General features: G+C 69.8%; 53 protein-coding genes and 1 pseudogene (1 of these 54 cut by a window edge). 17 read left to right on the forward strand and 37 right to left on the reverse strand.

Translation table 11 applies throughout. The features are described 5' to 3' along the window. Positions 1–250: 250 nt before the first annotated feature. The 6 genes from AC07VX_RS00005 (at position 251) to rpoH (ending at position 9,075) form a co-directional block, all read left to right on the forward strand. Complete coding sequence (locus tag AC07VX_RS00005; protein ID WP_493163820.1) at positions 251–655, forward strand: PA2779 family protein; 405 nt, start codon at positions 251–253, stop codon at positions 653–655. Then, positions 652–1,602: a PA2778 family cysteine peptidase gene (locus tag AC07VX_RS00010; protein ID WP_493163819.1), complete on the forward strand. Its 951-nt coding sequence runs from the start codon at positions 652–654 to the stop codon at positions 1,600–1,602. The genes AC07VX_RS00005 and AC07VX_RS00010 overlap by 4 nt, the downstream gene beginning before the upstream one ends. Positions 1,603–1,628: 26 nt before the next feature. Beyond that, positions 1,629–4,202 (forward strand): ABC transporter permease, encoded by a 2,574-nt coding sequence (locus tag AC07VX_RS00015; protein ID WP_493163817.1) that lies wholly within the window; start codon positions 1,629–1,631, stop codon positions 4,200–4,202. Positions 4,203–4,260: 58 nt separating this feature from the next. Beyond that, positions 4,261–7,455 (forward strand): CHASE domain-containing protein, encoded by a 3,195-nt coding sequence (locus tag AC07VX_RS00020; RefSeq protein ID WP_493163856.1) that lies wholly within the window; start codon positions 4,261–4,263, stop codon positions 7,453–7,455. Positions 7,456–7,486: 31 nt separating this feature from the next. Next, a complete protein-coding gene (locus AC07VX_RS00025; RefSeq protein ID WP_493163816.1) occupies positions 7,487–7,987 on the forward strand; it encodes a chemotaxis protein CheW in 501 nt (166 codons plus the stop codon). A 170-nt stretch (positions 7,988–8,157) separates the two neighbouring features. After that, positions 8,158–9,075: an RNA polymerase sigma factor RpoH gene (gene rpoH / locus AC07VX_RS00030; protein WP_493163815.1), complete on the forward strand. Its 918-nt coding sequence runs from the start codon at positions 8,158–8,160 to the stop codon at positions 9,073–9,075. A 45-nt stretch (positions 9,076–9,120) separates the two neighbouring features. Here rpoH and AC07VX_RS00035 read toward each other — a convergent pair whose 3' ends face one another. The 5 genes from AC07VX_RS00035 to AC07VX_RS00055 are packed head-to-tail and all read right to left on the reverse strand — an operon-like array spanning position 9,121 to position 13,092. Next, positions 9,121–9,726, reverse strand: coding sequence for an SCO family protein (locus AC07VX_RS00035; protein WP_493163814.1), 606 nt, complete (start codon positions 9,724–9,726; stop codon positions 9,121–9,123). Further along, positions 9,723–10,628: a heme o synthase gene (gene cyoE, locus AC07VX_RS00040; RefSeq protein ID WP_493163813.1), complete on the reverse strand. Its 906-nt coding sequence runs from the start codon at positions 10,626–10,628 to the stop codon at positions 9,723–9,725. The genes AC07VX_RS00035 and cyoE overlap by 4 nt, the downstream gene beginning before the upstream one ends. 2 nt (positions 10,629–10,630) lie before the next feature. Continuing rightward, entirely contained in the window at positions 10,631–11,728 is a 1,098-nt protein-coding gene (locus AC07VX_RS00045) for a COX15/CtaA family protein (RefSeq protein WP_493163812.1), read from the reverse strand. 7 nt (positions 11,729–11,735) lie between these two features. Further along, complete coding sequence (locus tag AC07VX_RS00050; protein ID WP_493163811.1) at positions 11,736–12,434, reverse strand: SCO family protein; 699 nt, start codon at positions 12,432–12,434, stop codon at positions 11,736–11,738. Beyond that, positions 12,385–13,092 (reverse strand): SURF1 family protein, encoded by a 708-nt coding sequence (locus tag AC07VX_RS00055; RefSeq protein WP_493163809.1) that lies wholly within the window; start codon positions 13,090–13,092, stop codon positions 12,385–12,387. Before AC07VX_RS00055 ends, AC07VX_RS00050 begins: the two co-directional genes overlap by 50 nt. Positions 13,093–13,122: 30 nt before the next feature. On the opposite strand from AC07VX_RS00055, the gene AC07VX_RS00060 reads away from it, so the two are divergent. Next, positions 13,123–13,350: a DUF2909 domain-containing protein gene (locus tag AC07VX_RS00060; protein WP_493163807.1), complete on the forward strand. Its 228-nt coding sequence runs from the start codon at positions 13,123–13,125 to the stop codon at positions 13,348–13,350. A 51-nt stretch (positions 13,351–13,401) separates the two neighbouring features. Here AC07VX_RS00060 and AC07VX_RS00065 read toward each other — a convergent pair whose 3' ends face one another. From AC07VX_RS00065 to AC07VX_RS00095, 7 genes are all read right to left on the reverse strand, one after another. Further along, positions 13,402–14,286, reverse strand: coding sequence for a cytochrome c oxidase subunit 3 (locus AC07VX_RS00065; RefSeq protein WP_493163805.1), 885 nt, complete (start codon positions 14,284–14,286; stop codon positions 13,402–13,404). 49 nt (positions 14,287–14,335) lie between these two features. Next, positions 14,336–14,578: a DUF2970 domain-containing protein gene (locus tag AC07VX_RS00070; RefSeq protein WP_493163803.1), complete on the reverse strand. Its 243-nt coding sequence runs from the start codon at positions 14,576–14,578 to the stop codon at positions 14,336–14,338. After that, on the reverse strand, positions 14,575–15,180 hold the full coding sequence (locus AC07VX_RS00075; RefSeq protein ID WP_493163801.1) for a cytochrome c oxidase assembly protein: 606 nt from the start codon (positions 15,178–15,180) through the stop codon (positions 14,575–14,577). Before AC07VX_RS00075 ends, AC07VX_RS00070 begins: the two co-directional genes overlap by 4 nt. 1 nt (position 15,181) lies before the next feature. After that, entirely contained in the window at positions 15,182–15,292 is a 111-nt protein-coding gene (locus tag AC07VX_RS00080) for a cytochrome oxidase small assembly protein (RefSeq protein ID WP_493163799.1), read from the reverse strand. A gap of 10 nt (positions 15,293–15,302) precedes the next feature. Further along, complete coding sequence (ctaD, locus tag AC07VX_RS00085; RefSeq protein WP_493163797.1) at positions 15,303–16,946, reverse strand: cytochrome c oxidase subunit I; 1,644 nt, start codon at positions 16,944–16,946, stop codon at positions 15,303–15,305. Positions 16,947–16,974: 28 nt separating this feature from the next. Beyond that, a complete protein-coding gene (coxB, locus tag AC07VX_RS00090; protein ID WP_493163795.1) occupies positions 16,975–18,159 on the reverse strand; it encodes a cytochrome c oxidase subunit II in 1,185 nt (394 codons plus the stop codon). 176 nt (positions 18,160–18,335) lie between these two features. Then, complete coding sequence (locus AC07VX_RS00095) at positions 18,336–19,259, reverse strand: class I SAM-dependent methyltransferase (RefSeq protein WP_493163793.1); 924 nt, start codon at positions 19,257–19,259, stop codon at positions 18,336–18,338. Positions 19,260–19,282: 23 nt separating this feature from the next. On the opposite strand from AC07VX_RS00095, the gene AC07VX_RS00100 reads away from it, so the two are divergent. Together AC07VX_RS00100 and AC07VX_RS00105 are read left to right on the forward strand one after the other, a co-directional pair. Next, entirely contained in the window at positions 19,283–20,038 is a 756-nt protein-coding gene (locus AC07VX_RS00100; protein WP_493163792.1) for a ComF family protein, read from the forward strand. A 175-nt stretch (positions 20,039–20,213) separates the two neighbouring features. Further along, positions 20,214–20,684: a tRNA (cytidine(34)-2'-O)-methyltransferase gene (locus AC07VX_RS00105; RefSeq protein ID WP_493163790.1), complete on the forward strand. Its 471-nt coding sequence runs from the start codon at positions 20,214–20,216 to the stop codon at positions 20,682–20,684. Here AC07VX_RS00105 and AC07VX_RS00110 read toward each other — a convergent pair whose 3' ends face one another. From AC07VX_RS00110 to AC07VX_RS00125, 4 genes are all read right to left on the reverse strand, one after another. Continuing rightward, on the reverse strand, positions 20,685–21,683 hold the full coding sequence (locus tag AC07VX_RS00110) for an NAD(P)H-dependent glycerol-3-phosphate dehydrogenase (protein ID WP_493163855.1): 999 nt from the start codon (positions 21,681–21,683) through the stop codon (positions 20,685–20,687). Positions 21,684–21,759: 76 nt separating this feature from the next. Beyond that, positions 21,760–22,233 carry a protein-export chaperone SecB gene (secB, locus tag AC07VX_RS00115; RefSeq protein WP_477902966.1) on the reverse strand — a complete coding sequence of 158 codons (474 nt, stop codon included), beginning with the start codon at positions 22,231–22,233 and terminating at the stop codon, positions 21,760–21,762. Between the two features lie 116 nt (positions 22,234–22,349). Continuing rightward, complete coding sequence (gene grxC / locus AC07VX_RS00120; protein WP_493163787.1) at positions 22,350–22,610, reverse strand: glutaredoxin 3; 261 nt, start codon at positions 22,608–22,610, stop codon at positions 22,350–22,352. An 18-nt stretch (positions 22,611–22,628) separates the two neighbouring features. Next, positions 22,629–23,039, reverse strand: coding sequence for a rhodanese-like domain-containing protein (locus AC07VX_RS00125; protein ID WP_493163786.1), 411 nt, complete (start codon positions 23,037–23,039; stop codon positions 22,629–22,631). 88 nt (positions 23,040–23,127) lie between these two features. Between AC07VX_RS00125 and gpmA the strand changes: the two genes are divergently transcribed. Further along, positions 23,128–23,871, forward strand: a complete 744-nt coding sequence (gene gpmA / locus AC07VX_RS00130; protein ID WP_493163785.1) for a 2,3-diphosphoglycerate-dependent phosphoglycerate mutase — start codon at positions 23,128–23,130, stop codon at positions 23,869–23,871. Here gpmA and AC07VX_RS00135 read toward each other — a convergent pair. Further along, a complete protein-coding gene (locus AC07VX_RS00135) occupies positions 23,856–24,809 on the reverse strand; it encodes a glycosyltransferase family 9 protein (RefSeq protein WP_493183847.1) in 954 nt (317 codons plus the stop codon). The two genes, gpmA and AC07VX_RS00135, sit on opposite strands and share 16 nt — an antisense overlap. 42 nt (positions 24,810–24,851) lie before the next feature. Here AC07VX_RS00135 and AC07VX_RS00140 point away from each other — a divergent pair, with 42 nt between their 5' ends. Continuing rightward, a complete protein-coding gene (locus AC07VX_RS00140; RefSeq protein ID WP_493163782.1) occupies positions 24,852–25,475 on the forward strand; it encodes a DUF4254 domain-containing protein in 624 nt (207 codons plus the stop codon). Then, complete coding sequence (locus tag AC07VX_RS00145; protein WP_493163781.1) at positions 25,472–26,230, forward strand: hydroxypyruvate isomerase family protein; 759 nt, start codon at positions 25,472–25,474, stop codon at positions 26,228–26,230. The genes AC07VX_RS00140 and AC07VX_RS00145 overlap by 4 nt, the downstream gene beginning before the upstream one ends. Here the strand turns inward: AC07VX_RS00145 and AC07VX_RS00150 are convergent. The 6 genes from AC07VX_RS00150 to AC07VX_RS00175 are packed head-to-tail and all read right to left on the reverse strand — an operon-like array spanning position 26,214 to position 30,660. Beyond that, positions 26,214–26,933: a lysophospholipid acyltransferase family protein gene (locus AC07VX_RS00150; protein ID WP_493163779.1), complete on the reverse strand. Its 720-nt coding sequence runs from the start codon at positions 26,931–26,933 to the stop codon at positions 26,214–26,216. The genes AC07VX_RS00145 and AC07VX_RS00150 overlap by 17 nt on opposite strands. Next, complete coding sequence (locus tag AC07VX_RS00155) at positions 26,930–28,234, reverse strand: dihydroorotase (protein WP_493163777.1); 1,305 nt, start codon at positions 28,232–28,234, stop codon at positions 26,930–26,932. Before AC07VX_RS00155 ends, AC07VX_RS00150 begins: the two co-directional genes overlap by 4 nt. Beyond that, entirely contained in the window at positions 28,231–29,193 is a 963-nt protein-coding gene (locus AC07VX_RS00160) for an aspartate carbamoyltransferase catalytic subunit (RefSeq protein WP_493163775.1), read from the reverse strand. The genes AC07VX_RS00155 and AC07VX_RS00160 overlap by 4 nt, the downstream gene beginning before the upstream one ends. Further along, positions 29,193–29,678, reverse strand: coding sequence for a bifunctional pyr operon transcriptional regulator/uracil phosphoribosyltransferase PyrR (pyrR, locus tag AC07VX_RS00165; RefSeq protein ID WP_493163773.1), 486 nt, complete (start codon positions 29,676–29,678; stop codon positions 29,193–29,195). Before pyrR ends, AC07VX_RS00160 begins: the two co-directional genes overlap by 1 nt. Then, positions 29,675–30,061, reverse strand: a complete 387-nt coding sequence (gene ruvX / locus AC07VX_RS00170) for a Holliday junction resolvase RuvX (protein WP_493163771.1) — start codon at positions 30,059–30,061, stop codon at positions 29,675–29,677. Before ruvX ends, pyrR begins: the two co-directional genes overlap by 4 nt. Before the next feature lie 11 nt (positions 30,062–30,072). Then, entirely contained in the window at positions 30,073–30,660 is a 588-nt protein-coding gene (locus AC07VX_RS00175; RefSeq protein ID WP_493163769.1) for a YqgE/AlgH family protein, read from the reverse strand. A gap of 15 nt (positions 30,661–30,675) precedes the next feature. Between AC07VX_RS00175 and AC07VX_RS00180 the strand changes: the two genes are divergently transcribed. After that, on the forward strand, positions 30,676–32,127 hold the full coding sequence (locus tag AC07VX_RS00180; protein ID WP_493163767.1) for a cryptochrome/photolyase family protein: 1,452 nt from the start codon (positions 30,676–30,678) through the stop codon (positions 32,125–32,127). Here the strand turns inward: AC07VX_RS00180 and AC07VX_RS00185 are convergent. The 12 genes and pseudogenes from AC07VX_RS00185 to AC07VX_RS00240 all read right to left on the reverse strand — a co-directional run bounded on the left by AC07VX_RS00185 (position 32,118) and on the right by AC07VX_RS00240 (position 47,284). Continuing rightward, positions 32,118–32,623: pseudogene (locus tag AC07VX_RS00185) on the reverse strand (Csu type fimbrial protein). The gene AC07VX_RS00180 and the pseudogene AC07VX_RS00185 sit on opposite strands and share 10 nt — an antisense overlap. 17 nt (positions 32,624–32,640) lie before the next feature. Next, on the reverse strand, positions 32,641–32,979 hold the full coding sequence (locus AC07VX_RS00190; RefSeq protein ID WP_493163765.1) for a FimD/PapC C-terminal domain-containing protein: 339 nt from the start codon (positions 32,977–32,979) through the stop codon (positions 32,641–32,643). 60 nt (positions 32,980–33,039) lie between these two features. Beyond that, entirely contained in the window at positions 33,040–33,879 is an 840-nt protein-coding gene (locus AC07VX_RS00195; RefSeq protein WP_493163764.1) for a response regulator, read from the reverse strand. A 114-nt stretch (positions 33,880–33,993) separates the two neighbouring features. Continuing rightward, a complete protein-coding gene (locus tag AC07VX_RS00200; RefSeq protein ID WP_493163762.1) occupies positions 33,994–34,629 on the reverse strand; it encodes a response regulator in 636 nt (211 codons plus the stop codon). Then, positions 34,626–35,993: a CHASE3 domain-containing protein gene (locus AC07VX_RS00205; protein ID WP_493163760.1), complete on the reverse strand. Its 1,368-nt coding sequence runs from the start codon at positions 35,991–35,993 to the stop codon at positions 34,626–34,628. Before AC07VX_RS00205 ends, AC07VX_RS00200 begins: the two co-directional genes overlap by 4 nt. A gap of 251 nt (positions 35,994–36,244) precedes the next feature. Next, complete coding sequence (locus AC07VX_RS00210) at positions 36,245–37,282, reverse strand: GGDEF domain-containing protein (RefSeq protein WP_493163758.1); 1,038 nt, start codon at positions 37,280–37,282, stop codon at positions 36,245–36,247. A gap of 7 nt (positions 37,283–37,289) precedes the next feature. Then, complete coding sequence (locus AC07VX_RS00215; RefSeq protein ID WP_493163756.1) at positions 37,290–43,277, reverse strand: Hpt domain-containing protein; 5,988 nt, start codon at positions 43,275–43,277, stop codon at positions 37,290–37,292. A 32-nt stretch (positions 43,278–43,309) separates the two neighbouring features. Beyond that, positions 43,310–45,679 carry a methyl-accepting chemotaxis protein gene (locus AC07VX_RS00220; protein WP_493163754.1) on the reverse strand — a complete coding sequence of 790 codons (2,370 nt, stop codon included), beginning with the start codon at positions 45,677–45,679 and terminating at the stop codon, positions 43,310–43,312. Positions 45,680–45,752: 73 nt separating this feature from the next. Next, positions 45,753–46,283, reverse strand: coding sequence for a chemotaxis protein CheW (locus AC07VX_RS00225; protein WP_493163752.1), 531 nt, complete (start codon positions 46,281–46,283; stop codon positions 45,753–45,755). Between the two features lie 6 nt (positions 46,284–46,289). Continuing rightward, entirely contained in the window at positions 46,290–46,655 is a 366-nt protein-coding gene (locus AC07VX_RS00230; RefSeq protein ID WP_493163750.1) for a response regulator, read from the reverse strand. Between the two features lie 25 nt (positions 46,656–46,680). Further along, positions 46,681–47,070, reverse strand: a complete 390-nt coding sequence (locus AC07VX_RS00235) for a response regulator (protein ID WP_293501545.1) — start codon at positions 47,068–47,070, stop codon at positions 46,681–46,683. A gap of 61 nt (positions 47,071–47,131) precedes the next feature. Then, positions 47,132–47,284: a rubredoxin gene (locus AC07VX_RS00240; protein WP_394382488.1), complete on the reverse strand. Its 153-nt coding sequence runs from the start codon at positions 47,282–47,284 to the stop codon at positions 47,132–47,134. 183 nt (positions 47,285–47,467) lie between these two features. Here AC07VX_RS00240 and thiD point away from each other — a divergent pair, with 183 nt between their 5' ends. From thiD to mpl, 3 genes are read left to right on the forward strand one after another with little or no spacing between them, the layout of a single operon-like run. Further along, entirely contained in the window at positions 47,468–48,415 is a 948-nt protein-coding gene (gene thiD / locus AC07VX_RS00245) for a bifunctional hydroxymethylpyrimidine kinase/phosphomethylpyrimidine kinase (RefSeq protein ID WP_493163748.1), read from the forward strand. Between the two features lie 17 nt (positions 48,416–48,432). Continuing rightward, a complete protein-coding gene (gene hemL, locus AC07VX_RS00250) occupies positions 48,433–49,719 on the forward strand; it encodes a glutamate-1-semialdehyde 2,1-aminomutase (RefSeq protein ID WP_493163746.1) in 1,287 nt (428 codons plus the stop codon). Positions 49,720–49,751: 32 nt separating this feature from the next. Continuing rightward, positions 49,752–51,122: a UDP-N-acetylmuramate:L-alanyl-gamma-D-glutamyl-meso-diaminopimelate ligase gene (gene mpl, locus AC07VX_RS00255; protein WP_493163745.1), complete on the forward strand. Its 1,371-nt coding sequence runs from the start codon at positions 49,752–49,754 to the stop codon at positions 51,120–51,122. A gap of 2 nt (positions 51,123–51,124) precedes the next feature. On the opposite strand, the gene AC07VX_RS00260 is transcribed toward mpl, so the two are convergent. Both AC07VX_RS00260 and AC07VX_RS00265 read right to left on the reverse strand, forming a co-directional pair. Then, the gene (locus AC07VX_RS00260; RefSeq protein ID WP_493163743.1) at positions 51,125–51,538 is read right to left on the reverse strand and encodes a PaaI family thioesterase; all 414 of its coding nucleotides are present in this window, start codon (positions 51,536–51,538) and stop codon (positions 51,125–51,127) included. Between the two features lie 85 nt (positions 51,539–51,623). Continuing rightward, positions 51,624–54,281, reverse strand: coding sequence for a zinc-dependent metalloprotease (locus AC07VX_RS00265; protein WP_493163741.1), 2,658 nt, complete (start codon positions 54,279–54,281; stop codon positions 51,624–51,626). 120 nt (positions 54,282–54,401) lie between these two features. Here AC07VX_RS00265 and AC07VX_RS00270 point away from each other — a divergent pair, with 120 nt between their 5' ends. Next, positions 54,402–54,709, forward strand: partial view of a YqiA/YcfP family alpha/beta fold hydrolase gene (locus tag AC07VX_RS00270; RefSeq protein WP_493163739.1) — the 5' portion only. The gene runs 283 nt beyond the window's last position; the window shows 308 of its 591 coding nt (coding positions 1–308); the start codon lies at positions 54,402–54,404; the stop codon falls past the right edge of the window.

A 54,709-nucleotide genomic window follows, 5' to 3' on the forward strand; every position in this document is an offset into this window, starting at 1 on the left:
GCATCTAGAGGGTCGACCGTCGCGGCCTCCGTGATGGACCGGGTCGCCGGGTGACCTGCATCAGCTTTTTGGGAAGCTAGCGTTCTACCATTGAACTACACCCGCATGCGGCGCAGAGTTTACGTGATCATGCGCAACGGGCCGACGTGTAGGACAAGGCCGCGACATGCCCGCGCCTGCGCTCGACAGGCCCCGGCCAGCCCTAGCATGCCGCCCCATCGCACAACCGCCTCGTCTCAGGAGACCACCAATGAAGACCGCCGCACGACGCACCCTCACCTCCATCCTCATCGCATCCCTCGTCTTCAGCGGCATGGCGCAGGCCGCGCCGACGGCGCTGATCAGCACCGAACAAGCCGCCGCCGCGATGCAGCCGGCGCCCCGCACCGAGGCCCACGCGCGCCTGAACGCCGCGCTGGACCGCGCCGACCTGGCCGCCATGCTGCAGGCCCGCGGCGTGTCGGCCGATGAACTGCGCGCCCGCGTGGATGCGCTGACCGATGCGGAGGCCCAGCAGCTCGTCCAGCAGATCGACCAGGCACCCGCCGGCGCGAGCGACGTCGTCGGCGTGCTGTTCACCATCTTCATCATCCTGCTCGTGACCGACATCCTCGGCCTGACCAAGGTCTTCCCCTTCACGCGCTCAGTGCGTTGATCGCGCGGCTCGCCGGGGCGGCCGCCGCCCTGCTGCTCGGCGGCTGTGCCAGCCTCTTCACGCCGCCGCAGACAGCCGCGCTGCTGGCCGGCCCGCCGCCGGATCTGCCTGCACGCGCCGAGCGTCAGGAGGTGCCCTTCTTCCCGCAGACGCGCGACCACTGCGGCCCGGCCGCGCTGGCCACGGTGCTGGCCGATGTCGGCCTGCCCGCCGACCCCGATCGCCTCGCCGACGCCGTATTCCTGCCCTCGCGCGCCGGCAGCCTGCAGCTGGAGATGATCGGCGGCGCGCGCCGCCAGGGCGCCGTCGCGACCCGGCTGCCACGCGAGCTGGCGGCCCTGCTGCGCGAAGTCGCGGCCGGCCACGCGGTCGTCGTGCTGCAGAACCTCGGCCTGGACTGGCTGCCGCGCTGGCATTACGCCGTCGTCGTCGGCTATGACCTGGGCTCCCGCGAGCTCATCCTGCGCAGCGGCACGACGCGGCGCGAGGCCCTGCCCCTGCGCACCTTCGAGTACACCTGGGCGCGCGCTGGCCGCTGGGCCATCGCCGTGCTGCCGCCGGATCGGCTGCCCGCCACCGCCGGCGAAGCCGAGGCGCTGGAAGCCGCGCTCGGCTTCGAGCGCGCCGCGCCACCGGCCCGCGTGGCGCTGGCCTGGCGCACGCTGCTGGCCCGCTGGCCCGACAACCCGCTGGCCGGCATCGGCCTCGGCAACGCGCTGAATGCGGCGGGCGATGCAACCGGGGCGAGCGCCGCCTTCGAGGCCGCGGCCGCCCGCCACGACAGCGCCGTGGCCTGGATCAACCTGGCCCGACTGCGCCTGGACGCGGGCGACCGCACTGCCGCCCGCGCCGCCGCCTCCAACGCCGTGCGGCGCGCCGAAGCGGCCGAGCCGGCCTGGCGCGATGCGGCCCGCGCCACACTGGCCGCGACGGACCCCGTTCGCTAGGGCCCCGCGGCTATAAAGTCGCGCGCATGACGTCCCCCGCCATCTCCCAGCGTCCGCCCTCCACCCTGGCCGTCGCCTGGCGGCAACTTCTGCGGGACTGGCGCGCCGGCGAGTTGCGCCTGCTGATGCTGGCCGTGGCTCTGGCCGTCGCGGCACTGTGCGCGGTGGCCTTCCTGTCGGACCGGCTCGACCAGGGCCTGCGCCGCGACGCCGCCAAGCTGCTCGGCGGCGACGCCGTCGTCGCCAGCGACCAGCCGACGCCGCAGGCGCTCGTGGACCTCGCCTCCGAACTGCGGCTCGCCACGGTGCGCAGCGCCACCTTCCCCAGCATGGCGCGCGCGACCGAGGCCCAGGGTGGCGAGAGCCGCCTCGTCGCCGTCAAGGCGGTCGGCGCCGGCTACCCGCTGCGCGGCGACATCGCGCTGCGCGAGGCCCTGCCCGGCCGCGCTGGCGCGCCCGCGGCCGGCGAGGTCTGGGTCGACCCGGCCGTGGCCGACGGCCTGGGCCTCAAGCTCGGCGACACGCTGCTGCTCGGCGACAGCCAGCTCCGGCTGGCCGCGCTGATCGGGACCGAGCCCGACCGCGGCGCCGGCTTCATGAATTTCGCGCCGCGCGTCATGCTGGCCGAAGGGGACCTCGCGGCCACCCGTCTCGTGCAGCCGGCCAGCCGCATCACCTACCGCCTGGCCCTGGTGCCCGGCGCGGGCGCGGCGCCGGACGCGGTGAAGCGCTTTGCCGCGGCGGCGGAGCAGCTCGTCGAGAAGAACAAGCTGCGCGGCGTGCGCCTGGAGTCGCTGGAGTCGGGCCGCCCGGAGATGCGCCAGACGCTGGACCGCGCGGCGCGCTTCCTGCGCCTCGTCGCGATGCTGTCGGCCCTGCTCGCAGCGGTGGCCGTGGCGCTGGCGGCGCGCGACTTCGCGGCCCGCCATCTGGACGCCTGCGCGATGCTGCGCGTGCTCGGGCAGCCGCAGCGGCGCATCGCCTGGGCCTACGGGCTGGAGTTCCTGCTGGCCGGCCTGGCCGCCAGCCTGGCCGGCGTGCTGATCGGGCTGGCGCTGCATCAGGTGTTCGTGTCGCTGCTGGCGGGCCTCATCGACGTGACGCTGCCGCCACCCAGCATCTGGCCGGCGCTGCTGGGCCTGGGCCTGGGCCTGTCGCTGCTGCTGGGCTTCGGCCTGCCGCCGGTGCTGCAGCTCGCAGCCGTGCCGCCGCTGCGCGTGATGCGCCGCGATCTCGGTGCGCCCAAGGCCGGCTCGCTGCTGGTGCTGGGCGCCGGCGTGGCGGGCCTCGCGGCCATCCTCGTCGTGCTGGCCGGCGACCTGATGCTGGGCAGCATCGCGGCGGCGGGCTTTGCCGGTGCCGTGCTGCTGTTCGCGGGGCTGGCCTGGGTGGCGGTGAAGCTGCTGCGCCGGGTTGTGCCGAGCAACGTCAGCGGCGCCGGCGTGCCGCGCTGGCTGCTGCTGGCCACGCGCCAGGTGGCGGCGCGGCCGGGCTTCGCCGTCATGCAGGTGTCTTCGCTGGCCGTGGGCCTGCTGGCCCTGGCCCTGCTGGTGCTGCTGCGCACCGACCTCATCGACAGCTGGCGCCGCGCCACCCCGGCCGCGGCGCCGGACCGCTTCGTCATCAACATCCAGCCCGACCAGGGCGAAGCCTTCCGCCACACGCTTGACACCACCGGCGTGAAGGGCTACGACTGGTACCCCATGATCCGTGGGCGGCTGACGGCGATCAACGGCGAGGCGGTGCAGGGCCGCAAGTTCAGCGAGGACCGCGCCCAGCGCCTGGCCGAGCGCGAGTTCAACCTGAGCCACACGGCTGGGCAGCCGGCCCACAACCAGATCGTGGCAGGGAGCTGGGGGGCGGCCAAGCCGGGCGAGCTGGGCATGAGCGTCGAGGAAGGCCTGGCGCAGACGCTGGGCCTGAAGCTCGGCGACGAACTGGCCTTCGACATCGCCGGCCAGCCGGTGCAGGGCCGCATCACCAGCCTGCGCAAGGTGGACTGGTCGTCGATGCGGGTCAATTTCTTCGTGCTGTTCGAGGCGGCCAGCCTGCCCGACCTGCCGGCCACGCAGATCGCCGCCTACCGCACGCCCGCCACGCCGGCCGGTGCGAAGCTGGACCGCGAGCTGGCGCGGCAGTTCCCCAACCTGACGGTCGTCGACGTGTCGGCCCAGCTCAACCAAGTGCAGGGCGTGCTGGACCAGGTCATCCAGGCCGTGCAGTTCCTGTTCGGCTTCACGCTGGCGACCGGCCTGGTCGTGCTGCTGGCCGCCGTGGGCAGCACGCGCGAGGCGCGCACGCGCGAGTTCGGCCTGATGCGCGCGCTGGGCGCGCCGTCCTCGCTGCTGGCCCAGGTGCAGCGCGCCGAGCTGCTGGGCGTGGGTGCGCTGGCCGGCCTGCTGGCCGGCGGCGTGGCCCTGCTGCTGGCGGCGCTGCTGGCGCGCTTCGTCTTCCAGTTCGCCTGGCAGCTCAAGCCCTGGGTGCCGCTGGCCAGCGCCGTGCTGGGCGCCCTGCTGGCCTGGAGCGCCGGCTGGTGGAGCCTGCGCGGCGTGCTGCAGCGCCCGGTGGTGCAGACTCTGCGCGAGGCCCAGGCCGAATGAGCGCCGCGCCGGGCCGCCCCAGGCAAGCTCGCTCCCGCTCGGCAGGAGTGAGCCCGTGATGCCGGCCCGCGCGCTGACGGTGCGCGGCGCGGGCCGCTATCTGGCGCTGTCGGCGGGCATCACCCTCGTCTACTACCTGCTCGGGCGCCTGGGCTTGCTGATGGTGCTGCCGCCCTACCAGGTGGCGCCCATCTACCCGGCGGCCGGCTGGGGGCTGGCGGTGCTGCTGGTGCTGGGCCTGCGCTATCTGCCGGCCGTGGCCCTGGGCTCCTTCGTCGTGCAGGCCACGATGATGGCCGACATGAGCGACAGCGTGCTGCTGCTGTCCGCAGGCATCGGCTGCGGCGCCGCGGCTCAGGCGGCGGTCGGCACGCTGCTGATGCGGCGCTGGTGCGGCCGGCCGCTGGTGCTGGCGTCGCCACGCGAGATCGCCGCATACCTGGCCGCCGTGGCCCTGGCCGGCCTCATCAGCCCGAGCTGCGCCACGCTGATGCTGAAGGCGGCCGACGTCATCGCCACGACGCAGATGGGCCTGGTCTGGACGGTCTGGGCCACCGGCGACCTGATGGGCGTGCTGATCGCCACGCCCATCACGCTTGCGCTGATCGGCCACCCCCGCTCGGCCTGGGCGACGCGGCGCCTCAGCGTCGGCCTGCCCATGCTGCTGACGACCCTGCTCGTCGGCCTGGGCGTGGCGGCCACGGTCGAATGGGACCGCCAGCGCAACCGCGCCGACTTCACGCGCGAGGCGACGAGCGCGGCCCAGACCTTCGCCGGCCGGCTGCGCGAGCCGCTGCTGGCGCTGGAGGGCGTGCACGGCATGGTGAAGATCAAGCCGCGGCCAACGCGGGCGGAGTTCGCCCGCGCCACTAGCGGCTTCCTGACCGAAGACAGCCCGCTGATCGCGCTGGGCCTGGCGCTGCGCGTCGCGCGCACCGATGTCGAACGCTTCAACGCGGCGGCGGCGGCCGACGCCTTCCCCGGCACCTACCAGGCCCGCGACCGGCTGCGCGCCGGAGACCTGCGTCCGCCAGCCGACGAGGACATGCTGGCCATCCGCCTTATCGAGCCGCTGTCGCGCAACGCCCCGGCCCTGGGCATCAACGTGCGCGCCGTCCCCGGCGCGCGCGCGGCCGTCGAAAGGGCTGCGAGCCTGGGGCGGCCGGTGGCCTCTGCAGGCCTGCAGCTGTCGCAGGACAGGGAGGCGGCGGTCGGCGTGGTCATCTACCAGCCGCTCTACCGCGAGCAGGCCCAGCCCGGCGAGGCAGCGCTGGACGGCGTCGTCTTTGCGACGCTGAGGCCCGACATGCTGCTGTCGAGGCTTGCCTCAGGCTGGCCCGACTACCTCGGCGCCTGCCTAGTCGACCTCGAGCCAGGCGCCGCCTATCCCCGCCTCGGCGGGCGGCTGGGCTGCGAGGCCGTGCAGCGCGGCGCCGACGCGAACCTGCCGCTGGTCAAGATGCCGCTGGAGTTCGGCGGCCGGCACTGGGAGGTGCGCATCTACGACCTGCCGGGCATGCTGCCGGCGCCGGGCCGCAGTTGGGCCTTCGCGCTGGTGGGCCTGCTGGCCACGGCCATGGTGGGAGCGTTGCTGCTGCTGATGTCGGGCCGCACCCAGCATGTCGAGGCGCTGGTGAAGGAGCGCACGGCGGCGCTAGAGCGTGAGATCGCCAACCGCGCCCAGGGCGAGCGGGCGCTGAGCCAGAGCGAACAGCGCTTTCGCAGCATCTTCGAGACGGCGCCCATCGGCATAGCCTTCACCGACCTGAACGGCGGCTTCCAGGAGGTCAACGCGCATTTCTGCAACCTGGTGGGCTATTCGGCCGAGGCCCTCGCGGGCAGGCGCTCCATCGACGTGACCCATGCCGATGACCGCCGCGAGGACATCCGCCTGGCGCGGCGGCTGATGCGGGGCGAGATCCCCTTCTACCGGCGCGTGAAGCGCTACGTGCGACCGGACGACAGCATCGTGCACGCCCGCGTGCTGGTCAGCCTGCTGCGGGGTGCCGACGGCCGGCCGCACCGGCTCGTGGGCGTCGTCGAGGACATCACCGACCAGCTGCGCATCGAGGAGCTGGGCCGCGCCCGCGAGGCCGCCGAGGCTGCCAACCAGGCCAAGAACGAGTTCCTGTCGCGCATGAGCCATGAGCTGCGCACGCCGATGAACGCCATCCTCGGCTTCACCCAGCTGATGCAGATGGACGCCGCCGAGCCCCTGCCACCCGGTCAGCGCACCCGCGCCCAGCAGATCGCCCAGGCGGGCTGGCATCTGCTGGAGATGATCAACGACACGCTAGACCTGTCGCGCATCGAGGCTGGCTCGCTGCGACTGGAGCTGTCGGCGCAGGAGCTGCCGCCGCTGCTGGCCCGCGCGCTGGCCCTGGTGCAGGGCCAGGCGACGGAGCGCGGCCTGGCGATCAGCCAGCGCATCGACCCGGGCGCCGCCCATCTCGTCGGCGACGCCACACGGGTCACGCAGATCCTGACCAACCTGCTCAGCAACGCGATCAAGTACAACCGCCCCGGCGGCAGCGTCAGCATCGAGGCCAGCCGCCCGGAACCGGGCTGGGTCGAGATCGCCGTGCGCGACACCGGCCTGGGCCTGACGGCCGAGCAGCACGCCGCTCTCTTTCAGCCCTTCAACCGCCTGGGCCGCGAGCGTAGCGGCCTGCCGGGCACCGGCATCGGCCTGGTCATCAGCCAGCGCCTGGCCGAGATGATGGGCGGCAGCCTGCGAGCCGAGCTCGTCGGGCCGGCGCAAGGCCCCGGTGCCTGCTTCGTGCTGAGGCTGGCCGCCGCCACCGCGACGGCCTCGCTGCCGCCGGAGGCGGGCCCCGACGAGCCCACCGGCCCGCAGGCCGGACCGCGGCGGCGCCTGCTCTACGTGGAGGACAACCCGCTGAATGCCGAGGTCATGCGCGGCATCCTGGAACAGCGCCCGGGGATAGAGCTGGACGTGGCGCCGACGGTAGAGGCGGGCCTGCGCGCGCTGCGCGCCCGCCCGCCGGCCCTGCTGCTGCTCGACTGGCAACTGCCCGACGGCGACGGCCTGGCAGTGCTGCGCCAGCTGCGCGACCTCGGCAACCCGCCTCCGGTCATCGTCGTGTCGGCCAACGCCCAGCCCGAGCAGATCGCCGCCGCCCGCGCGGCCGGCGCCCGGCACTACCTGACCAAGCCGCTGGACGTGCGCGAACTGCTGGCGCTCGTCGACGAATTGTTGGCGGCGGGCCCCGACGCGGAGCGGGCAGAATGAGCCCCAGCCTCTCAACAGACAGCAGCGCCCGATGAGTTCCACCGACCTCGTTCCCAGCACCGGTGCCCAGGCCGTGCAGACCCTGGCACGAAACGATGGCCGCCAGTTCCTGACCTTCCGCATCGGCGAGGAGGAATACGGCCTGGACATCCTGCGCGTGCAGGAGATCCGCTCCTACGAGGCGCCCACCCGGGTGGCCAACGCGCCGCACTTCGTCAAGGGCGTCGTCAACCTGCGTGGCGTCATCGTGCCCATCCTGGACCTGCGGCTGCGCCTGGGCCAGACCGGCGAGTACAACGCCTTCACCGTCGTCATCGTGCTGAACGTGGCCGGCCGGGTGGTCGGCATCGTCGTGGATTCGGTGTCCGACGTGCTGGAACTGGGCGTCGACGAGATCAAGCCCCGCCCGGAGGTGCCGGCCGCCCTGGACGCCCGCTTTATCACCGGCCTGGGCAAGCTCGGCGAACGCATGCTGATCCTGCTGGACATCGAGGCGATGATCAAGAGCCCCGATTTCGGGCTGGTCGACTGAGCCTGACCCGTCGCCGGACGGGGTGCAAGTTAGCGCCCGCCCACTGTTTCACGCTGGGAAACATTGCATTCCAGCCAGCGCACCATCGCCCTTAGCACTCACGGAGCCAGAGTGCTAATATTCTTCTTGCCGCGGCATCCCAAGCTGCGGTTTAGCAAGGATTCAAGACGATGTCCGCTTCTTCTGCCATTGCCGTCCGCGACCCCTGGGCCCTCGTGCCCTCGCTGGGCAATCTGGACGCCTACATCTCCGCCGTCAACCGCCTGCCGCTGCTGACGGCCGAGGAGGAGTCCTCCGCCGCCCGCACGCTGCGCGACAAGGGCGACCTCGAAGCCGCCGGCCGCCTGGTGCTGTCGCACCTGCGCTTGGTGGTGTCCATCTCGCGCCAGTACGTCGGCTACGGCTTGCCCCAGGGCGACCTGATCCAGGAAGGCAACGTCGGCCTGATGAAGGCCGTCAAGCGCTTCGACCCCGACCAGGGCGTGCGCCTGGTGAGCTACGCCATGCACTGGATCAAGGCCGAGATCCACGAGTACATTCTGAAGAACTGGCGCATGGTCAAGGTCGCCACGACCAAGGCCCAGCGCAAGCTGTTCTTCAACCTGCGCTCGATGAAGCACCAGCTGAAGGCCGACCAGGCCGACGGCCAGACGCACCGCAACACACTCAGCGAAGCCGAGGTGGCCCACGTCGCCAGCACGCTGAACGTGAAACGCGAGGAAGTGCTGGAGATGGAGACCCGCATGTCGGGCGGCGACGTGGCCCTGGAGCCGCAGACCGACGATGAGGGCGAGAGCTTCGCGCCCATCGCCTACCTGGCCGACGAGAGCCATGAGCCCACGCGTGTCATCGAAGCCCGCTCGCGTGACGCGTTGGCCGGCGACGGCATCCAGCGCGCGCTCGAAGTGCTGGACCCGCGCAGCCGCCGCATCGTCGAGGAGCGCTGGCTGAAGGTGAACGACGACGCCTCCGGCGGCATGACGCTGCACGAGCTGGCGGCCGAGTACGGCGTGTCGGCCGAGCGCATCCGCCAGATCGAGGTGGCGGCGATGAAGAAGATGAAGAAGGCGCTGACCGAAGCAGCCTGAGCGTCCTCATCGCGCCGAGCAAAAGGCCCCTCGCGGGGCCTTCTTTCATTTCTTGCCGGCTTCAGCCAGCAGCAGCTTGATGTCGTCCGCCAGCGGCTGCGCACCGGACCCGTAACGCGCGTAAACGCGCACGCGGCCCTCGGTGTCGAAGATGAAGCTGGCGGCGGTGTGGTCCATCGTGTAGGTCTCGGGCGTCTTGCCCGGCACCTTGGCGAAGAAGACCTTGAACTCCTTGGCCGCAGCCTGGGTCTGTTCGGCACTGCCACGCAGGGCCACGAAGCTGGGGTCGAAGCTGGCCATGTAGGCCTTGAGCAGCTGTCCGGTGTCGCGCTCGGGGTCGATGGTGACGAAGAGGCCCTGCACCTTGTCGCCATCGGCGCCCAGGCTGCGCTTGACCTCGGCCACCTCGGCCATGGTCGTCGGGCAGACGTCGGGGCACTGGGTGTAGCCGAAGAAGACCACCAGCACCTTGCCCTTGAAGTCGGCCAGCGAACGGGCGCGGCCGTCCTGGTCGGTGAGGTTGAGCTGGCGGGCGTACTCGGCGCCGGTCAGGTCGATGCCCTTGAAGGCGGGCTTGTCCGGGCTGGCCTTCTGGCAGCCGACAAGGGCGAGCGCGACCAGCGCGGCGAGGGCGAAGCGACGGTTGCTCATGCGATGTAGTGGTCGATCAGGAGGGCTGCGAAGAGCAGCGACAGATGCCAGATGGAGAACCAGAAGGTCCGCCGCGCCAGCATCTCCGAATAGCCGCGCCACAGCCGCAAGGCATAGCCGCAGAAGCCCAGGCCCAGCGCGACGGCGCTGACCAGGTAGAACCAGCCGCTCATGCCCGTCAGGAAGGGCAGCAGCGTGGCGGCCAGCAGCACCCAGGTGTAGAGCAGGATCTGCAGCCGCGTGTAGTCGTTGCCGTGGGTGACGGGCAGCATGGGCAGGCCGGCGCGGGCGTAGTCCTCGGCGCGGTACAGCGCCAGGGCCCAGAAGTGCGGCGGCGTCCACAGGAAGATGATGAGGCAGAGCAGCCAGGCTTCGAAGCCCAGTTCGCCCCGCATCGCGGCCCAGCCCAGCACCGGGGGCATGGCGCCCGAGGCACCGCCAATGACGATGTTCTGCGGCGTCATGGGCTTGAGGATGACCGTGTAGATGACGGCATAGCCGACAAAGGTGGCGAAGGTCAGCCACATCGTCAGCAGGTTGACGTAGACGCCCAGCAGCGCCATTCCGACGCCGCACAGCAGGGCCGAGAAGGCCAGCGTCTGCGGGCGGCTGAGCTCACCCTTCGCGGTGGCGCGCCAGGCGGTGCGCTTCATGCGGGCGTCGATACCGTCCTCGATGAGGCAGTTGAAGGCCGCGGCCGCGCCGGCCACCAGCCAGATGCCGGCAACGGCCGCGAGCATGGTCAGGGCCTGCTGCAGATCGGGCAGGCCGGGCACGGCCAGGGCCATGCCGATGGCGGCGCAGAAGACGATGAGCTGGACGACGCGCGGCTTGGTCAGCTGGTAGAACTGCTGCCAGCGCGGGCTGTGCACGAAGGCACTGGCGGTGGACGTGGAGGCCATGATCAGGAAGGGTTGCGCCGCAGGCGCGCAAGCAGGGTGGTGAGCAGGCCCAGCATCACGGCGGCACCCGCCGTGTGGGCCAGGGCGGCAACGATGGGCCAGTCGAGCACGACATTGGACAGGCCGGAGGCGAACTGCCAGCCCGCCACCGCCACCAGCGCGCGTGCGGCTTGGGGGGCGGGCCCGCGCAGGCGCCATGCCAGCGCGAGCAGGGCCGCGAAAACGACGGCCGCGCCGAGGCGGTGGGCCGTGTGGATGGCGGCCAGCGCCTCGAAGCCGAGGTAGCCGCCGCCGGCCCGCTGGCCGAGTTCGCGCCAGAGCTGGAAGCCCTGGGCGAAATCCAGGTGAGGCCACCACTGGCCGCCGTGGCAGGTGGGGAATTCGTCGCAGGCCAGCACGGCGTAATTGGTGCTGACCCAGCCGCCCAGCGCCACTTGCAGCAGGGCCAGCAGCAGCACGGCTGCCGCGGCCCACCGCAGCGACGACGGCGCCGGGATGGGCCGGGGCCGGTAGGCCTCGTGCTGCCAGGCCAGCAGCATCAGCAGGCCGATGCCGAACAGCAGGTGCAGCGTGACGATGGCGGGGAACAGCTTCATCGTCACCGTCAGCGCGCCGAAGGCGCCCTGCACGCAGACCCACGCGAGGGTGAGCGTCGGCAGCCAGGGCGATGGCGCGGCCTCGCCCTGTTCCCGGGCCAGGCGCCGCAACCGCCAGCTCAGCACGGCCATGACGAGGATGAGCAGTCCCACGCCGCTGGCGAGGTAGCGGTGGACCATCTCGATCCAGGCCTTGCCATGCGTGACCGGCCCGGTGGGCATCGCTGTCTGCGCGGCCTCGATTTGGGCCTGCGCGCCGACGGGGCTGGCCGCGCTGTAGCAGCCCGGCCAGTCGGGGCAGCCGAGGCCCGAATCGGTCAGTCGCGTGAAGGCGCCGAAGACAATGAGGTCGAAGGTCAGGAACAGCGTCAGCAGCGTCAGCGCACGCAACCGCCCGGCCGGGGTGCTGGCACGCGAGCGCTGGCGCCACCACAGCAGCGGGCCGAGGGCGACCGCGCCGCCGATGGCGGCGACCTGGCTGAGGGGGAGGAGCAACTCGTTCAAGTTCAACTCAGCGGCCTGGCTTGTCCCAGCCGGCGCTGGCCTTCAGCAGCTTGTCGAGGTCGGCCTTGAGCTTCTTGGGCTCGGGGTCGCCCGGCGCGCGCAGCATCCAGCGGCCCATCGGGTCGACGACGTAGAAATGGTCGCCCAGCGCCTTGCCCGGCGCCGGCTTGAGCCAGGCGAGCAACCGGTCCTGCGGCACCCGCAGCACGGTGGCCTCGACGCCCTTCTGCTGGACGGCCGCCAGCACGGCGTCGCCCGGTGTGCCGTCATCGGGAATGAGCCAGAGCTTGTCGACACGGCCGCGCTCCTTGCCCAGCATCTCGCGCAGCTGGCGCTGCACGTAGAGCTGGCGCTCGCAGGCCGGGCCGCAGGCGGACGGCTGGACGACAGCCAGCAGCCACTGGCCGCGCAGCGAGTCGGCCGGCACGGCGCGGCCCTGCAGATCGGTCAGCGGCAGATCGGCCGGCAGTTCGACGGTGGGCGCGATCAGCTCGCCGTAGGCCGAGCCTGCGGGCTTGACGACGTAGAAGGTGAAGTAGGACGCGACGACGGGCGCCGCGCACAGCGCCAGCACCAGCAGCATCTTCCAGCGACCGGCGCGCTGCTGCGCAGCCGCACGCGGATCGGGCAGGCTGTGCACCGCGAAGCTCAGCGGTTCAGGGCTGCTGGCGGCGGAGCCGGGGGCGGAGGAGTTGGAACCAGACATAGAGGCAGAGGATCAGCGCGCAGAGCGCGAACCATTGGAAGGCGTAGCCGTAGTGTTTGTGCAGGCCCAGATCCGGCGCGGGCCAGTGACGCAGCAGACCGTCAGCCTCGGCGCCGGCCGTCTGCACGACGGTCAGGGGCAGCAGTCGCAGCCCGGACTCGGCGGCCAGGACCGCGGGATCGAGATTTTGCCGGATCGGGCCGGCCTCCCCCTCGCCGAGCTCATAAGCCCGCGACGGCGAAGCGGCGAGGCGGCCGATGACCTCGACTTCGCCGGCCGGCGTGGCCACGGCCGGCAGCTGGCTGCGGTTGGCAGGATCGCGCGGCGCCCAGCCGCGTTGCACGAGGACGGCCTCGGCACGGCCCGCCAGCCGCAGCGGCGTGACCACGTAGAAGCCGGCACGGCCGTCCATGGGGCGGTTGTCCAGCCAGACGGTGCGGTCGGCCACCCAGTTGCCGCGCAGCGCGACGCGGCGGTGCAGTTGCCGCTCACTGCCCAGTTCGCCGCTGGCAAGTGGCGGCAGGGCGGCCTCGGCGTCGATGGCGGCCTGCAGATCGATCTTCTGCTGGGCACGGTCGAGCTGCCAGAGGCCCAGGCGCGCGGTCAGCATGGCGCCCAGCAGCACGGCGGCCAGCAGCAGCCAGCGCCGGGCCGTCATGCCCGCTCCCCCGGTCGATAATCCTTCGCCATGAAATTCGTGATCCTGATCGCCTTCATCGGCATCCTCGGCGCGCTGGCGGCAGCCGGGGTCTTCATGCTGCGCAAGGGCCGCGGCGACGCCAAGCGCAGCCCCAACATGGCCCGCGCGCTGGCGCTGCGCGTGGCCCTGTCGGTGGCGTTGTTCCTAGTCATCCTGCTGAGCTGGAAGATGGGCTGGATACAGCCGACGGGGCTGCCGCTGCGGTCCACGAACTGATCAAAAAAAAGCGCCGCGACTGCGGCGCTTGTGTCTTGCGGGGTTGCCCGCTTACAGCCAGTAGACGACGACGTACAGGCCCAGCCAGACGACGTCGACGAAGTGCCAGTACCAGGCCGCGCCTTCGAAGCCGAAGTGGCGGTCGGCCGTGAAGTGGCCCTTCATCAGGCGGATGGTGATGAACAGCAGCATCAACGCGCCCACGCAGACGTGGAAGCCGTGGAAGCCGGTCAGCATGAAGAAGGTGGAGCCGTAGATGCCGGAGTTGAGCTTGAGGTTCAGCTCGGCGTAGGCATGGTGGTACTCGTAGGCCTGGAAGCCCAGGAAGGTGGCACCCAGCAGCACGGTGATCCACATCCAGGCGATGGTCTTGGCGCGATTGCCGGCGATCAGCGCGTGGTGGGCGATGGTCAGCGTGACGCCCGAGGTCAGCAGCAGGGCCGTGTTGATCGTCGGGATGGGCCAGGGTCCCATCGTGCTGAAGGCCTCGACGGTGCCGCCCGGCGCGGCGGTGAAGCCAGGCGCGGTGCTGGGCCAGATGGCCTTGAAGTCGGGCCACAGCAGGCCGTTCTCCAGGCTGCCCAGCGAGGGCACCGAGAACACGCGGGCCCAGTACAGCGCGCCGAAGAAGGCGGCGAAGAACATCACCTCCGAGAAGATGAACCAGCCCATGCTCCAGCGGAAGGAGACGTCGATGCGGTCGCTGTAGAGGCCGCCCTCGCTCTCGCCGATGGCATCGCGGAACCACTGCTGCAGCACGAAGGCCCACAGGGCCAGGCCGCCGAACAGCGAGTACATGCCCCAGCCGTGGCCGTTGACCCATTGGCCGGCGCCCAGGATGACGAAGAACAGGCCGGTGGCGGCCATCACCGGATGCCGCGAGGGCGCGGGGACGAAGTAGTACGGGGTTTTGCCCGGGGTTGTCGCTGCCGACATGTCGTTCTCCTAGTTCTCGCTCGTTCTGAACTTTGTTGCGGCGGGGCCGTCAGGCCGCTGCCACACCGCTGCCGATGACCCAACGGACCAGCAGCACCAGCATCAATACAAACAGGGCGGCACCAAGCACGCCCGCAATCACCACATGCACCGGGTTGAGCTTGGCCATGTCGTTCTCATGGTCACGCCCCCGGCGCACGCCGAAAAAACTCCAGGCCACGGCCGAGATCGTCTGGACAAGGGAGGCCTTGCGTCCCACCGCTTCCTTCAGATCCTTGCCGGCCTCGCTCACAGCGCGGCTCCCGCACCCTTGGGTGCTTCGCCGAGCTTGACCCCGCCCTTGCCCGCCACCTCGAAGAAGGTGTAGGAGAGAGTGATGGTCTTCACGTCCTTGGGCAGCTTGGGGTCGATGACGAACACGACCGGCCACTGCTTGCTCTCGCCCGGCTTCAGCGTGTACTCGTTGAAGCAGAAGCATTCCAGCTTGTTGAAATGCGCGCTGGCCTGCATGGGCGCATAGCTCGGGATGGCCTGCGCGGCCATGGTGCGGTCCTGCTTGTTGCGGAACTCGTACATGACCTGGCTCAGCTCGCCCGGATGCACCGTCATGTGGCGCACCGCCGGTTTGAAATCCCAGGGGCCGCGCGCGTTGGTGTCGAACTCGACCGTGATCTCGCGGCTGTAATCGACCTGGCCGTTGCCGTTGGCGATGCCCTTGGTCGCCAGCAGCGTCTGCCGCTCCGACAGCGACAGCACGTTGATGCCCAGCGCCTCGCAGATCGCCTTGTAGAGCGGCACCAGCGCGTAGCCAAAACCGAACATCAGCGCGACGACCACCGCCAGCTTCACGAAGAGCTGGCGGTTGTCCCGATGAAGCGCGGCAAGCAGGCGCATCTCAGTGGGCGAACAGCGTCATCTTGGCGATGAAGCCGAAGCCGAAGGCCAGGGCAATCGACAGCAGGATCAGACCCAGCCGACGATTGGCCTTGCGCTGCTCGGGCGTCATGACCTGATCCTCAACCGACGATCTTGGTAGCCGAAGCATTCAGCTTGGGCGGCTCTTCGAAGGTGTGGAAGGGCGCCGGCGACGGCACTTCCCACTCCAGGCCTTCGGCGGCTTCCCAGGGCTTCTGCGAAGCCTTCTCACCCTTGCCGCGCATCATCGGGACGACGACGAACAGGAAGAAGTAGACCTGCATCAGGCCAAAGCCGAAGGCGCCCACCGAGGCGATCTGGTTGAAGTCGGTGAACTGCATGGGGTAGTCGGCGTAGCGACGGGGCATGCCGGCCAGACCCAGGAAGTGCATCGGGAAGAAGGTGACGTTGAAGAAGATCAGCGAACCCCAGAAGTGGATCTTGCCGCGGGTCTCGGAATACATCACGCCGGTCCACTTCGGGCCCCAGTAGTAGACGCCGGCGAACAGCGCGTACAGGGAGCCGGCCACCAGCACGTAGTGGAAGTGGGCCACGACGTAGTAGGTGTCCTGGATCTGGATGTCGATGGGGGCCATCGCGCAGATCAGGCCGGTGAAGCCGCCCATCGTGAACACGAAGATGAAGCCCACGGCCCACAGCATCGGGGTCTCGAAGGTCATCGAGCCGCGCCACATCGTCGCCAGCCAGTTGAAGATCTTCACGCCCGTGGGCACCGCGATCAGCATGGTCGCGTACATGAAGAACAGCTGGCCCGTCACCGGCATGCCGGTGGCGAACATGTGGTGTGCCCAAACGATGAAGGACAGGATGGCGATGGAGGCCGTCGCATACACCATGGAGGCGTAGCCGAACAGGCGCTTGCGGGCGAAGGCCGGCACGATCTGGCTGATGATGCCGAAGGCCGGCAAGATCATGATGTAGACCTCGGGGTGGCCGAAGAACCAGAAGATGTGCTGGTACATGACCGGGTCGCCGCCGCCCGCCGGGTTGAAGAAGGCGGTGCCGAAGTGGCGGTCGGTCAGCGTCATCGTGATGGCGCCGGCCAGCACGGGCATGACGGCGATCAGCAGATAGGCCGTGATCAGCCAGGTCCAGGCGAACATCGGCATCTTCATCAGCGTCATGCCGGGGGCGCGCATGTTGAGGATGGTCACGATGATGTTGATCGAACCCATGATGGACGAGGCGCCCAGGATGTGCATCGCGAAGATGCCGGCGTCCATGGACGGGCCCATCTGCAGCGTCAGCGGCGCGTAGAGCGTCCAGCCCGCAGCAGGCGCGCCGCCGGGCATGAAGAAGCTCGACACCAGCATGATGGCCGCAGGGATCATCAGCCAGAAGCTGAAGTTGTTCATGCGCGCGAAGGCCATGTCGCCCGCGCCGATCTGCAGCGGGATCATCCAGTTCGCGAAGCCGACGAAGGCCGGCATGATGGCGCCGAACACCATGATCAGACCGTGCATGGTCGTGAACTGGTTGAACAGCTCCGGGTTGAAGAACTGCAGGCCGGGCTTGAACAGTTCGGCGCGGATGCACAGCGCCAGGATGCCGCCGATCATCAGCATCGTGAACGCGAACAGCAGGTACAGCGTTCCGATGTCCTTGTGGTTGGTCGCGAAGACCCAGCGGCGCCAGCCGTGCGGGGCATGGTGGTCGTGATGGTCGTCGTGGGCGTGGCCGTCATGGCCGCCGTGAACGCCGTGGGGCGGGAGCACTGCACTCATGTGATTTCCTCTGATTCGGCGTTCGGACTTACTTGCGGGCGGCGACCACTTCGGCCGGCTGCACCGTCTGGCCCGTCTTGTTGGACCAGCTGTTCTTCGTGTACGTGATCACGGCGGCGATTTCGGTGTCGCTGAGCTGTTTCCAGGCCGGCATGCCCTTGTCCATGCGGCCGTTCAGCACGACCTGGACCTGCTGCAGCTTGTCCTCGGCCAGCACGACGGGCGACTTGTCCAGCGCCTTGATCGGGCCGGCGCCACTGCCGTCGGGCTTGTGGCAGACCGCACAGTTGGCGGCGTAGACCTTCTCGCCACGGGCGACCAGCGCCGCCTGCTCCCAGACCTTGCTCGGATCGTCGGCCTTGGCGGCCATTTCCTTCTTCTTGCCATCCACCCACTTGGTGTAGTCCTCGGCGGACACCACCTTCACGTGGATGGGCATGTAGGCGTGTTCCTTGCCACACAGCTCGGCGCACTGGCCGTAGTAGTCGCCGACCTTCTCGGCCTTGAACCAAGTGTCGCGCACGAAGCCGGGGATGGCGTCCTGCTTGACGCCGAAGGCCGGCACCATCCAGGCGTGGATGACGTCGTTGGCCGTCGTGATGATGCGGACCTTCTTGTCCACCGGCACCACCAGCGGGTTGTCCACCTTCAGCAGGTAGTTGTCGACCGGCTCGGGGTGGCCGCTGTTGGAGGCCTCACGCTGCTCGGTGTCGAGCGTGGCCAGGAAGCCGATGCCCTCGCCCTCGCCCTTCAGGTAGTCGTAGCCCCACTTCCACTGGTAGCCGGTGGCCTTGATGGTCACGTCGGCGTTGGTGGTGTCCTTCATCGCGACGACCACCTTGGTGGCCGGCAGCGCCATGCCGATGACGATCAGGAAGGGCACCACCGTCCAGGCGATCTCGACGGCCACGCTTTCATGGAAGTTGGCCGACACCGCGCCCTTGGACTTGCGGTGCTTGAAGATGGAATAGAACATCACGCCGAACACCGCCACGAAGATGACGAGGCAGACGATCAGCATGAAGTTGTGCAACCACATCTGGTCACGGGCGATGTTGGTCACCGGCTCGTGCAGATTGATCTGATTGACGCCCGGGCCGCCCTTGAGGTCGTTCACCGCCAGGGCCGGGCCCGCTGCCAGGGCCATCGCCGCCGCGGCCCAGCGGCCCCAAGCGCGTGAGGCGCTCTGCACTCGTGCGTTCATCATCGTCATGGTTGTCACTTCGTTCTTAGAGGTGCGGGGCTTGCAATCCGGCTCTATAGCCTGATTTGCGACGCAAGTTCCGTGAGGAGAACCGGATTTGTGGCCGGTCCTTGATGCGGCGCAAGAGTTTAGCCCAGGCGTATCGCGGCCCAGGGCCAGGCCAGCCCCGGGGAATCACCCACATTTCAGGTCGATTCGCGCCCCTTGCGCAGCGAAGCGCGCATGGCGTCGACCGAAACATGCGTCTCCGCTGCGACAGTCAGCCGCGGCGCGGCCTTGAAGGCGTGGCCAAACACCAGCTCCAGCGTCAGCGCCAGCCGGCCTTCGTGATCCCGCAAGGTTTCTAGTTCGGCCAGCAACCGCTGCCGCCATGAGCGCGCGCGCAGGCCGGCAAACCGCGTCGGCGCCAGATTGCCGCCCAGCGCGCGCAGGTCGGCCAACAGGCTCTCGGGGCTGGCCCAGGTCAGGCGCAGCCGCTCCTGGTCCATGACGGGGTCGGCAAAGCCGGCCTTCAGCAGCAGGTCGCCGATGTCGTGCATGTCCCACCAGTCCGGTGCCGGCCGGCCCCAGCCGTTGCGGGCGTAGAGCGGGCGTAGTTCGACGAAGCTGTCCGGCCCCAGGCAGGAGAACATGACGAAGCCGCCGACCGCGATGCTCGACTGCCAGCTGCCCAGCAGCGTGGGCAGATCGGCAGCGGCGTGCAGGGCCATGTTGGACCAGAGCAGGTCCACTTCGGGCCGGGCGGGCAGGGCCTCGACCTGGCCCGTGGACGCGCCGCGCAGCCTGCCCCACCAGTTCCGTGACCGCGCTCGGGCGGCACGCGCGGCCAGTTCGGCATCGGCTTCATGCCACAGCATCTCGGCATTGGGATAGGCCTGCCGAAGCAGCACGGCGCTCGCTCCCAGGGCGGGCGAGGCATCCAGCACGCGGGCCGGCTGCAGCTTGATGTAGCCCAGGCGCTCGGCCATGCGCCCCGCCACCTCGGCATGCAGCCAGGGCAGCTGTTCGGCCCGGGCCAGGCGCCGGGCTTGGTGGCGCAGCGCGGCCGCATCGATATCCTGGGGCCGCGGCCCCTTGTTTGAAGTAGGGGTCGAGACCGGCTCACTCATGGGCTGGTCAGTATATTGAGGCGATGCCCGAACGCTCCCTGTCGGCGACGAAGCCCGCATTGATCGAGAAGGTGCTGCTGCGCTGCGCCGGCCAGTGCGCCGTCTGCCGCGCCTGGAGCCACCAGTCCATCTGCCCCGACTGCCTGGCTCTCTACGCCCGCCCCCAGCCACGCTGCTGGACCTGCGCGGCGCGGTTGCCGCTGGAACTTGCCGGCAGACCCCGGCCGCAATGCGGACGCTGCCTGCGCGATCCGCCCCCGCTGGACCGCACCGTCGCCGCGCTGGACTACCGCTTCCCCTGGGACGGCCTGCTGCAGCACTTCAAGTACCACCAGGCCCTGGCGCTGCGCGAGTGCCTGCTGGAGCGGCTGAACACGGCGCTCAGCGCCGCCGAGATCGATGCACCGGACTGGCTGCTGCCGGTGCCCGTGTCGGCCGAGCGCCTGCGCGAGCGCGGCTACAACCAGTCGCACGAACTGGCCAAGGCCCTGGCCCGGCGGCGCGGCCTGCGCTGCGACCCCGACCTGCTGCTGCGCGTTCACCACAACTCCGCCCAAGCCGGGCTGAAGCTGGAGGAACGCGCCGCCAATGTGCGCGGCGTCTTCGCCGTCGAACCGCTGCGCGCGGCACGGCTGCGCGGCAAGTCCGTCGCCTTGCTGGACGACGTGATGACCAGCGGCGCCACGCTCTACGAGCTGGCCGGCGTGCTGCTGCAGGCCGGTGTCATGAGCGTGCAGGCCTGGGTCGTCGCGCGCACGCCCGAGCCCGGCGATGAATGAGCCCCTCGCCCAGGCTGCCCTGCTGAACGCGGGCAGTCCGATCGGTCCCCCAAGGGGACGGCGATGCTCGCTGCATTGAGCCGCGAGCACATCGCCAGCGCGGGCCGGCTCGAGGCGGCCCGGCGCTCGGCCCGAATGCGGCACCGCGTTCGCGGCCGGCGGGATACTTCCGCCCATGTTCCACATCGTCCTCGTCCAGCCGGAGATCCCGCCCAACACCGGCAACGTCATCCGGCTCGCCGCCAATACCGGCTGCAGCCTGCACCTGATCGAACCGCTGGGTTTCTCGATGGAGGACCGGCTGCTGCAGCGCGCCGGCCTGGACTATCACGAGTACGCCCGCGTGCAGCGCCATGCCGACTGGCCCGCCTTCCTCGCCGCCGAGGCGCCGGATCCGGCCCGCATGTTCGCCTTCACCACGCGGGGCAGCCGACCCTTTGGCGAGGTGTCCTGGCGACCGGGCGACTGCCTCGTCTTCGGCAGCGAGACGGCCGGCCTGGCGCCCGCGCTACGCGACAGCTTCCCTGGCGAACAGCGCGTGCGCCTGCCCATGCGCGAAGGCCAGCGCAGCCTCAACCTCAGCAACAGCGTCGCCGTGGCCGTGTTCGAGGCCTGGCGGCAGAACGGCTACACCGGGGGCGGCTGACTACTCGGCGCGCGCGTCGCGGCCCATCAGCCGCTCGACGGACTCATGCGCCCGCAGCCGGCCCTCCAGCAGGGCCACCATGGCCTCGGTGATGGGCATCTCGACGCCCACCTCGCGCGCACGCGCCAGCACCGTCGGCGCGCTGTAGACGCCCTCGGCCACATGGCCCAGCCGGGCCAGGATGTCCGGCAGCGCCAGCCCCTGCGCCAGCATCAGGCCGACGCGGCGGTTGCGCGACAGATCGCCGGTCGCCGTCAGCACCAGATCGCCCAGGCCCGACAGTCCCATGAAGGTCTCGGCCCTGGCGCCCAGCGCGAGGCCCAGGCGCAGCATCTCGGCCAGGCCGCGGGTGATCAGCGCGGCACGCGCGTTCAGGCCTGGCGCGTCGGGGGCGGAGCCTGAAAGCCCGTCGCAGACGCCCACCGCGATGGCCATCACGTTCTTGACCGCGCCACCCACCTCGACGCCGACCGGGTCGCTCGACGTGTAGACCCGCAGCCGCTCGCCATGGAAGGCATCGACCGCGGCCTGGGCCAGCCCGGCATCCTCGCTGGCCGCCACCAGAGCCGTGGGCCGGCCGGCGGCCACCTCCTGCGCGAAGCTGGGGCCGGACAGCACGCCGACGCGCATGGCCGGCTGCAGCTCGCGCGCGATCTCGTGGCCCAGCCGGCCGGTGCCCGCTTCGAAGCCCTTGCACAGCCACAGCACGCGCTGGCTCGACGGCAAGGCCGCCAGCGCCTGGCGCAGGCCCGACATGGGTGTGCCGATGATGGTCAGGCCGGCGGCGGCATGAGCCACCGCCTCGCCCAGGTCTGCGCCCAGGCCGAGCGCGGCTGGCAGTTCGCTGTCAGGTAGGTAGGCCGCATTGCGACGAGTCGCCCGCATCTGCCCGATGGCCACCGCGTCGCGCCCCCACAGGCGCACGTCATGGCCTGCCTGGGCTGCCTGGATGGCCAGGGCCGTGCCCCAGGCCCCGGCGCCGAGCACGCTGATCTTCATCGTCGTCATGCGCGGAAGTGTCCCCCAAGTAAAACGCCCCGCACGGGGCGGGGCGTCGTCGGCGAGGGCGCCGGAATCAGTTGACGGCCTGGCCGCCCTGAGCGGCGCGCTGAGCCTGCTGGGCCTCGAACATGGCCTGGAAGTTCACTTCGGTCAGCAGCACGGGCGGGAAACCGGCGCGGGTGCAGACGTCCGACACGATGGCGCGCAGATAGGGGTAGACCATCTGCGGGCAGACGATGCCCAGGATGCCTTCGACCTGGTCCTGCGGCACGTTGCGGATCTCGAAGATGCCGGCCTGCTTGGCCTCGACCAGGAACAGCGTCTTGTCGCCGACCTTGGTGTTGACGGTGGCCGTCACGCAGACCTCGAAGATGCCGTCGGTGACGTTCTCGGCCGACAGCGTCAGGTTGATGTCGACCTGGGGCTGCTGCTGCTCCAGCAGGATGTGCGGCGCGTTGGGCTGTTCCAGCGACAGATCCTTCAGGTACATGCGCTGGATCTGGAACACGGGGGTGCCTTCTGCGGCGGCTTGGATCTCGTCGGCCATGGGACTCTTTCTAGCGGAGCGTCAAACAAAAGCCCGCAGGCGGCGCGCTGCGGGCGGTAGACAGATTATGGGCGAGGGCCTGTGACAGGCCGCCCGGGGCTTGCCCGGGCTTGAAATCACGCCGTCTGGAGCAAGGGCAGCAGGCCGCCCTTCTGGTCGAGGGCGATGAGGTCGTCGCACCCCCCGACATGCGTGTCGCCGATGAAGATCTGCGGCACCGTGCGGCGACCGGTCTTTTCCATCATGGCCTGGCGCTCGGCCGGGTTCAGGTCGACGCGGATCTCGTCGATCTGCTCGACGCCGCGCTGCTTCAGCAGCATCTTGGCGCGTACGCAGAACGGGCAGACCAGGGTCGTGTACATCTTCACGGAAGCCATCACCAATCCTTCAAGGGGTCAGGCGCTCTTCTCGACCGGCAGGCTCGCGTCCCGCCAGGCCTTCAAGCCACCCGCCAGCACCTGGGCCTTCTCGTAGCCCAGCTTGCGCAGCATGCCCGCGGCCCGACCGGCGCGTGCGCCGGTCGGGCACACCAACACCAGCGGCAGGGCCTTGTTGCTGGGCAGTTGCTTGTGGCCCTCGATCTGGCCAAAGGGGATGTTGCGCGAGCCCACGGCATGGGCCTGGGCGAATTCCGCGGGCTCGCTGACGTCGATCAGCACGCCCTTCTCGCGGTTGACCAACTGCACCGCCTCGGCGGGGCTGACCGCGGCGCCTTGCGAGCCTGACACCAACAGGGGCCAAAGCAGCAAGCCGCCGGAGACCAGGGCGGCGACAACCAAATACCAGTTCTGGAGCAGGAAGTTCAAGCAAGCATCCCGTGTAATTCAACGAAGCCGGTGATTATCGCCGGGTCCGATAATCCGGCGCCTTCCACCACCTGTGCACTGCCTGCCCATGTACAAGCTCGTCCTCATCCGCCACGGCGAATCGACCTGGAACCTGGAAAACCGCTTCACCGGCTGGACCGACGTGGACCTGACGCCCACCGGCGTCGAGCAGGCCAAGACGGCCGGCCGGCTGCTGAAGGAAGCCGGCTACGACTTCGACATCGCCTACACCTCGGTGCTTAAGCGCGCCGTCTGGACACTGTGGCACTGCCTGGACCAGATGGACCGCACCTGGCTGCCGGTGCGCCACGCCTGGCGACTGAACGAGCGTCACTACGGCGCTCTGCAGGGCCTGAACAAGGCCGACATGGCCAAGCAGTACGGCGACGCGCAGGTGCTGATCTGGCGCCGCAGCTACGACACGCCGCCGCCGGCGCTGGAGCCGACCGACCCGCGCAGCGAGCGCAGCGACCGCCGCTACCGTGGCCTGGACGAGAGCGACGTGCCGCTGACCGAGTGCCTGAAGGACACCGTCGCCCGCGTGCTGCCCTTCTGGAACGAGACCGTGGCCCCGGCCATCAAGGGCGGCGAGCGCGTGCTGATCGCGGCCCATGGCAACAGCATCCGCGCGCTGGTCAAGTACCTGGACAACATCGCCGACGACGCCATCGTGGGCGTCAACATCCCCAACGGCATCCCGCTGGTCTACGAGCTGGACGCCGACCTCAAGCCCATCAAGAGCTACTACCTGGGCGATGCCGAAGCGGCCGCCAAGGCTGCGGCGGCCGTGGCCAATCAGGGCAAGGCCTGATCCACCGCTGACAGCACCTCGTCGACGCTGGACCACTCGCCCGGTCCGCGTCGCATGAGGGTCACCGTCGAGCCCCACGGCGCCCAACGCGCCGCGTCCACCGGCCCCCAGATGCTCAGCAGCCGCGCGCCCACGCCCGCGGCCATGTGGGCCGGGCCGGTGTCGTTGGCGACGACGACGCCGGCCAGCTGCAGCAGCGCGTTGTAGACGCCCAGCGCCACCCCATCGAGGCGGATCGCATCGGGGTAGAGATCCATCGCCCCATGCACCTCGGCCGGCCCCGGCACGATGACGACGGAACGCCCGGCCGCGTGCAGCCGCCGCACGAACTCCGGAAACGCCGGCCAGCTGCGGTCCAGGAACTCCACCCGCCCGTTCGCGAATGGACAGATCAGCACGCAGCGCTCCGGCCCGACGCCATGCGCTGCCAGCAGCGCCCGCGCCTGCTCGCGCTGCGCCTCGCTGACCCGCATGCCGATGTCTTTCGGCGGCTCGGCCTGCACGCCCAGGAAATCGCAGGCCAGCTCCCAGTACTCGACCAGCGTGTGCCGCCCCTCACGCCGCGGCAAGCCGCGCTTGAGCAGCCAGGTGCGCCCATCGCCCGCATGGCCTTCGGCCCTGAGCCCGGCCAGGCGCGCATCCAGCGCCGCCGAGAAGGCATAGGGAAAGAGCAAGGCATTCGAGCGCTTGTCGAAGCCTGGGTCTTCCGCCCGGAACTGCCGCCGTAGCTCGCGCAGTTGCGCGATGCGTGACCTCAGCTCGTTGGGCCGCACATGCACGCGCCAGCCCTCGGCCTCCAGCAGCCCGCGAGCCCAGCCCTTGCCCAACAGTTCCAGCCGGTAGCCGTGGCTTTCCAGCAATCGCAGTGCGGGAATGCTCAACACCGTGTCGCCCACGAAGTTGCGCAGGCGAACGATCAGCGGACGGGCTTCTATCATCAGCATTTCTTTACAAGTGGCGCGGGATTCTCCACTCCATCCATGACTTCACTGCCTTCTTCCGCCGATGTGATCGCTGCCCATGACGCGGCCCTCGCCACCTCGCCCACCGCGGTCCAGGCGGAGGACGTGCGCGGCTGGGTGGCCGTCAACCATTTCCACAACCGCAGCCTGTGGGCCCAGGAGGACCTGGCCCGCCGCACACAGGCGCCGGATGCCGAGATCGTCGCCAACAAGCGCGCCATCGACCGCCACAACCAGGCCCGCAACGACGCCATCGAGCGCATCGACGAATTCCTGCTGTCGGCCCTGGGCCTCGTGGACCCGGCCACCATCGCCACCGCCCTGCCCCGCTCGACCGTGCCCGCGGGCGCGCGGCTGAACAGCGAGACCGCCGGCTCCATGCTGGACCGCATCTCCATCCTGGGCCTGAAGATCGCGGCGATGCGCGAGCAGACGCTGCGCACCGACGTGGACGAGGCGCACCGCCGGTCTTGCACCGAGCGGCTGCAACGCCTCATCCAGCAGCGCGCCGACCTCGGCGCCTGCTACGACGATCTGCTGGCCGACGCCCGCGCGGGCCGGGCCTACTTCAAGGTCTACCGCCAGTTCAAGATGTACAACGACCCGCGGCTCAACCCGGCCCTGGTCGCCGAGTCCAAGTGATCGCGCCTCGCTTCGCGGCCAACCTGGACTGGCTCTACACCGAGCACGCCTACCTCGACCGCCCCGCGGCCGCGCGTGCCGACGGCTTCGGCGCCGTAGAGCTGCAGCAGCCGCACCTGCACGACGAAACCGCGCTGAAGGCCGCGCTGGCCGACCTGCGTGTCGTCCTCATCAACGCCCCGGCCGGCGACTGGGCGGCCGGCGAGCGCGGCTACGCCGCCCTGCCCGGCCGCGAGGCCGAGTTCCGCGGCACGACGCTGCGCGGGCTGGACCTCGCCACGCGACTGGGTGCTGCGCGGTTGCATGTGCTGTCGGGTCTGGCGGACGACACGCCCACCCACCGCGACACCTGGCTGACCAACCTCGCCTGGGCCGCGGCACAGTCGCCGCTGCCGCTCGTCGTGGAACCCATCAACCGGCGCGACATGCCCGGCTACTTCCTGCACCGCCAGGCCCAGGCGCTGACGCTGCTGGCTGCACTGAACTCGCCACGCGTGCAGCTGCAGCTCGACCTCTACCACTGCCGCGTCGCCGAGGGCGAGTCGCTGACGCACCTGACGCGGGCGCTGGAACTTGGCGTGCTGGGCCATGTGCAGTGCGCCGGCGTTGCCGGCCGGCATGAGCCGGAAGCCGGCGAATACGCCGCCGAGTTCGCGCTGCTGGACGAGCGCCGCTGGCCCGGCGCCATCGGCCTCGAATACCGCCCGCGCGGCGCGACCTCGGCCGGGCTGGGCTGGCTTACAACCGCGCGCTGATCACGCTGCGCAGCGCCTCGCCGAGCGCGCGGCGGTCCTGCCCCTCGACCATCACGCTCGGCAGGATCTGCACGTCGATGCCCAGCCCGCGTGCCGACGCGATGGCCCACAGGCTCTGCACCAGCGAGGTGTCGCCGATGAAGCGGGCCGCGGTGCTGAAGCGCTCGCCCGGTTCGTGCCAGCGCAGCACGACGGGCAGCACCGGCGCGCCGGTCGACACCGCCGCCTGCAGCAGATTGGCGTGGAAGGGCAGCAGTTCCGGGCCGGCGCCGGTCGTGCCCTCAGGGAACACGGCCACGCAATCCCCCGCCTGCAACGCAGCCGCCGTCTGGTGCACGACGCGCAACGCGTCGCGCTTGCTGCTGCGCTCGATGAAAAGCGTGCCGACGCCTTCGACGAGGGTGCCCACCAGCGGCCAGTGCTTCACGTCGGCCTTGGAGACGAAGCGCGCCTGCGGCAGCACGGCATGCACGGCGGCGATGTCCAGCCAGGAGACATGGTTGGCCACCAGCAGATGCCCGTCCGGCAAAGCCTGTCCCTCGGTCTTCAGCGCGATGCCGAGGATGCGCAGCGTCTTGACCGACCACCACTGGATCAGCTGATGCCGCTCGGCAGCGGTCAACAGCTCGAAGCGGCGCCTGACGATCCACAGCCCGTGCAGCACATGCGGCACGAGGCGCGCGAGGCGCCAGACGGCCCTCATTCGGCCTCGTAGGCGATGTGGCCGGCGACCAGCGTGCAGCGCACCCGCGCCGGCAGCTCGAAGCCGCTGCGCGAGAACTCGAAGGGCGTGTGCTTGCCCTGGCTGGCGAGCAGCTCGGGCGTGACGGCCCAGCTGGCACCAGCGTCGAACACGCAGACATCGGCCACACCGCCCTCCACCAGCCGGCCAGCGCTCGCGGCGAGCGAGCCCAAGGCCGTGCCCAGCACGCGCACCGGCTCGGCGGTCACGACGGCCAGCGCCCGCGCCACCGGCAGGCTTGAGTCCTGGGCCCAGCGCAGGGCCAGGCTCAGCAGCAGCTCCAGGCCCGTCGCGCCCGGCGTGGCCTCGGCGAAGGGCACGGCCTTCTCGTCGACGGTGACGGGCATGTGGTCGGACACCAGCGCATCCAGCGTGCCGTCGGCCAGGCCGGCGCGCAGCGCGTCGCGGTCGCGGCCCTGGCGCAGCGGCGGGGTCAGGCGCATGGCGGAGTCGAAGTAGCCGATGTCGACGTCGCTCAAGTGCAGCGAATTGATGGACACGTCGGCGGTGACGGGCAGCCCCTCGCGCTTGGCGGCGCGCAGAATCTCGACGCCTGCCGCGCTGGAGATGCGGCAGAAATGGACGCGGGCGCCAGTGGCGCGCACCAGCTCCAGGATGGTGTGCAGGGCCACCGTCTCGGCGCTGACCGGCACGCCGGACAGGCCCAGCCTTGTCGCCACCGAGCCGCTGGCGGCCACGCCGCCGCCCAGCCAGGCGTCCTGCGGGCGCAGCCACACGGTGTAGCCGTAGGTGGCCGCGTACTGCAGCGCGCGGTGCAGCACCAGCGTGTCGCGCACGGGCGCCTCGGCCTGGGCGAAGCCGATGCAGCCGGCCTCGGTCAGCTCGGCCATCTCGGTCAGGGCCTTGCCTTCCAGGTTGCGCGTCAGAGCGCCGAGCGGGAACAGCCGGCAGCGGCTGAGCTTGCGGGCGCGGAACTTCAGCATCTCGACGAGGCCGGGCTCGTCCAGCACCGGGTCGGTGTCGGGCGGGCAAACCAGGCTGGTCACGCCGCCGGCGGCGGCGGCGGCGAGTTCGCTTTCCAGCAGTCCCTCGTGCTCATGGCCGGGCTCGCGCAGTCGCGCGCAGAGGTCCACGAGGCCGGGGGCGACGACGAGGCCGGCGGCGTCCACCGTGCGGTCGGCAGCGAATTCGCCGACATCACCGAGCTTGACGATGCGGCCGTTGGCCACGGCCAGGTCGCCCACGCGATCCAGGCCCGAGGCGGGGTCGATGAGGCGACCGTTCTTGATGAGGATCTTCATGCTTCGTTCCCCGCGAGGATGGCCATGACAGCCATTCGGACAGCGATGCCGAATGTCACTTGAGGAAGGATGACGCTGCTCTTGCCGTCCGCCACCTCGGACGCGATTTCCACGCCGCGGTTGATGGGGCCGGGGTGCATGACGATGGCGTCGGGCTTGGCCAGGGCCAGCTTGTCCGGCGTCAGGCCGAAATGCTTGAAGAACTCGCCGCTGCTGGGCAGCATGCCGCCGTTCATGCGCTCGTTCTGCAGGCGCAGCATGATGACGACGTCGGCGTCCTTCACGCCCTCGGCCATGTCGTGGCAGACGCGCACGCCCATGTCGCGCAGGTCGCCGGGCACCAGGGTCTTGGGGCCGACGGCGCGGATCTCGGGCACGCCGAGGATGTTCAGCGCGTGGATGTCCGAGCGGGCGACACGCGAGTGCACGATGTCGCCGACGATGGCCACCGTCAGGTTGCGGAAGTCCTGCTTGAAGTGCCGGATCGTGTACATGTCCAGCAGGCCCTGCGTCGGGTGGGCATGGCGGCCGTCACCGGCGTTGACCACGTGCACATGAGGCGCGCAATGCTGGGCAATCAAGTGGGGCGCGCCGCTCTCGCTGTGGCGCACGACGAACATGTCCGCGTGCATGGCGCTCAAGTTGGCGACCGTGTCCAGCAGCGTCTCGCCCTTGGCGGTGGAGCTGCGCGCGATGTCGAGGTTGATGACGTCGGCCGACAGGCGCTTGGCGGCGATCTCGAAGGTGGTGCGGGTGCGGGTGCTGTTCTCGAAGAACAGGTTGAACACCGACTTGCCGCGCAGCAGCGGCACCTTCTTGACCTCGCGATCGTTCACCGAGAGGAAGCTGCCGGCGGTGTCCAGGATCTGCTCGATGACCGCGCGCGGCAGTCCCTCGACGGACAGCAGGTGGATCAGCTCGCCGTGCTTGTTCAGCTGGGGATTTCGCTTGCTCAACATCACTTCACCTCGAAGCTGAAGCTGCCGGACTCGGTGCGAGCCAGGCGCAATTTCTGCTCGGCGCCGAGGGTGACCCGCGCCGCCGAGAAGGCCGGCTCGATGGGCAGCTCGCGGCCGCCACGGTCCACCAGCACGGCCAGCTGCACGCGCGCCGGGCGGCCATAGTCGAACAGCTCATTGATGACGGCGCGCGTCGTGCGGCCGGTGTAGAGCACGTCGTCGATGAGCAGGATGTCGCGGCCGTTGACGTCGAAGGGCAGCTTGGTGTGGTCGGCCTTGGCAAGCCCGCGCGAGCCGAAGTCGTCGCGGTGCAGCGCGCTGGAGATGGTGCCGCAGGGCAGCCCCAGGTCGGCCGCCAGCCGCTCGGCCAGCCAGGCGCCCCCGCTCCAGATGCCCACCAAGGCGGTGTCGGGCGTCAGCAGCCGCTGCACGCCTTTCTTCAGTTCGAGGTAGAGGCCTTCAGCATCTAGCAGCAGTTCACTCATGGGTGTTCTCTGAAAAACTGTTCAAGGATCAGTGCGGCGGCAGCGGCGTCCACGTCGTGTGCGCCCTGGCCTTCAGCTTCGACGCTGGTGTAGCGCTCGTCCACCTCGAAGACCGGCAGGTGGTAGCGGCCGGAGAGACGGCGGCCAAAGTTCTGCGCCTTGGCCGTCATCTCGTGCGGCGCGCCATCGGGGTGGCGGGGCACGCCGATGACGAGAGCGTCGGGCTGCCAGGTCTTGATCAGGGCGGCGATGGCGTCGAAATCGCCCCCCTTGATCGTGCCGCGCGGCTCGGCCGAACCGAGCAGGCGCGTGCCGCTGGCCACGCCGATGCGGCGCAGGCCGAAATCAAAAGCGAGAAAGGATTGAAGCGAGGAAGGCGCCATCACGGCCGCCATCACGCGTGCCCCGCGTCCGAGCTGAGCATGCGCGGATCGATCCCCAGTAGGCCCAGCGCCTTTTCGTAGCGCTGCTCCACGGGCGTGTCGAAGATGATTTCCGGCGTCGCGTCCACCGTCAGCCAGCCGTTGCGGCCGATTTCCTCTTCGAGCTGACCCGCGGCCCAGCCGCTGTAGCCCAAGGTGACGAGGATCTTGCGCGGGCCGGCGCCGTTGGACAGGGCCTCCAGCACGTCGCGGCTGGTGGTCATCTCCAGGCCGCCGGGCACGGCCAGCGTGGCGTTGTAGTGGCCGCCCTCTTCGTCCAGCGGCTCATGCAGCACGAAGCCACGGTCGGTCTGCACCGGGCCACCGTAGAAGACGGGGCTGTCGGCCAGGGAATCCGCCGGCGGGCTGAGCTCGACCTTCTCGAACAGATTGCCCAGCGTCAGGGAGATGGGCTTGTTGATGACCAGGCCCAGGGCGCCGTTGTCGTTGTGCTCGCAGAGGTAGACCACCGTGCCCGCGAAAGCCTCGTCGGCCATGCCCGGCATGGCGATGAGGAACTGGTTGGTCAGGACGATCCGGTCGGCAGGCATGGAAGACATTTTATTCTGGCGGTCATGACCACCCGAATCGACCGTGCCCTCGTCTGGTTTCGCCGCGACCTGCGCGTGGATGACCAGGCTGCCCTGTATCACGCGCTGAAGGCCGCGAAGCAGGTGTTCTGCACCTTCATCCTGGACCGCGACATCCTCGACGCCCTGCCTCGCGCGGACCGACGCGTCGAGTTCATCCTCGGCGCGCTGCAGGTGCTGGACGAGGATTTGCGCCGGCTCGGCGGCGCCCTCATCGTGCGGCACGCCGCGGCGGCCGAAGAGATCCCGCGGCTGGCCGCCGAACTGGGCGTGCAGGCCGTCTTCACCAACCATGACGATGAGCCGCAGGCGCTGGCGCGCGACGCCCGGGTGGCGGACCGGCTGGCGAGCTTCGGCGCCGGGCTGCGCACGTTCAAGGACCACGTCGTCTTCGAGCGCCGCGAGGTGATGACGGCCACCGGCGGGCCGTATGGCGTGTTCACGCCCTACAAGAACGCCTGGCTGCGCAAGCTGGACGGCTTCTACCTGAGCAGCTACCCGGTCGAGCGCCACGCCCGCTCGCTCGCGCAGAGCCCGCTGGCCGAGGGCGTGCCCACGCTGGCGGACATCGGCTTCCAGCCTGCCGGGCTGACGCCCCACGTCGGCCAGGGCAGCCGCGGCGCGGAGGCCCTGCTGGACGACTTCCTGGACCGCATCGACGCCTACGACCGCCAGCGCGACTTCCCCGCCGTGAAGGGCCCCAGTTACCTCAGCGTGCACCTGCGCTTCGGCACCGTCTCCATCCGCCGGCTGGCACGGCTGGCCCACGAGCGCATGGTGGGCGGCGACCACGGCGCGGAGGTCTGGCTGTCGGAGCTGATCTGGCGCGACTTCTACCACCAGGTCATGCACCACCACCCGCACGCGATGACGGCCGCCTTCCGGCCCGAGTACGACGCCATTGCCTGGGAAACCGGCGCGCACGCCGACGCGCTGTTCGCCGCCTGGTGCGAAGGCCGCACGGGCTACCCGCTGGTGGACGCCGCCATGCGCCAGCTGAAGACAACCGGCTACATGCACAACCGCCTGCGCATGGTGACGGCCAGCTTCCTGACCAAGGACCTGGGGCTGGACTGGCGGCGCGGCGAGGCCTGGTTTGCGCAGCAGCTGCTGGACTTCGACCTCGCCGCCAACAACGGCGGCTGGCAATGGGCCAGCAGCAGCGGTTGCGACGCCCAGCCCTATTTCCGCATCTTCAACCCGACCAGCCAGAGCGAGAAGTTCGACGCCGAGGGCCGCTTCATCCGCCGCTACTGCCCGGAGCTCGCGGGCCTGGATGCCAAGGCCGTCCACGCGCCGTGGGAGCGGGCGCCGCTGGCCATGCAGGGCGTGGACTACCCGCGCCCCGTCGTTGACCACGCCGTCGCGCGCGAGCGCACGCTGGCGCGCTACGCGGTCGTCAAGACGCGCGCCCTGCCGGAGCCGGCTCAGAAGTAGGTCAGCGTGACGTTGATGGTGTCGCCGTAGACGCCGGGAACGACCGTGGTCTGCCGCCCGGGGATGCGGCCGTGGACGTAGAAGTTTTGCGTGGGCGCCTGGCCCAGCACGTCCAGCGTGACGCCGGCGCTGATGAGCTGGGTGGCGCTGCTGCCGTCGCCCCAGACGGTGCTGTAGGACGCATCGGTGTAGAGGTTGTAGCCAGCCCGTTGCCGCCGCTCTTCATGCGCCGGTTGGCATAACTGCCGCCGCTGCCCGTGCTGATGGCAATGTTGAACGGAATGAGCAGCCCGGCCACGCCGCCGCAATCCACCTTGATGCTGCCCGTCGTGTCGGTGTTGCCGTACAGCAGCGGGTTGTAGTTGCCGAAGAGGACGTTGGTGGTGGCCAGCGTGCAGGTGCACACGGCCGGCAGGCACAGCGCCGGCGCCGGGCCGCAGCAGGCGAAGAGCAGGCAGAGTAGCGCGAGCGAGCGTTGAACCAGGCGTCGATTCATTGCCCTCTCCCCGAAGTTCAGCGGCAGTTCAGCACGCCCAGTTCCGGCAACTCGTCGCCGCCACGGGCGCGCGGCAGGTCGAGCTCGATGCGGCAGTGCCCGTCAGGCCAGTTTGCCACCTCACGGTTGCGGCCTTCCACCAAACCGGCGAGGTAGGCCCGCCCGTCCAGGCCGACGGGGAAGCTGCGCGCCATGCCTTCGAGCTGCAGCTGCGTGCCGGGCGGCAGCAGCTGGCCGAGGGCATCCAGCACGCACAGCGTGGCCGAGCGGCCGCGCTGCACGGGGAAGGCGATGCGCGCCGCGCTGCGGGCCGCCGGCGTGAGCTGGATCTCCAGCGCCTGCAGCTCCACGTCCATCGGCAGGCCGGCCGCGTCGATGCCGACGCGGTTGGGCTGGTAGCAACTCCCTGGACGGATTCAAAGCGCGCCGAAGGCGGTAGCCTGTGCCAGCGTGAGCAGGCCGCGCGGCGAGACGGCGTCGGCGGGAAAGAGGGCCATGCCGATCTCGATGCCGAGCAGATAGTCGCGGCCTTCGACCTGGAAGGGCTCGGCCATCAGCGCCGCCAGGCGGCGGGCATGGGCCGCGGCCTGCTCGGCCTGGTCGAGCCGCGTCTGCACGACGGCGAACTGGTCGGCCGAGCTGCGCGCGACGATGTCGGCCTCGGCGCTGGCCTCCATCAGGCGCAGCGCCACCTGGCGGGCCAGCGCGTCGGCGACGGCGGCGGGCAGCTCGGCCAGCCCGACCAGGCGCAGCACGTAGACGGCCAGGTCGATGCCGTCGCGCATGGCGCAGCGCGAGACCTGATCCAGCCGCTCGTGCAGCGCGGCCTCGTTGAAGAGGCCCGTAAGGCCGTCGCGCAGCTGCACGGCGGGCTTGTCGTCCAGCGTGGCGGGGCGGGTGGCGGCGAGCCCGGCGAGGTCGTCGAACAGCGTCTCCAGGCCGCTGGCCTTGTCATAGAAGGCGTCGGCGCCGGCGGCCAGGCAGGCACGGCGGTAGGCGTCCACGTCCTGGGCCGTCAGCACGGCGATGCGGCCGGCAAAGCCCGCGCGACGCAGCTGGGCCACCAGGCCCAGGCCGGAGCCGCTGGCCAGCGAGAGGTCCAGCAGCACGACATCGGGCTGTGTCCACTGGATCAGGGCCAGGGCCTGGCGCTCGCCAGCGGCCTCACCGACGACGCGCATGCCGGGCATGGCATCCAGCCGGCGCACCAGAAGGCGGCGGATGGAGGCGGAGTCTTCGACGAGGAAAATATTCATGGACGCAATCCTCGGCTTGCGTCGGTTTTGGCGGCAGCGGGTGATGCCGGCAGTGCGCCGGCGGCAACTCCGCGACCTCGTGTAGGTGAATTGCCTACACGCGCCCATGAGCGTTCAGGCCTCGGTCAGCCCATGCAGCACGCAGTACTTGGTCAGCTCGGTGTTGTTGGCCCAGCCGGCCTTCTCCAGGATGCGGGCGCGGTAGCTGCCCACGGTCTTGACCGACAGGTGCATGGCCTCGGCGATCTGCGCCGGCGTCTGGCCGGCCGCGATCAGCAGCATCACGCGGTGCTCCTGCGTGGACAGCTGCTCGTGCGGCAGCGCATCCGGCGCCTTGCCGCTGAGCAGGCCCAGCAGATGGTCGGCCATCGAGGCCGTGACATAGCGCCCGCCCTCGGACAGCCGCCGCAGCGCAACCCGCAGCTCCTCGGGCGCACGGTCCTTGGGCAGATAACCAGAGGCGCCCATCTGCAGCAGCCGCGCCGCGTACGCCGCCTCGGCATTGAGGCTGAGCACCAGCAGCGGTACGCCGGACAGCACGCGCAGCAGCCGGCTCGCGCCCTCGGTGCCGCGGGCATCGGGCAGGGAGAGGTCCAGCGTGACGATGTCGGGCCGCGCGGCGGCGATGCAGGTCAGCGCCTCGGCGATGGTCGGCGCTTCGTCGATCCGGGCATCGGGCCACTCCTGCAGCACCAGCTGGCTGATGCCCATGCGCATCAGCGGGTGGTCGTCGACGATCAGCAGCCTCACAGCCAGGTCTCCTCTTCATTGCGCGCCGCGGCGGCCGGCACGGGCGAGCACAGCGGCAGCCACACGCGCACGCGGACACCCCGATCGGGGGCGGGGCCAAAGTCGAAATCGCCGCCGGCCAGTTCGGCCCGTTCGCGCATGTTGCGCAGACCCGAGGCATCGGCACGCACGGCGCCGGGGCCGCGGCCGTCGTCGAGCACCTCCAGCTCATACCCCTCCCCGGCGCCGGCGCTCAGCGGACGCCCCGCCACGTGCAGCGTCTTCGCCTGGGCGTGCCTGAGCACGTTGGTGCAGGCCTCCTGGATGATGCGGAACAGCGGGCTGGCCTGCTCCGGCGGCAGCAGGCCGGCTTCGATCAGGGTCAGCCGCGTCGTCAGACCGGACTGGCGCTGCAAGGTCTGCAGATAGTGTTCCAGGGCCGCCTGCAGGCCCAGTTCGTCGAGCAGCGGCGGGCGCAGCTCGGCCGAGATCTGGCGCGCCGCGCGGATGGCTTCCTCGGCCATGCCCTGCAGTTCGTCGACCAGCGGTTCGCTGCGCGGCGTGAGCCTGGCGCGCAGCGACAGCGTCAGCATCTTGATAGCGGTGCCCACCTGGCCGACCTGGTCGTGCACCTCGCGCGCGAGGCGGCGGCGTTCGGCCTCGATGCCACGGTCCATCTCGACCGCGAAGCTGCGGATGCGCGAGAGCGCGTGGCTCAGCGCCTCGGTGCGCTGGGCCACCTGCTGTTCCAGGCCGGCGTTGGCGTCGCGCAGCGCGGCCTCGGCGCGGTCGCGCAGGCGCCGCTCGCGCAGCATCAGCGCAACCGCCACCGCGAGCATGGCGAGCCCGATGCCGGGCAGCGGCCGGGTGAGCCGTGTCGTGCGCTGCTGCACGGCACGCGTGGCTTCGTCGGCGGCGGCCACCGAGCGCTGCTGTTCCTGACTGAGCTGCTCGATCTGGAAGCGCAATTCGTCCATGACACGCTTGCCGTCGACATAGAACCCCAGGTCGCGCGTGAAGGCTTCGCCAGAAACGAGCCGGCGCTCGATGGCCGCGCGCGTCTGGGCCAATCGCTCGTCGATGAGGGCGTCCAGCCGCGCCAGCATCATCGCGTTGCGGCCCTGGCGGGGAATGCGCTCGCGCAGGCGAGCGCGAACCTCGCCAAGCGCGCCCAGCGCTTCCTCGTAAGGGCGCAGAAACGGCTGCTGGCCGGTGATGATGAAGCCCCGCTGGCCGGTCTCGACGTCCACCAGAAGCGTCAGCAGGCGCTGCAGCTCCGTCTGCGTGCGCAGGGCCTGGCCGCGCTCGGTATCGCGCTCCAGCAGCTCAGCAAGGCTTTGCGATGCGCCCACGGCCGTGCCGATGAACGCCAGGAAGGCCGTCATCAGGAGGCTCAAGGGAAGCCAGGAATAACGCATTTCGTCCCGCAGCGAAGCCACGAACCGTGGGCTCGCCGCTGGCGCGCTCGACCGCACCCAGCGATGACGACGGAAAGCCCACACCACCCCATACTCGGGCCGCTCGCCGGCGTCTATGGCGCACCAGTCGGGCGATTGAGCGCTAGGCTATGAGTGGCGGCGCGGAAAAGTCAAGTCCGGTCTTGCCGCGTGCAACGAACGTGTTAGCCCCGCCGGTGTCAGAACAGCTCGACGTCGCTCAGCTGGGTCGATTCCTGGATCGCGCCGCTGGCGACCAGGGCCGCGTAGTTGTGGACCTGGTTGCGGCCATGCGCCTTGGCGTGATAGACGGCTTTGTCGGCGCGCTCGAAAGCCCCCGCCGGGGCGTCGCCGGCGCGCACTTCGGTGAAGCCGATGCTGACCGTGATGCGGCCCACCTGGGGGAAGGCGTAGCGCTCGGTGTTCAGGCGCAGCCGCTCGAAGGCCTCGCCGGCGTGGATTTCCTCGTCGCAGCGCATCAGCACGACAAACTCCTCGCCGCCGAAGCGGTAGAGCAGGTCGTGGAAGCGGAACGAGCCGCGCATCAGCCGCGACAGCAGCAGCAGCACCTCGTCGCCGATCAGGTGGCCGAAGCGGTCGTTGACGGACTTGAAATGGTCGATGTCGATGACGCCCAGCACATAGTGCGGCGTGGCCGTCTCGTGGCGGCGGTCCTCGGCCTCGTACTTGAGGTCGTGCCTGGCCGGGATGTCCGAGAGCACCTTCAGGAAGCTCTCGTCGAAGGTCTTGCGGTTGAGCAGGCCGGTCAGCGTGTCGCGCTCGGAGTAGTCGAGCAGCCCCTGGAAGTTGTGATAGATCCGCAGCACGCTGCTAACCATGCGCTGCGCCCCCGTACCCAGGCGGCGCGTGGACAGGATCTCGATGACGCCGACGACGTCGCGGTCCGTCGCGATCGGGAAGAGGTAGAGCCACTGCCCGCCCTGGGCCACCTGCGTGACGCTGCGGCTGCGCATCGCCTCCAGGCGCAGCGGGTGCGAAGTCACCAACGGCAGCGCCTCGGGCTTGGCCCACAGCGGATCGGCCGAGGCGACGGCGTCGCCGGCGCGCAGATGGGCACGGGTCAGCCAGCGCTCATAGCCGGGCTCGCCGACGCTGCGGTAGATCGCGACCGACTCCGGCTCCAGCAGGTCGCGCAGCGCCATGACCAGCGTGACGTCCATGACGTCACGGTCACGGAAGCCGGTCAGCTCGGCGAGATGGTCGACAACCTGGGACATGACGTGCTCAGGCGGCCACGGCCCGATGGGTGTACTGCCGGATCAGTCCGAGCAGGTATTCCTCATCGTAGGGCTTGCCGAGGTAGTGATCCACGCCGAGCTGGGCCGCGTAGTCACGGTGCTTCTGGGCGATGCGCGAGGTGATCATGATGACGGGCAGACCGGCCAGGCGCGAGTCGGCGCGCATGTTGCGCACCAGGTCGAAGCCGTCCATGCGCGGCATCTCGATGTCCGACAGCACGACGGACGGCAGTTCGTCGCCGGAGAGCTTCTCCATCGCATCCAGGCCGTCCTTGGCCAGCATGACGCGCAGGCCGACGCGCTCCAGGAAGCGCTGCGTCACGCGGCGCACCGTCAGCGAATCGTCGACCACCAGCACCAGCGGCGCCTGCGATACCGTCTCGACGACCGGCGCGGTCTGCGCCGGCATCTGCGTCGACGACTGCGCCTGGGCATGGGCCGCGGCCAGGCGTGCCTGGGCGTCCACGCCGTACCAGTCGGCCAGCGCGACGACGTTGTAGATCAGCGCCACGTCGCCCGAAGCCAGCAGGCTGATGCCAGCCAGGCCCGGCACGCGGTTGAGCTGGGCGCCGAGGTTCTTGACGACGACTTCCTGGTTGCCGATGACTTCGTCCACGTGCAGGGCCAGCGACGCCTGGGCGCTGCGCACCAGCACGACGTGGGCATGACGGCCATGCGTGTGGCCACGCCCCGCGTGGCCGAGCAGCCCGCCCAGCCAGTAGAACGGCATCTCGACACCGCCATGCTGCAGCTTGCCGGTGGCGTAGGCGGCCTCGACCGCCTCGACCGGTACGCGCTGCACCGACTGCATCAGTGCCGCCGGCACGGCGACGACCTGATCGGCGCTCTTGAGCAGCACGATCTGCGTCAGTGCGGTGGTCAGCGGCAGACGCAGCAGGAAGCTGGTGCCCTGGCCGGCCGTCGACGAAGTCTCGATGCTGCCGCCCAGCGTGCCGACCTCGGCGCGTACGACATCCATGCCGATGCCGCGGCCGCTGAGTTCGGTGATCTGGCTGGCCGTGGAGAAGCCCGGCGCGAAGATCAGGCGCTTGAGCTGGGCATCGTCCGGTTCGGCATCGGGCGAGATCAGTCCGAGCTGCAGGCCGCGCTCACGGATGCGGGTGAGGTTGAGGCCGGCACCGTTGTCGGAGAAGTTCAGCAGCACTTCGTTGCCATGCTGGCTGACCTCGATGCGCAGCGTGCCGACCGGGTCCTTGCCGGCCGCGGCACGCACCTCGGGCGTCTCGATGCCATGGGCGACGCTGTTGCGCAGCAGGTGCTCGAAGGCGCCCGCCGTGCGCTCCAGCACCGAGCGGTCCAGCTCGGTCTGGCCGCCGGTGATCTCCAGCTTGACCTGCTTGCCGCTGTCGCGCGCCGCCTGGCGAACGACGCGGTGCATGCGCTCGCCGATGCTGTCGAAATCGACCAGGCGTGTGCGCAGCAGATCGTCCTGCAGCTCGCGCGTCAGCCGCGACTGCGCGGCCAGCTCGTCTTCGCCGGTCTGGACGTTGCGGCCCAGCGTGCGCTGCAGCGTGGCCACGTCGCCGACCGACTCGGCCAGCATGCGGGTCAGCTCCTGGAAGCGGGTATAGCGGTCAAACTCCAGCGGGTCGAACTCGCGGCCGCCCTGCTGCGCCATCTCCTGCTGGATGTGCATCTGGGCTTCGGCCTGCAGTTCCAGCTCGCGCAGCTGGGCGCGCAGGCGCTCCAGGTTGTCGTCCAGATCGAGCAGGGCGCTCTTCATCTGGGCGAGCTCGGACTCCATGCGCGCGCGCCGGATGCTGACCTCGCCGGCCTGCGTGGCCATGCGCTCCAGCAGGCTGCCGCGCACGCGCACCAGCGCCTGGCCGATGGCCAGGTTGTCGCTGCCGGCGGCGATCTCGGCGGTATCGGTGAAACGGCTCCAGTCGATTTCGCGGACGGGTTCGGCAGGTCTGTCGATGGCCGCCGCCGTCGGCACGGGCTGTGCCGGTGCCTCCGCGGGCAGGGGCGCAGACGCCTCGGCGGGCAGGCTGGCGGCGGGAATCGCTTCCGGCACCGGCGGCGGCGGGGCCACGACGGCATGGGCTGCAGGCGCCGGCGCCATCAGGCTGCGGCCCAGCTCCTCGAAGGCGTGCTCGAGCGCGTCGCCCTCATGCTGCAGCGTCTGGACCTGGCCGAAGTCGGCGCTGCCGGCACGCAGCAGCGCCTCGATGGCGGACTCCAGGTTGTGGGCTTGCTCACCCAGGCTCATCGCGCCGGCAAGACGGGCGCCACCCTTGAAGGTGTGCAGGGCCCGCATGCAGGCGTCGGAACGGCCCAGCTCGGCCGGATGGACCAGCCAGTCGCGCAGCGCAGCATGCAGCTGCTGCAGCAGGTCGCGGCCTTCCTCTTCGAAGATCGGATAGAGGTCGGGCTCGATGTTGTCGGGCAGGCCGGGCTCGGGCTCCACCTCTGCGACGGCCGCGACAGGCTCGGGCGTCGGCTCGGCAGCGGCGGCGAGAACGGGTTCGGGCAACGGCTCGGGCTCGACGGCGGACACCGGCTCGGGCGCAGGCTCGACCACCTCGGTCACCGCGACATCGATGAGCGCCTCGGGCAGTTCGCCCGCGCCCGTGTCGTGCCGGACGGGCAACGGCAGCGCCTCATCCAGCCCGGCGGCTGCGGTGAAGGACTCCTCCTGCGGCTCGTAGGCATGCAGGCGCTCGATGACGTCGGCGTCGTTGGACTTCAGGAAGCCGGCGGCGAACTGGTGCAGCAGGCGACGGATGTCGTCGGCGGCGCGCACGAAGAGCTCGGCATCGGCCTCCTCGTAGCGCACGGCGCGTTGCGCGCGCTCCAGGGCGTGCTCCAGCGCACGGGCCAGCGCTGACAGGTCCTCGTAACCGACCGTCGCCGCGTTGCCGGCCAGGGCATGGGCCTGCACTTCGCAGCTCTGCGGCACGGGCTCGCTGAGTTCGGCCGCCCATTCGGCCAGGCCGATGGACAGCTTGCGCGACAGCTCGTCCGCCTCGTTCAGGAAAATGTTGAACAGCGCGATGCTGATGCGCAGCGGGCCGATGACCTTGAAGCCCTCGTCCGGATCCGCCATCTCGGGCTCCGGCTCCGCCGGTTCAGCCTCGTTGTCGACAACCAGCCTGGGCAGGGTCAGCGTGACCTCCTCGGGCTTGGCGGGCGGTTCGACTGCAGGCTCGACCGGCGCGGCGACCTCGATCAGCTCGGGCTCGTCCAGGTTCAGCACGACGCCGAAATTGGCCAGCGTCGGCTCCTCCTGCGGAGGCTCGGGCAGGGGCAGGGGCTCGGTCGGCGCGTGGGCGACTTCGAAGCCCGCGGGAACCTCGTCGGGCAACTCGATGGCTTCGAGATCCAGCGTCACTTCGGGCACCGGCAGCGCGGCCTCGACGGCCGGCTCGCCCAGGTCGAGCAGGAAGTCCGGCTCCAGCGGGGGCCGGTCCTCCATCTCGGCGGGCAGTGCGGCGATGATGACCTCGGGCGCCGGCTCCGCCATGACCTCGGGGCCGCGCTCGACGGCCTCGGGCAGGGCCGTGGCGTCCAGCACCAGGTCCATGTCTTCGGCGCCCTGCGCGGGCGCGTTCAGAGGCAGCCACTCACCCTGCAGGCGCAAGGCATCGGCACTGCGGCGCAACGGATCGGGCAGGCTGCTGCCCGGCTCGGCACCAGCGATCTGGTTGCGCCAGTGGGCGAAATAGTCCAGCGCCTCGGTCGTGAAGCCGAGCAGGGCCTTGTCGGCCTGCGGCGTGGCTTCGGCCAGGCGGGCGTTGTAGAGCTGCTCACAGGCCCAGGCGCCTTCGCCGAAGGCGTCCAGGCCGACCATGCGGGCACTGCCCTTGAGCGTGTGGAAGGCGCGGCGCACGACCGTCAGCTGTGCATGGTCGGCCGGCTGCTCGCGCAGCTCGGCGAGCGCCGCGCGGGCGTTGCCGATGACCTCGTCGGCTTCCTCCAGGAAGATCTCGCGCATCTCCGGGTCGTCGGCAACGCTGGGCGCAGGCACGGGCGCTGGTGGCGTTGGTGCGGCGACCGGGGCCGGTGCGGCCACGACGGGCTGCGACAGGTCGAGATCGGGCAGACTGAGGTCGGGCAGGTCCAGCGCACCGAGGTCGACGCGCAGCGGCTGGGTGGCATCGAAGGCCGGGGCCGGGGACGGGGCCCGAGCCTCGGGTTCGAGCTCGACATGAAAGCCGCTGGCCTCGAAGTCGGGCAGCTCTACGGCGCCTTCGCGGCGGCCCATGACGGCGTCCAGGCGGCCGGTCGTCTCGTCGAACTGGAACATGCGCTTGGCCAGCTGGGGCTGGACGCTGAGCATGTCGATGAGGAAACCTAGGGCGCCGAGGTTGTTGGCCAGGCGCTCGAAGACGTCACGCGCGCCGGGGCGGTTGAAGTCGATCTCGGTGTTGGCCAAGCCGTCGACCTCGTCGCGCATGCGCACCGTGGCGTGGGCGGCCTGATCCAGGCCCAGCACGCTGAGCACGCCGCGCATGGCCTGCAACTGGCCCGGCACGGGGATGAGCAGCTCGCGCTGGGCCGGGCTGCGGAAATACTCGTCGCACTGCTTCTCGACTTCCGACAGGCTGGCGCGCAGCTCATGGACGACGCTGCCCAGTGTCTGGCGATCGGAGACCCGGCGATACAGGTCCTCCATCCAGTCTTCCAGCGGCTCGGCCGCCTGGCCATGGGCCACGGCCTCGACACGGCGGGCGAGGCGGCGCACACGATCGGCCTGCTCGGGCTGATCGAAGGCGGCGTCTTCCAGCGCGGCCTCCACATAAAGCAGGCTGGTGGCGACTTCCATCGCCAGCGCGGGCGGCGGCGTGGTGCGCGAACGCAGCGTCGCGACGACGGCGCGCTGCAGCGTCTGCGCCAGCACCTCGCCGCTGGGGAAGAGGCGGGTCAGGGATTCGGCCAGGGCGGCGAACTGCTCGTCCAGGCCCGTCAGGCGATGCTGATCGCCCTCGGCCGCGCTGGACCAGCTCTCCTTGGCCGCGAGCACGCGGCGCTTGGCCTGGGCCACCCAGGCAGGGTCGATGCGGCCGAGGCTGGCATCCTCGTAGTCGCCGGCCTGCTCGTCACTCAGGCGGTAGGCCTCGTGCACGGCCGTCAGGCGCGGACCGGCGCCCTTGGTGACGCGGCACTGGGCGCAGAAGAACAACAGGTCCTGGGCGAGGCGTTCGCGCGCCGGATCGGCCTGGTCACCCTGGCCGACGAGGCGCAACTCGTGCAGCAGCTTGGAGCCCAGGCGCTTGGTGTAGGCATCGCTGCCGAGCAGCTTCAGGGCCTGGCCCTCGAAGACGGCGGCGGCGAGCTGCCACAGCGTGCGCGAGCTACCCGCAGGCAGCGTGGCCGCCAGGCCCGCGCACAGGCCGGACAGGTTGGCCGCGTGTGCGGAGCTGGGCTCGCGCATGTGACGCAGCAGCGCCGCCTCGAAGGGCGCACGCACGGCCTCGGGCGAGCGCGGCAGCACCCCCGCCTCGGGCGAGATGCTGCGCCACGACCAGTCGAACTGCCAGAGATCCGCGGGGTGGATGCGCTCGGCCCCATTGAGCTGCTGCAGGTCGCGATAGCTCGGGTAGAGCGACAGCGACGAGGTCTTGTTGCCGGCCAGCAGGCGGGCGACATAGGCCAGCAGCGCGAAGTCGGCACGCTCGATGGTGTCGACGGTGCTGGCCTCGACCTCCAGAGGGTGTCCGGCCAGGCGCGTCACGGCCGCCTCGGCGGCGCGCAGCACGCTGGCGCCGGCCGGCAGGCCGACGAGCGACAGCACGCCGCTGACCTGGTGCAGCTGCGCCGCCGCCTGCTGCAACGGCAGGCTCGGCTGCGCGTCACCGCCGAAGGCGCTGAGGCGGTTGTCGCTGCCCTCGCGCACGAGGCGGCGCAGGGTCTTGTGCACCGACTCCAGGGAGCGGCGCAATTCCTCCTGCACCCACGCCAGTGGGCTGAGGTCGGCCGGGAGTTCGGAGTCTCGCAGGGAGCTGTCCATGCCTGGGCTTTCTTGCTCGGTGCGGCTGGTGATCAAGCGACCTTGAATCGGGACACGGAGGTGCGCAGCGCCTCGGCGGAGCGCGACAGCTCATGCACCATCTGGGCAGTGGAGCGCGTGCCCTCCGAGGTCTGCTCGGTCACCGCGAAGATGTGCTGAATGTTGGAGGCCACGTCGTTGGCGTGCGCGGCTTCCTGCTGCGCCTGGTTCGAGATCTGTCCGATCAGGTTGTCCAGCTGGCGCGACACGCTGTCGATGTCTTCCAGCGCCTTGCCGGCCGCGTCGGACAGTTGCGTACCTTCCACCACGCCGCGCGTCGAGCGCTCCATGGCGGCCACGGCGTCGTGGGTGTCGGTCTGAATGGTCTTGACCAGCGCGGCGATTCGCCGCGTCGCGTCGCCGGAGCGTTCGGCCAGCCGCTGCACTTCTTCCGCCACCACCGAGAAGCCGCGACCGGCTTCGCCGGCGGACGCCGCCTGGATGGCGGCGTTCAGGGCCAGCACGTTCGTCTGTTCCGTAATGTCCGAGATCAGCTCCGTGATCTCGCCGATTTCCTGCGACGACTCGCCCAGTCGCTTGATGCGCTTGGAGGTCTCCTGGATGGAGTCGCGGATGGCGTTCATACCGGCGATGTTGTTCTGCATCGCGGAGAGACCCTGCTCGGCGGCCTGACGGCTCTGGCGCGCCACCTCGGCGGTCGTCTGCGCCTGCGCGGACACCTCGGTGATTCGGCCCGCCATGCCCAGCACGGCCTCGCCAGTGGCGCGGATCTCGTGCAGCTGTTCCTTGGACGCAGCCAGCAGGTCGGTGGAGGTCTGGTCCACCGCGCCGGTCGTGTCCGTCACGCGGGCTGCCGTGGCCTGCACCTGCCCGACCAGATTGCGCAGCTCCTCCACCGTGTAGTTCACCGAGTCGGCGATGGCGCCGGTGATGTCTTCCGTCACCGTCGCCTGCTGCGTCAGGTCGCCTTCAGCGACGCTGGCCAGTTCGTTCATCAGCCGCAGAATGGCGGCCTGGTTGGCGTCGTTGACGCGCTTGGCTTCCTGCTCCTGGGCTTCGGCTTCGCGCTTCTGGGCTTCGGCGAGTTCCGCGCGGCGGGCCTGGTCGGCCAGGTACAGGCGCAGGAAACCGAAGGCGCCACCCACCAGGGCGGCCAGCGACAGCACCATCAGCAGGATGAGGCCGAAACCGGCGCCACCGGACTTCTCCAGGTCGGCCGCGGTCTGCTCCAGGCCTTTGCGCAGCGGTTCCGAGTCGTTCAGGATGGCCGTCTGGGCTTCACGCGCCGACACCAGGCCTTGTAGGTTGCCCAGAATGGCAGAGGCCTGCGTGCGGGTCTGCTCGTACTGCTTGAGCAGGGTCTGCAGGCGTTCCTTCAGCTGCGGATCGCGCGCGGCGTTCAGGCGCAGCTCGGGGCTGCCGCTGATCAGGGCCTCGGTGATGAGCTTGAAGGAGTTCAAGTCCTTGCCCAGCAGGAACACGGCCTCAGGACTCACGCCTTCCTGCGTCAGGAATTCGTTGGCGCTCTTGCCGATACGCTGGGTCAGCATGACGAGCTGGCCGACCGCGGAGACTTCACCCGCCGAGGAGCCGATCTGCAGGGCTTGCGAGGACACAGCCTCGGCGCTTTCCAGCAGGTCGCTGGATTGGCGGTTGATGGCGCGCAGGGCCTGACCCACCTGGGTCAGGATCTTTTCCTGGGCCTGCACGACCTTGCCGTTCTTCTCGGCGCGTTCGACCAGCGGCTTGATGGCATCCAGCGATGGCTGCACAGCAGCCGGCGCGACGGCCAGCTCACCTTCGCCGGTGCGCAGGTTGTTGACGACGCCGCTCAACGTGCTGACCGACTCGCGCAGTTCGGCGAAGGCGGCCGGGTTGCCGACCAGAGCAGCGGACACGGATTTGGCCATGCGCTGCGAGTGCATCAGCGCCTGGCCGGCGGCGCGCACCTGGGCGGCGCTGCGGTTGGAACTGGCCAACACCAGGCTGACTGAGGCGAAGGTACCGACGAAGCCCAGCACGACCAAGCCGGTCAACACGCGCTGGCGGTGGCGGCCGAAGAGCTCGGTCAGCTTCTCCGCGCCGGTGGCGGCCGGCGGCGGCAGCTGGGTGGGGTCCGCGGCCTGCGTCGTCGGCGCAAAGCTCATCGTGCTGCTGGGCGGGAACTCGCTGTTAGGGCCCGGCTCGGTCGGCACGGCCGGCGAGATGATGGACGGAGCCTCCGTGCGGGGGTAGATCTCGGTGCGCGCAGGGATCTCGACACCGGCGAGGGTGGAGTCGGCGTTGCGGGTGGCGTCGAAAGCGGCACCGGTGCGCGAGTCGATGGTCGTGTCGACACCCTCCGGCGGCGGAGGCAGCTCATCGGCTTCGGACTTTCCCCTGATTTTGTCCAGCAGGCTCATCTCACCCTCGTCCTTCAGTGTTTGTGATGTCCGCACGCAGGCGCGGACCGGAGCTCGAAAACGGATGAATGCATCACGCGACGATGTGCAGGAAGTTCTCCTGCCGCGCCAATGCTTCGAGATTGATCTCTTGCCAGTTGCGGCCCGCCTCGTCGCGGCGCAGCGCTCCGGCAAAGCGCGGCAGCGGCCCGGCGGGCTGCTGCGGCGCGAGCGGAAGTTGCTCGTCGCTGCGCAGGCCGGCCAGCCGGTCCACGAGCAGCGCACAGTTCAGGTTCAGGTCGCTGCCCAGGGAGACCAGGCGGCTCTGGGCGCTCACGGCGCGGCCGGGGGCAGGATCCCGCAGGCCCAGGTACACGGCCAGGTCGACCACGGTGAACAGACCGCCCCGCAGGTTGGCCACGCCGGCCAGCCAGGGCTTGGCATAGGGCACGGGCTTGATCGGCACGGGCGCGAAGATCTCGCTGGCCTGCTTCAGCGAGAACAACAGGCCGACGCCGGCGCACTCCACGGCCAGCCAGTTCGCAACGAGCGTCTGCTCGCGCGCCGCCTGCATGCGCTCGGCAAGGCGCTGCTGGAGCTCACGGAGTGCCGTCTTGTTCGCCATGCCGGATCAGCCCAGGGCCTTGATCTTGGCCAGCAGCTCTTCGGCCTTGACAGGCTTGACGACGTAGTCGCTGGCGCCCTGGCGCATGCCCCAGACCTTGTCGGTCTCCTGACCCTTGCTCGTGCACATGATGATGGGCACGCCGGCATAGCGCTCATCGCGCGTGATGGCGCGGGTCAACTGGAAGCCGTTCTGGCCGGGCATCACGACGTCCATCAGGATCAGGTCGGGCTTGGCTTCGGCCAGGCGCTTCATGGCCTCCTCGGCGTTCTCCGCGGTGCGGACGTTGAAACCGCGCTTGCCCAGCATTTCCGACAACGCGTGCAGCTCGGTCTTGGAATCGTCAACCAGCAGGATGTTTTGAATGCTCATGGCTTTGTCTCTCGGTAGGTGCTCGTCACGGCCGGTGCTGCAGCACCGCCTGAAGCAGCTGATCCTTGGTGAAAGGCTTGGTCAGATAGTCCTGCGAGCCCACCATGCGCCCGCGGGCTTTGTCGAAGAGGCCGTCTTTCGACGACAGCATGATCACCGGCACTCCCGAGAACTGCGGGTTGCGCTTGATGATGGCGCAGGTCTGATAGCCGTCCAGCCTCGGCATCAGGATGTCGCAGAACACGAGATCGGGATGAAAGTCGCCCAGCTTGGCCAGCGCATCGAAGCCATCCTCGGCCAGGGCCACCTCATGGCCGCCCTGCTTCAGGAAGATCTCCGCGCTACGGCGGATGGTGTTGCTGTCGTCGATGACCAGGATGCGGGTGGGACCTGCACCGGAAACTTGCTCGTTCAAACGTCGTCTCCTCGGAACTTCAGCTCGGGGCCAGGCCCTGTCGGCAGTCGGTGAGGCCGAGTCAGATGCGCACCATCTCGAAATCCTCTTTGCGCGCGCCGCAGTCGGGGCAGGTCCAATTCATGTCGACATCGGCCCAGGCCGTGCCAGGCGCGATGCCGTGGTCGGGATCGCCTGTTGCTTCGTCGTAGATCCATCCACAGATCAGGCACATCCAGGTACTGGGTTCGCTCACGGTGCTCAGGGTTTGCTCACTACAATCAAATCATTCTAGCCAGGGCCCGGGAGCGCAATGCTGAGGGCAAACGCCTGTGCCCAGGGCCTCGGAAGCGCCCATTTAGCGGCAGACTCCACGCTTTGCGGCAGCTCTTTGACCGCGCTCTGCCATGACCTCCCCATGAGCCCAACACCCCCTCCCGCCGACCCCGAGGTCGATGCCCCCCAAGCCGAACAGGAAAGCCCGCCGCCCGCCTGCGTGCTGAGCTTCAACGCCAGCGACGCCTCCGGCGCAGGCGGCCTGGCGGGCGACATCGCCACCATCGCGGCCATGGGCGCGCATTGCCTGCCCGTCGTCACGGCCGTGGTGCTGCGCGACACGGCCGAGACCTTCGAGCACGAGAGTCTGGACGCCGACACCGTCGCCGAGCAGGCGCGCCACATCCTGGAAGACGTGCCCATCACGGCCTGGAAGGTCGGCTTCCTCGGCAACGCCGAGGCGGTCAGCGCCGTCGCCGAGGTGCTGAGCGACTACCCTGACGTACCTTTGGTTACCTATCTGCCCTCGGTCGCCTGGATCGACGAGGACGAACAGCAACAGTATCTGGACGCGCTGCGCGAGCTGGTGCTGCCGCAGACGGCGGTTCTGGTGGGCAACCACAAGACCATGACCGACTTCCTGCTGCCCGACTGGGACAACGAGCGCGCCCCCTCGGCCCGCGAGCTGGCCGTGGCGGCGGCCCAGGCGGGTGCCCAGCATGTGCTGGTGACGGGCATCCAGCTGCCCAACCAGTACGTGGACAACGTGCTGGCCAATTCCCAGGGCCCCATCACCGGCGAGAAGTTCGAGCGATTCGAGACCGCCTTCGTCGGCGCCGGCGACACGCTGTCCGCGGCTTTGGCTGCCCTGCTGTCGGTGGGCGCCGAGCTGCACTCGGCCGTCAGCGAGGCTCTGTCCTTCCTGGACCAGTCCCTCGACGCGGGCTTCCGCCCCGGCATGGGCAACGTCATCCCCGACCGCTTTTTCTGGGCCCTGCCCGCGGCGGACGAGGAAGGCGGCGAGCCGGCCGACTTCGAGCCCGAACCCGAACCCGAGCAGCCGCCCAAGACGCCGCGCCGGATGCACTAATTTCCTGATCTCGTTCCATGGCCAGCAATTCAGAGCTCTTCGAGCGTGCCTCGCGCGTCATTCCCGGTGGCGTGAACTCGCCCGTGCGTGCCTTCCGCGCCGTCGGCGGCACGCCGCGCTTCATTGCCCGCGGCGAAGGCGCCTACATCTATGACGCCGAAGGCAAGCGTTATGTGGACTACATCGGCTCCTGGGGTCCGATGATCCTGGGCCATGGCCACCCGGCCGTGCTGGAGGCCGTGCAGAAGGCCGCCATCGAAGGCTTCTCCTTCGGCGCGCCGACGGAGCGTGAGATCGAGCTGGCCGAGGAGATCCTCAAGCTCGTACCGAGCATGGACCAGGTGCGCCTGGTCAGCTCGGGCACCGAGGCCACGATGAGCGCCATCCGCCTGGCGCGCGGCGCCACCGGCCGGCCCAAGTTCATCAAGTTCGAGGGCTGCTACCACGGCCACACCGACGCCCTGCTTGTGAAGGCCGGCTCGGGCCTGGCCACCTTCGGCCACCCGACCAGCGCCGGCGTCACGCCCGGCGCGGCGGCCGACACGGTCGTCCTCGAATACAACAACGTCGAGCAGCTCGAAGCCGCCTTCGCGCAGCACGGCCACGAGCTGGCCTGCGTCATCGTCGAGCCCATCGCCGGCAACATGAACTTCGTGCGCTCGTCGATGGCCTTCATGAGCGCCATGCGCCGCCTGTGCACCCAGCACGGCGCCCTGCTGGTGCTGGACGAGGTGATGACGGGTTTCCGTGTCGGGCTCGGCTCGGCTCAGGCGCACTACGCCAAGCTCATCCCCGGCTTTGCCCCCGACATCTCCGTCTTCGGCAAAGTCATCGGCGGCGGCATGCCGCTGGCGGCCTTCGGCGCCAGGCGCGAGGTGATGCAGCATCTGGCGCCGCTGGGTGGCGTCTACCAGGCCGGCACACTGTCGGGCAACCCGGTGGCCACGGCCTGCGGCCTGGCGACGCTGCGCGAGATCCAGAAGCCCGGCTTCTTCGAGGCGCTGTCCGCCAGGACGCGCCAGCTCGTCGATGGGCTGAAGACCGTCGCCGCCGATAACGGCGTGCCCTTCAGCGCCGACTGCGAAGGCGGCATGTTCGGCTTCTTCCTGCTGCCCGAGCTGCCGCAGAACTACAGCACCGTCATGACGACGGACAAGGAGCGCTTCAACCGCTTCTTCCACGCGATGCTGGATGCCGGCATCTATCTTGCTCCGGCCTTGTACGAGGCGGGCTTCGTCTCGGCGGCGCACAGCCCCGCCGACCTCGACGCCACCCTCGCGGCCGCGCGCACCGCCTTGCGCTGATCTTCCGACGCCCCTGCGGGGGCGACCCCGCCATGCATCTCCACATCCTCGGCATCTGCGGCACCTTCATGGGCGGCCTCGCGGCGTTGGCGCGCGAGGCCGGCCACAAGGTCACCGGCTGCGACGCCAACGTCTACCCGCCGATGAGCACCCAGCTGGAAGCGCTGGGCATCGAGCTCATCACCGGCTTCGGCGCCGAGCAGCTGGAGCTCCATCCCGACGTCTTCGTCATCGGCAATGTCGTCACGCGCGGCGAGCGCTTCCCGCTGATGGAAGCCATCCTCGACGCCGGCTTGCCCTACACCTCTGGCCCGCAGTGGCTGGCCGAGCATGTGCTGCAAGGCCGCCATGTGCTGGCCGTGGCCGGCACGCATGGCAAGACGACGACGACATCGATGCTGGCCTGGATCCTGGAGCACGCGGGCCTCAAGCCCGGTTTCCTGGTGGGCGGCGTGCCGCAGAACTTCGGTGTATCGGCGCGCCTCGGCGAGGGCAAAGCCTTCGTGATTGAAGCCGACGAGTACGACACCGCCTTCTTCGACAAGCGCAGCAAGTTCGTCCACTACCGCCCGCGCACGGCCATCCTGAACAACCTCGAACACGACCACGCCGACATCTTCCCGGACCTGGCCACCATCGAGACCCAGTTCCATCACCTGGTGCGCACCGTGCCCGCCAGCGGCCGCCTCGTCGTCAATGCCCGCGAGGAAGCCCTGCAGCGCGTCATCGCGCGCGGCTGCTGGAGCGAGGTGCAGCGCTTCGGCGCCAAGAAGGAAGAAGCCGGCATGCTGCGCGCCCGCGGCGAACCCCAGGCCTTCGACGTGCTGCGCGGCAGCCTGAAGGTCGCTCGCGTCGAGTGGAACCTGATCGGCGAGCACAACCAGCTCAACGCGCTGGCTGCCATCGCCGCAGCCGAGCATGTGGGCGTGACGCCCGAGCAGTCAGCCGCGGCGCTCACCGAGTTCCAGAACGTGCGCCGCCGTATGGAGCTGCGCGGCGAGGCGCGCGGCATCAAGGTGTATGACGACTTCGCCCATCACCCGACGGCCATCCGCACCACCATCAACGGCCTGCGCCGCCGCATCGCGCCGGCCGAACGCATCCTCGCCATCTTCGAGCCGCGCTCCAACACGATGAAGCTGGGCACGATGAAGGCCCAGTTGCCCTGGGCGCTGGAGGAAGCGGACCTGGCCTTCTGCAACCAGCAGGGCCTGAGCTGGGATGCGAGGGATGCGCTGGCGCCGATGGGTGCCCAGGCCGTCGTCGGCGCCGACGTGGATGAACTGGTGAAGGCCGTCGTCAAGGCAGCCAAGCCCGGCGACCACCTGCTGTGCATGAGCAACGGCGGCTTTGGCGGCATTCACGAAAAGCTGTTGCAAAGCTTGGCCGCCCGGGCCGGCTGAGGTCAGCCCTTCCCGTACAGCACCATCTGCGTACACCTGAACAAGGCCATGGTCTTGCCGGTGTCCTTGTTGGTCACCACCGCATCCCACACCTGCGTCGTGCGGCCCAGATGCACCGCCTTGGCCACGCAAGCCACCGTACCCTCGCGCGCCGTGCCGAGGTGGTTGGACTTCAGCTCCACCGTCGTGAAGCCGACCGCGCCTTCGGGCAGGCTGTTCACGCAGCCATAGCCTGCGCAGGTGTCGGCCAGCGTGACGACACTGCCCGCATGCAGGAAGCCGTTGGGTGCCATCAGCTCGGGCCGCACCACCAGCTCGGCATGGATCTCGCCGGGCAGCACCTCGGTGATGACGATGCCCAGATAGCCCGGAAGGTTCCGGGCACCGAATTGATTGAGTTGGTCGGAGGTTGACATCGCGGATCTCTTGAAGCGGCGGCCATGCTAAGACAACAAAAAAGGCCGGCATGAAGCCGGCCCTTTGACGAAGCGCGAAGCCCGATCAGCTGCGCACCAGCGATGCCTTCAGCATCGAGTTCAGCAGGTCCAGCGTCTCCGCCAGATGCGCGCGCGTCTCGACCGTCAGGCCCGGCTTGCTTGATGCCGCGCGCAGGTCATTGGCGAGCTGTGTCGCGTGGAAGCGGGCCATGGCGAAGGCGTCGGCATAGACCGTCGCGCCGTTCGTCGAGCGGTTCAGCTGGCCCTGCAGGCGGCGCAGGTACTCGCGCTGCAGGCTGCGGCGCATGCGGTCGATCTCGGCCCCGGTCTTCAGCTCGCTGAAGACGGCGCCCTGCAGCGTGCCGTAGACCTCGCTGAGCGACACCGCGCCCTTGCGCTGGGCCTCGGGCAGATAGTTGCCCTGCTCGATGAGACGGCGCGCCGTGTTGGGTGACAGCAGGCGGTCCAGCACGCGGCCCTGCAGCGCGGCCACGGCGTCCGGGATGGACAGCGGCAGGCCACGGTCCCACTCGTTGTAGTCCACCGTCTGAGTGACGAGGAACTCGGGCTTGAACTTGAACGAGTCGCTGGACAGCAGGCCGGCGGCGATGAAGCGCAGAGCCTCGCGCTGCTGGGCGTTGTCCACCGGCTTGAAGGCTGGGCCCGTCGAGACGCCCGGCACCGTGCGCTCGGCATGCAGGCCGCCGACGTACTTGCTGACGTTGTTGGCCGTCATGCCCAGCTGGCGGAAGCTCTCGAAGATGGAGCGGCGGTTGCGCTGCGGGTCGTCGCCCACATTGGCCGGGCGGGCCTGCACGCGTTCCCACAGCTCCTGGCTGAGCTTGAGGCGCTTCTTGGCGTAGGCCAGCGGGTCGTCGCCCAGGTCGCGCTGGTTGGTGCGCGGGTCGAAGCCGTCGTAGGGGCCGCCGACACCCTGGTCGATGTCGTCACCATAGGCCAGCTGCGGCTCGGTGGAGCGCGCGGCGATCTTGGCGAGCTCGGCCGCTTCCTGGTCCGCCGCGATGGGCTTGTAGGCGTACTCGATGGCCCAGTAGTCGTAGGCGCCCAGCGTGGTGTTGGTCAGGCTTGCCTTGGGCTCGCCCTTGAGGGGCAGGTTGTAGGCGTTGTAGTCCATCACCGAGTTGGAGATGCCGTGCGCCTCGGTGTAGGCCTTGTCCTTGAGCTGGGCCTGCGTGACGGTCGTGGACGAGCGGAAGTTGTGCTTCAGGCCCAGCGTGTGGCCGACCTCGTGCATGACCACGTCCTTGATGACCGCCTGGGCCAGGGCCTCGGCCTCGGGGCCGTTCATATCCATGCCGTCGCGCAGGGCGAGCAGGTCCAGCGCGAAGCCGAGCTCGTTGGCCTGGTCGGCCATGTAGCTGCACTGCTGCTCGGACAGGCGCAGGCTGCGCTCGCCCATCCAGGCACTAGCGGCGTGGTCGTGCTGGGCGTGGAAGCCCAGCACGTCGTCCGTCGCCAGACGGCGCGAGCCGCGGCCGAAGACGTCGCTCATGCCGATGTCGGCGTCGAGGATTTCGCCTGTGCGCGGGTCCTTGTTGCTCGGGCCGATGGCGAAGCCGACGTCGGCGCCGGTGAACCAGCGAATGGACGCGTGCGTCGAGTCCATGTTGTCCCAGTCGGCGTCGTCGGGCTGCTGCCTGGCCTGCACGGCGTCCTTGAAGCCGATCTTCTCGAAGGCCTTGTTCCACTCCTCGATGCCGGCCTTGACCGCGGCCCGGTACTTGGTGGGGATGTTCTTGTCCATCCAGTAGACGATGGGCTGCTTGGGCTCGGACAGCGCGGCGGCCGGATCCTTCTTCTCCAGGCGCCAGCGGGCGATCATGTGCACGCGCGGGTTGGCCTTGAGGTCGTCGCCGAAGTCGGCGTAGGCCTCCATGAAATGACCCAGGCGCGGGTCGGCATGGCGCACGGCGGCCGGCTGCTCCGGCAGCGCGCGGAAGCTGTAGACGAAGCTGAAGAACATCGAGCGCGGGTCCGGCGTGGCCTGGGGCGGCGTGGGCACGGGGACGGGCAGCGGCACCAGCGGCGGCGCGGGGATGCGCGGCGTGGCGAAGTGCACGCGCGAGGTCAGCGTGGAGATCTGCGTGTCGGCGCGCGTGGCCTCGATGAAGGAGTTGGCGCGGTCCGGCGCGAAGGGCAGGCGGTAGACCATCTCCAGGCGGGTGGAGTAGCCGGGGATGTCGCCCAGCAGCAGGCCGCTGGCGTCCACCAGCACCGACTTGCGGTCCGGATGCTCGGCACTGGCCACCGGCGTGCCGGCGATCAGGCTGGGCGAGAAGGCCTGCTCGATGGCCAGCTTGCTGGAGGGGTTGTCGGTGCGGAACTTGGTGTTCAGCGCGATCAGCTGCACCTGGTTGCCGATACGGCGCCACTCGGCCATCTCGTCGCCCAGCATCTGGCTGGCGTACAGGCCGCGTTCGCCCACGGCGTTGGCGACGTTGACGCTGAACAGGAAGGGCTTGTTGAAGGCCTCCTTGGGGATCTCGATCCAGACCTTCTCGTCCTTGCGCCAGATCGGGAACAGGCCGGGCTGCTCCTTGGCGCCCTTGATGACGTCGGCAAAGGGCTTGGGGGCCGTCGGATCGACGGGCGGGCGGGCGGCGGGCGCCGAAGCGGCGGCGGCCGGAGCTGCGGGGGTCTGGGCTTGCGCCAGGCCGGCAAGCGCGATCAGCGCGGCGGCAGCCAGGGCGGTACGGTGCATCGGGATCATGGGTGTGACCGAAGGAAACGAAAAGGCGGCACTGTGGCGGGCGGCGACACTCGCGTCAATCGGCGCCCACCCCCGTCGCCGGCGCACCAATTCACGCAAAAAACTTCCGTCATGGCCCTCACGCATCTGCTCTACCTGCACGGATTCCGCTCCTCGCCGGCTTCGGCCAAGGCGCGCCGCATGGCCGAATGGGCGGCAGCGCAACCCGGCCTCGTCTTCGCCTGCCCGCAGCTGCCCCCCTCTCCGCTGGATGCCATGGCCCTCGTCGCCGGCCTCGTGGCCGACTGGCCGGCCGAAGGCGCGGCCGTCATCGGCAGCTCGCTCGGCGGCTTCTACGCCACGTGGCTCGCCGAGCAGCATGCCCACCGCGGCTGGCGCGTCGCCGTGCTGAACCCGGCCGTCGACCCGGCGCGCGATCT

The sequence above is a fragment of the Roseateles sp. GW821-FHT03B02 genome (assembly GCF_059421025.1).

Excerpts from the sequence above, each read along its gene's own strand:
- AC07VX_RS00105 (WP_493163790.1), top strand. The coding sequence starts at position 20,214 with ATGTTCCACATCGTCCTCGTCCAGCCGGAGATCCCGCCCAACACCGGC.
- AC07VX_RS00230 (WP_493163750.1), bottom strand. The coding sequence starts at position 46,655 with ATGAGCATTCAAAACATCCTGCTGGTTGACGATTCCAAGACCGAGCTG.
- AC07VX_RS00075 (WP_493163801.1), bottom strand. The coding sequence starts at position 15,180 with ATGCGCCTGCTTGCCGCGCTTCATCGGGACAACCGCCAGCTCTTCGTG.
- AC07VX_RS00175 (WP_493163769.1), bottom strand. The coding sequence starts at position 30,660 with ATGTCTTCCATGCCTGCCGACCGGATCGTCCTGACCAACCAGTTCCTC.
- AC07VX_RS00160 (WP_493163775.1), bottom strand. The coding sequence starts at position 29,193 with ATGTTGAGCAAGCGAAATCCCCAGCTGAACAAGCACGGCGAGCTGATC.
- AC07VX_RS00190 (WP_493163765.1), bottom strand. The coding sequence starts at position 32,979 with ATGGACGTGGAGCTGCAGGCGCTGGAGATCCAGCTCACGCCGGCGGCC.
- AC07VX_RS00180 (WP_493163767.1), top strand. The coding sequence starts at position 30,676 with ATGACCACCCGAATCGACCGTGCCCTCGTCTGGTTTCGCCGCGACCTG.
- AC07VX_RS00215 (WP_493163756.1), bottom strand. The coding sequence starts at position 43,277 with ATGGACAGCTCCCTGCGAGACTCCGAACTCCCGGCCGACCTCAGCCCA.
- hemL (WP_493163746.1), top strand. The coding sequence starts at position 48,433 with ATGGCCAGCAATTCAGAGCTCTTCGAGCGTGCCTCGCGCGTCATTCCC.
- AC07VX_RS00260 (WP_493163743.1), bottom strand. The coding sequence starts at position 51,538 with ATGTCAACCTCCGACCAACTCAATCAATTCGGTGCCCGGAACCTTCCG.
- AC07VX_RS00095 (WP_493163793.1), bottom strand. The coding sequence starts at position 19,259 with ATGAGTGAGCCGGTCTCGACCCCTACTTCAAACAAGGGGCCGCGGCCC.
- AC07VX_RS00080 (WP_493163799.1), bottom strand. The coding sequence starts at position 15,292 with ATGACGCCCGAGCAGCGCAAGGCCAATCGTCGGCTGGGTCTGATCCTG.
- grxC (WP_493163787.1), bottom strand. The coding sequence starts at position 22,610 with ATGGCTTCCGTGAAGATGTACACGACCCTGGTCTGCCCGTTCTGCGTA.
- AC07VX_RS00025 (WP_493163816.1), top strand. The coding sequence starts at position 7,487 with ATGAGTTCCACCGACCTCGTTCCCAGCACCGGTGCCCAGGCCGTGCAG.
- AC07VX_RS00055 (WP_493163809.1), bottom strand. The coding sequence starts at position 13,092 with ATGACGGCCCGGCGCTGGCTGCTGCTGGCCGCCGTGCTGCTGGGCGCC.
- AC07VX_RS00015 (WP_493163817.1), top strand. The coding sequence starts at position 1,629 with ATGACGTCCCCCGCCATCTCCCAGCGTCCGCCCTCCACCCTGGCCGTC.
- mpl (WP_493163745.1), top strand. The coding sequence starts at position 49,752 with ATGCATCTCCACATCCTCGGCATCTGCGGCACCTTCATGGGCGGCCTC.
- AC07VX_RS00035 (WP_493163814.1), bottom strand. The coding sequence starts at position 9,726 with ATGAGCAACCGTCGCTTCGCCCTCGCCGCGCTGGTCGCGCTCGCCCTT.
- AC07VX_RS00135 (WP_493183847.1), bottom strand. The coding sequence starts at position 24,809 with ATGATAGAAGCCCGTCCGCTGATCGTTCGCCTGCGCAACTTCGTGGGC.
- AC07VX_RS00065 (WP_493163805.1), bottom strand. The coding sequence starts at position 14,286 with ATGTCGGCAGCGACAACCCCGGGCAAAACCCCGTACTACTTCGTCCCC.
- AC07VX_RS00005 (WP_493163820.1), top strand. The coding sequence starts at position 251 with ATGAAGACCGCCGCACGACGCACCCTCACCTCCATCCTCATCGCATCC.
- AC07VX_RS00205 (WP_493163760.1), bottom strand. The coding sequence starts at position 35,993 with ATGACGGCCTTCCTGGCGTTCATCGGCACGGCCGTGGGCGCATCGCAA.
- AC07VX_RS00225 (WP_493163752.1), bottom strand. The coding sequence starts at position 46,283 with ATGGCGAACAAGACGGCACTCCGTGAGCTCCAGCAGCGCCTTGCCGAG.
- ctaD (WP_493163797.1), bottom strand. The coding sequence starts at position 16,946 with ATGAGTGCAGTGCTCCCGCCCCACGGCGTTCACGGCGGCCATGACGGC.
- AC07VX_RS00195 (WP_493163764.1), bottom strand. The coding sequence starts at position 33,879 with ATGAATATTTTCCTCGTCGAAGACTCCGCCTCCATCCGCCGCCTTCTG.
- ruvX (WP_493163771.1), bottom strand. The coding sequence starts at position 30,061 with ATGGCGCCTTCCTCGCTTCAATCCTTTCTCGCTTTTGATTTCGGCCTG.
- AC07VX_RS00020 (WP_493163856.1), top strand. The coding sequence starts at position 4,261 with ATGCCGGCCCGCGCGCTGACGGTGCGCGGCGCGGGCCGCTATCTGGCG.
- AC07VX_RS00100 (WP_493163792.1), top strand. The coding sequence starts at position 19,283 with ATGCCCGAACGCTCCCTGTCGGCGACGAAGCCCGCATTGATCGAGAAG.
- AC07VX_RS00240 (WP_394382488.1), bottom strand. The coding sequence starts at position 47,284 with ATGTGCCTGATCTGTGGATGGATCTACGACGAAGCAACAGGCGATCCC.
- rpoH (WP_493163815.1), top strand. The coding sequence starts at position 8,158 with ATGTCCGCTTCTTCTGCCATTGCCGTCCGCGACCCCTGGGCCCTCGTG.
- AC07VX_RS00060 (WP_493163807.1), top strand. The coding sequence starts at position 13,123 with ATGAAATTCGTGATCCTGATCGCCTTCATCGGCATCCTCGGCGCGCTG.
- secB (WP_477902966.1), bottom strand. The coding sequence starts at position 22,233 with ATGGCCGACGAGATCCAAGCCGCCGCAGAAGGCACCCCCGTGTTCCAG.
- AC07VX_RS00265 (WP_493163741.1), bottom strand. The coding sequence starts at position 54,281 with ATGCACCGTACCGCCCTGGCTGCCGCCGCGCTGATCGCGCTTGCCGGC.
- AC07VX_RS00220 (WP_493163754.1), bottom strand. The coding sequence starts at position 45,679 with ATGAGCCTGCTGGACAAAATCAGGGGAAAGTCCGAAGCCGATGAGCTG.
- AC07VX_RS00155 (WP_493163777.1), bottom strand. The coding sequence starts at position 28,234 with ATGAAGATCCTCATCAAGAACGGTCGCCTCATCGACCCCGCCTCGGGC.
- AC07VX_RS00210 (WP_493163758.1), bottom strand. The coding sequence starts at position 37,282 with ATGTCCCAGGTTGTCGACCATCTCGCCGAGCTGACCGGCTTCCGTGAC.
- AC07VX_RS00140 (WP_493163782.1), top strand. The coding sequence starts at position 24,852 with ATGACTTCACTGCCTTCTTCCGCCGATGTGATCGCTGCCCATGACGCG.
- coxB (WP_493163795.1), bottom strand. The coding sequence starts at position 18,159 with ATGACGATGATGAACGCACGAGTGCAGAGCGCCTCACGCGCTTGGGGC.
- gpmA (WP_493163785.1), top strand. The coding sequence starts at position 23,128 with ATGTACAAGCTCGTCCTCATCCGCCACGGCGAATCGACCTGGAACCTG.
- thiD (WP_493163748.1), top strand. The coding sequence starts at position 47,468 with ATGAGCCCAACACCCCCTCCCGCCGACCCCGAGGTCGATGCCCCCCAA.
- cyoE (WP_493163813.1), bottom strand. The coding sequence starts at position 10,628 with ATGGCCTCCACGTCCACCGCCAGTGCCTTCGTGCACAGCCCGCGCTGG.
- AC07VX_RS00150 (WP_493163779.1), bottom strand. The coding sequence starts at position 26,933 with ATGAGGGCCGTCTGGCGCCTCGCGCGCCTCGTGCCGCATGTGCTGCAC.
- AC07VX_RS00050 (WP_493163811.1), bottom strand. The coding sequence starts at position 12,434 with ATGTCTGGTTCCAACTCCTCCGCCCCCGGCTCCGCCGCCAGCAGCCCT.
- pyrR (WP_493163773.1), bottom strand. The coding sequence starts at position 29,678 with ATGAGTGAACTGCTGCTAGATGCTGAAGGCCTCTACCTCGAACTGAAG.
- AC07VX_RS00110 (WP_493163855.1), bottom strand. The coding sequence starts at position 21,683 with ATGAAGATCAGCGTGCTCGGCGCCGGGGCCTGGGGCACGGCCCTGGCC.